Origin of the sequence: Kineococcus lubricus (assembly GCF_050871965.1) — a bacterium.
GTDB lineage: Bacteria > Actinomycetota > Actinomycetes > Actinomycetales > Kineococcaceae > Kineococcus.
The window spans coordinates 57374-114164 of record NZ_JBJLSK010000016.1; the positions used below are offsets into that span (position 1 = coordinate 57374).

Annotated in this window: 56 protein-coding genes, 1 pseudogene and 1 riboswitch (2 of these 58 cut by a window edge); of the genes and pseudogenes, 35 read left to right on the plus strand and 22 right to left on the minus strand. The window is 74.7% G+C overall.

What is annotated here, in order from left to right; all coding sequences use genetic code 11:
• Nucleotides 1-70: the beginning of a DUF3097 domain-containing protein gene (locus tag ACRYRX_RS13710; RefSeq protein ID WP_432512600.1), read on the minus strand. 797 nt of this gene lie to the left of the window's left edge; only the first 70 of its 867 coding nucleotides appear in the window; its start codon is at nucleotides 68-70; its stop codon lies off the left edge, out of view.
• A gap of 137 nt (nucleotides 71-207) precedes the next feature.
• Here ACRYRX_RS13710 and hrcA point away from each other — a divergent pair, with 137 nt between their 5' ends.
• Entirely contained in the window at nucleotides 208-1254 is a 1047-nt protein-coding gene (gene hrcA, locus ACRYRX_RS13715; RefSeq protein WP_432512601.1) for a heat-inducible transcriptional repressor HrcA, read from the plus strand.
• Between the two features lie 40 nt (nucleotides 1255-1294).
• The gene (gene dnaJ, locus ACRYRX_RS13720; RefSeq protein ID WP_432512603.1) at nucleotides 1295-2413 is read left to right on the plus strand and encodes a molecular chaperone DnaJ; all 1119 of its coding nucleotides are present in this window, start codon (nucleotides 1295-1297) and stop codon (nucleotides 2411-2413) included.
• A gap of 12 nt (nucleotides 2414-2425) precedes the next feature.
• Here dnaJ and ACRYRX_RS13725 read toward each other — a convergent pair whose 3' ends face one another.
• From ACRYRX_RS13725 to ACRYRX_RS13740, 4 genes are all read right to left on the minus strand, one after another.
• Nucleotides 2426-3382, minus strand: a complete 957-nt coding sequence (locus tag ACRYRX_RS13725) for a methyl-accepting chemotaxis protein (protein ID WP_432512604.1) — start codon at nucleotides 3380-3382, stop codon at nucleotides 2426-2428.
• Nucleotides 3383-3384: 2 nt separating this feature from the next.
• Nucleotides 3385-3948: a PAS domain-containing protein gene (locus ACRYRX_RS13730; RefSeq protein WP_432512605.1), complete on the minus strand. Its 564-nt coding sequence runs from the start codon at nucleotides 3946-3948 to the stop codon at nucleotides 3385-3387.
• Between the two features lie 130 nt (nucleotides 3949-4078).
• Nucleotides 4079-5227, minus strand: coding sequence for a Gmad2 immunoglobulin-like domain-containing protein (locus ACRYRX_RS13735; protein WP_432512607.1), 1149 nt, complete (start codon nucleotides 5225-5227; stop codon nucleotides 4079-4081).
• Nucleotides 5224-5748 (minus strand): RNA polymerase sigma factor, encoded by a 525-nt coding sequence (locus ACRYRX_RS13740; protein ID WP_432512609.1) that lies wholly within the window; start codon nucleotides 5746-5748, stop codon nucleotides 5224-5226. The genes ACRYRX_RS13735 and ACRYRX_RS13740 overlap by 4 nt, the downstream gene beginning before the upstream one ends.
• Before the next feature lie 139 nt (nucleotides 5749-5887).
• Here ACRYRX_RS13740 and ACRYRX_RS13745 point away from each other — a divergent pair, with 139 nt between their 5' ends.
• Genes ACRYRX_RS13745 through ACRYRX_RS13760 form a run of 4 tightly spaced genes read left to right on the plus strand, consistent with a single transcriptional unit; the run spans nucleotide 5888 to nucleotide 10611 of the window.
• Nucleotides 5888-6253 (plus strand): HIT domain-containing protein, encoded by a 366-nt coding sequence (locus ACRYRX_RS13745; protein ID WP_432512610.1) that lies wholly within the window; start codon nucleotides 5888-5890, stop codon nucleotides 6251-6253.
• 22 nt (nucleotides 6254-6275) lie between these two features.
• Nucleotides 6276-8060 (plus strand): N-acetylglutaminylglutamine amidotransferase, encoded by a 1785-nt coding sequence (locus ACRYRX_RS13750; RefSeq protein WP_432512612.1) that lies wholly within the window; start codon nucleotides 6276-6278, stop codon nucleotides 8058-8060.
• Between the two features lie 16 nt (nucleotides 8061-8076).
• Entirely contained in the window at nucleotides 8077-9867 is a 1791-nt protein-coding gene (ngg, locus tag ACRYRX_RS13755) for an N-acetylglutaminylglutamine synthetase (RefSeq protein ID WP_432512614.1), read from the plus strand.
• Nucleotides 9868-10611, plus strand: coding sequence for a DNA-formamidopyrimidine glycosylase family protein (locus ACRYRX_RS13760; RefSeq protein WP_432512616.1), 744 nt, complete (start codon nucleotides 9868-9870; stop codon nucleotides 10609-10611).
• 23 nt (nucleotides 10612-10634) lie between these two features.
• On the opposite strand, the gene ACRYRX_RS13765 is transcribed toward ACRYRX_RS13760, so the two are convergent.
• A complete protein-coding gene (locus ACRYRX_RS13765; protein ID WP_432512618.1) occupies nucleotides 10635-11558 on the minus strand; it encodes a hypothetical protein in 924 nt (307 codons plus the stop codon).
• 39 nt (nucleotides 11559-11597) lie between these two features.
• Here ACRYRX_RS13765 and ACRYRX_RS13770 point away from each other — a divergent pair, with 39 nt between their 5' ends.
• The 9 genes from ACRYRX_RS13770 (at nucleotide 11598) to ACRYRX_RS13810 (ending at nucleotide 18647) form a co-directional block, all read left to right on the plus strand.
• Nucleotides 11598-12806, plus strand: coding sequence for an osmoprotectant NAGGN system M42 family peptidase (locus ACRYRX_RS13770; RefSeq protein ID WP_432512620.1), 1209 nt, complete (start codon nucleotides 11598-11600; stop codon nucleotides 12804-12806).
• A gap of 69 nt (nucleotides 12807-12875) precedes the next feature.
• The gene (locus tag ACRYRX_RS13775) at nucleotides 12876-13616 is read left to right on the plus strand and encodes a DUF899 domain-containing protein (protein ID WP_432512621.1); all 741 of its coding nucleotides are present in this window, start codon (nucleotides 12876-12878) and stop codon (nucleotides 13614-13616) included.
• 38 nt (nucleotides 13617-13654) lie between these two features.
• Nucleotides 13655-14668, plus strand: a complete 1014-nt coding sequence (gene dhaK / locus ACRYRX_RS13780) for a dihydroxyacetone kinase subunit DhaK (RefSeq protein ID WP_432512623.1) — start codon at nucleotides 13655-13657, stop codon at nucleotides 14666-14668.
• On the plus strand, nucleotides 14665-15261 hold the full coding sequence (gene dhaL, locus ACRYRX_RS13785; protein WP_432512624.1) for a dihydroxyacetone kinase subunit DhaL: 597 nt from the start codon (nucleotides 14665-14667) through the stop codon (nucleotides 15259-15261). The genes dhaK and dhaL overlap by 4 nt, the downstream gene beginning before the upstream one ends.
• Complete coding sequence (dhaM, locus tag ACRYRX_RS13790) at nucleotides 15258-15644, plus strand: dihydroxyacetone kinase phosphoryl donor subunit DhaM (protein ID WP_432512625.1); 387 nt, start codon at nucleotides 15258-15260, stop codon at nucleotides 15642-15644. The genes dhaL and dhaM overlap by 4 nt, the downstream gene beginning before the upstream one ends.
• Before the next feature lie 13 nt (nucleotides 15645-15657).
• On the plus strand, nucleotides 15658-17571 hold the full coding sequence (locus tag ACRYRX_RS13795; protein WP_432512627.1) for a chorismate-binding protein: 1914 nt from the start codon (nucleotides 15658-15660) through the stop codon (nucleotides 17569-17571).
• Between the two features lie 111 nt (nucleotides 17572-17682).
• Nucleotides 17683-18168, plus strand: a complete 486-nt coding sequence (locus tag ACRYRX_RS13800; RefSeq protein WP_432512628.1) for a hypothetical protein — start codon at nucleotides 17683-17685, stop codon at nucleotides 18166-18168.
• Nucleotides 18165-18287, plus strand: coding sequence for a hypothetical protein (locus tag ACRYRX_RS13805; protein WP_432512629.1), 123 nt, complete (start codon nucleotides 18165-18167; stop codon nucleotides 18285-18287). The genes ACRYRX_RS13800 and ACRYRX_RS13805 overlap by 4 nt, the downstream gene beginning before the upstream one ends.
• Before the next feature lie 21 nt (nucleotides 18288-18308).
• Complete coding sequence (locus ACRYRX_RS13810; RefSeq protein ID WP_432512631.1) at nucleotides 18309-18647, plus strand: hypothetical protein; 339 nt, start codon at nucleotides 18309-18311, stop codon at nucleotides 18645-18647.
• A 14-nt stretch (nucleotides 18648-18661) separates the two neighbouring features.
• Here the strand turns inward: ACRYRX_RS13810 and ACRYRX_RS13815 are convergent, their stop codons facing one another.
• Genes ACRYRX_RS13815 through ACRYRX_RS13825 form a run of 3 tightly spaced genes read right to left on the minus strand, consistent with a single transcriptional unit; the run spans nucleotide 18662 to nucleotide 20855 of the window.
• Nucleotides 18662-18946 carry a hypothetical protein gene (locus ACRYRX_RS13815; RefSeq protein ID WP_432512633.1) on the minus strand — a complete coding sequence of 95 codons (285 nt, stop codon included), beginning with the start codon at nucleotides 18944-18946 and terminating at the stop codon, nucleotides 18662-18664.
• Nucleotides 18943-19788: an aminotransferase class IV gene (locus ACRYRX_RS13820; protein WP_432512635.1), complete on the minus strand. Its 846-nt coding sequence runs from the start codon at nucleotides 19786-19788 to the stop codon at nucleotides 18943-18945. Before ACRYRX_RS13820 ends, ACRYRX_RS13815 begins: the two co-directional genes overlap by 4 nt.
• A complete protein-coding gene (locus ACRYRX_RS13825) occupies nucleotides 19785-20855 on the minus strand; it encodes a Gfo/Idh/MocA family oxidoreductase (RefSeq protein WP_432512637.1) in 1071 nt (356 codons plus the stop codon). The genes ACRYRX_RS13820 and ACRYRX_RS13825 overlap by 4 nt, the downstream gene beginning before the upstream one ends.
• 142 nt (nucleotides 20856-20997) lie before the next feature.
• On the opposite strand from ACRYRX_RS13825, the gene ACRYRX_RS13830 reads away from it, so the two are divergent.
• The 8 genes from ACRYRX_RS13830 (at nucleotide 20998) to ACRYRX_RS13865 (ending at nucleotide 29552) form a co-directional block, all read left to right on the plus strand.
• Complete coding sequence (locus ACRYRX_RS13830) at nucleotides 20998-22062, plus strand: PhoH family protein (protein ID WP_432512639.1); 1065 nt, start codon at nucleotides 20998-21000, stop codon at nucleotides 22060-22062.
• Complete coding sequence (ybeY, locus tag ACRYRX_RS13835; RefSeq protein WP_432512641.1) at nucleotides 22059-22580, plus strand: rRNA maturation RNase YbeY; 522 nt, start codon at nucleotides 22059-22061, stop codon at nucleotides 22578-22580. Before ACRYRX_RS13830 ends, ybeY begins: the two co-directional genes overlap by 4 nt.
• Nucleotides 22581-22583: 3 nt before the next feature.
• On the plus strand, nucleotides 22584-23912 hold the full coding sequence (locus tag ACRYRX_RS13840) for a hemolysin family protein (protein ID WP_432512642.1): 1329 nt from the start codon (nucleotides 22584-22586) through the stop codon (nucleotides 23910-23912).
• On the plus strand, nucleotides 23905-24834 hold the full coding sequence (gene era, locus ACRYRX_RS13845) for a GTPase Era (protein WP_432512643.1): 930 nt from the start codon (nucleotides 23905-23907) through the stop codon (nucleotides 24832-24834). The genes ACRYRX_RS13840 and era overlap by 8 nt, the downstream gene beginning before the upstream one ends.
• 9 nt (nucleotides 24835-24843) lie before the next feature.
• On the plus strand, nucleotides 24844-26868 hold the full coding sequence (locus tag ACRYRX_RS13850) for an alkaline phosphatase family protein (RefSeq protein WP_432512645.1): 2025 nt from the start codon (nucleotides 24844-24846) through the stop codon (nucleotides 26866-26868).
• On the plus strand, nucleotides 26865-27002 hold the full coding sequence (locus ACRYRX_RS13855) for a hypothetical protein (RefSeq protein WP_432512646.1): 138 nt from the start codon (nucleotides 26865-26867) through the stop codon (nucleotides 27000-27002). The genes ACRYRX_RS13850 and ACRYRX_RS13855 overlap by 4 nt, the downstream gene beginning before the upstream one ends.
• Nucleotides 26987-27820: an MBL fold metallo-hydrolase gene (locus tag ACRYRX_RS13860; RefSeq protein ID WP_432512648.1), complete on the plus strand. Its 834-nt coding sequence runs from the start codon at nucleotides 26987-26989 to the stop codon at nucleotides 27818-27820. The genes ACRYRX_RS13855 and ACRYRX_RS13860 overlap by 16 nt, the downstream gene beginning before the upstream one ends.
• Nucleotides 27821-27947: 127 nt before the next feature.
• Nucleotides 27948-29552, plus strand: coding sequence for an alpha/beta hydrolase domain-containing protein (locus ACRYRX_RS13865; protein WP_432512649.1), 1605 nt, complete (start codon nucleotides 27948-27950; stop codon nucleotides 29550-29552).
• 51 nt (nucleotides 29553-29603) lie between these two features.
• Here the strand turns inward: ACRYRX_RS13865 and ACRYRX_RS13870 are convergent, their stop codons facing one another.
• The 3 genes from ACRYRX_RS13870 to ACRYRX_RS13880 form a co-directional block, all read right to left on the minus strand.
• Nucleotides 29604-30584 carry an aldo/keto reductase gene (locus tag ACRYRX_RS13870; protein WP_432512651.1) on the minus strand — a complete coding sequence of 327 codons (981 nt, stop codon included), beginning with the start codon at nucleotides 30582-30584 and terminating at the stop codon, nucleotides 29604-29606.
• A 76-nt stretch (nucleotides 30585-30660) separates the two neighbouring features.
• On the minus strand, nucleotides 30661-31593 hold the full coding sequence (locus tag ACRYRX_RS13875; protein WP_432512652.1) for an aldo/keto reductase: 933 nt from the start codon (nucleotides 31591-31593) through the stop codon (nucleotides 30661-30663).
• Entirely contained in the window at nucleotides 31590-32477 is an 888-nt protein-coding gene (locus ACRYRX_RS13880) for an aldo/keto reductase (protein ID WP_432512653.1), read from the minus strand. Before ACRYRX_RS13880 ends, ACRYRX_RS13875 begins: the two co-directional genes overlap by 4 nt.
• Before the next feature lie 74 nt (nucleotides 32478-32551).
• Here ACRYRX_RS13880 and ACRYRX_RS13885 point away from each other — a divergent pair, with 74 nt between their 5' ends.
• Nucleotides 32552-33496, plus strand: coding sequence for a LysR family transcriptional regulator (locus ACRYRX_RS13885; RefSeq protein ID WP_432512654.1), 945 nt, complete (start codon nucleotides 32552-32554; stop codon nucleotides 33494-33496).
• On the opposite strand, the gene ACRYRX_RS13890 is transcribed toward ACRYRX_RS13885, so the two are convergent.
• Genes ACRYRX_RS13890 through kdgD form a run of 6 tightly spaced genes read right to left on the minus strand, consistent with a single transcriptional unit; the run spans nucleotide 33439 to nucleotide 39324 of the window.
• A complete protein-coding gene (locus ACRYRX_RS13890; RefSeq protein WP_432512656.1) occupies nucleotides 33439-34212 on the minus strand; it encodes a trans-aconitate 2-methyltransferase in 774 nt (257 codons plus the stop codon). The two genes, ACRYRX_RS13885 and ACRYRX_RS13890, sit on opposite strands and share 58 nt — an antisense overlap.
• A 34-nt stretch (nucleotides 34213-34246) precedes the next feature.
• Nucleotides 34247-34630, minus strand: a complete 384-nt coding sequence (locus ACRYRX_RS13895) for a universal stress protein (protein WP_432512658.1) — start codon at nucleotides 34628-34630, stop codon at nucleotides 34247-34249.
• Entirely contained in the window at nucleotides 34627-35538 is a 912-nt protein-coding gene (locus ACRYRX_RS13900; RefSeq protein WP_432512659.1) for a 2-hydroxyacid dehydrogenase, read from the minus strand. The genes ACRYRX_RS13895 and ACRYRX_RS13900 overlap by 4 nt, the downstream gene beginning before the upstream one ends.
• The gene (locus ACRYRX_RS13905) at nucleotides 35535-36803 is read right to left on the minus strand and encodes an enolase C-terminal domain-like protein (RefSeq protein ID WP_432512709.1); all 1269 of its coding nucleotides are present in this window, start codon (nucleotides 36801-36803) and stop codon (nucleotides 35535-35537) included. Before ACRYRX_RS13905 ends, ACRYRX_RS13900 begins: the two co-directional genes overlap by 4 nt.
• Nucleotides 36804-36859: 56 nt before the next feature.
• A complete protein-coding gene (locus ACRYRX_RS13910; protein WP_432512661.1) occupies nucleotides 36860-38398 on the minus strand; it encodes an aldehyde dehydrogenase (NADP(+)) in 1539 nt (512 codons plus the stop codon).
• A gap of 2 nt (nucleotides 38399-38400) precedes the next feature.
• Nucleotides 38401-39324, minus strand: coding sequence for a 5-dehydro-4-deoxyglucarate dehydratase (gene kdgD, locus ACRYRX_RS13915; RefSeq protein ID WP_432512662.1), 924 nt, complete (start codon nucleotides 39322-39324; stop codon nucleotides 38401-38403).
• A gap of 237 nt (nucleotides 39325-39561) precedes the next feature.
• Here kdgD and ACRYRX_RS13920 point away from each other — a divergent pair, with 237 nt between their 5' ends.
• The 5 genes and pseudogenes from ACRYRX_RS13920 to ACRYRX_RS13940 all read left to right on the plus strand — a co-directional run bounded on the left by ACRYRX_RS13920 (nucleotide 39562) and on the right by ACRYRX_RS13940 (nucleotide 45003).
• A complete protein-coding gene (locus ACRYRX_RS13920; protein ID WP_432512664.1) occupies nucleotides 39562-41100 on the plus strand; it encodes an ABC transporter substrate-binding protein in 1539 nt (512 codons plus the stop codon).
• Between the two features lie 7 nt (nucleotides 41101-41107).
• Complete coding sequence (locus tag ACRYRX_RS13925; RefSeq protein WP_432512665.1) at nucleotides 41108-42037, plus strand: ABC transporter permease; 930 nt, start codon at nucleotides 41108-41110, stop codon at nucleotides 42035-42037.
• 10 nt (nucleotides 42038-42047) lie between these two features.
• Nucleotides 42048-43013, plus strand: a pseudogene (locus ACRYRX_RS13930) (ABC transporter permease).
• Nucleotides 43010-44011 (plus strand): ABC transporter ATP-binding protein, encoded by a 1002-nt coding sequence (locus tag ACRYRX_RS13935; protein WP_432512667.1) that lies wholly within the window; start codon nucleotides 43010-43012, stop codon nucleotides 44009-44011. The pseudogene ACRYRX_RS13930 and the gene ACRYRX_RS13935 overlap by 4 nt, the downstream one beginning before the upstream one ends.
• Entirely contained in the window at nucleotides 44008-45003 is a 996-nt protein-coding gene (locus tag ACRYRX_RS13940) for an ABC transporter ATP-binding protein (RefSeq protein WP_432512668.1), read from the plus strand. Before ACRYRX_RS13935 ends, ACRYRX_RS13940 begins: the two co-directional genes overlap by 4 nt.
• Before the next feature lie 187 nt (nucleotides 45004-45190).
• Here the strand turns inward: ACRYRX_RS13940 and rpmA are convergent, their stop codons facing one another.
• From rpmA to ACRYRX_RS13955, 3 genes are all read right to left on the minus strand, one after another.
• Nucleotides 45191-45445: a 50S ribosomal protein L27 gene (rpmA, locus tag ACRYRX_RS13945; RefSeq protein ID WP_106207788.1), complete on the minus strand. Its 255-nt coding sequence runs from the start codon at nucleotides 45443-45445 to the stop codon at nucleotides 45191-45193.
• Between the two features lie 6 nt (nucleotides 45446-45451).
• Complete coding sequence (gene rplU, locus ACRYRX_RS13950; protein ID WP_432512670.1) at nucleotides 45452-45763, minus strand: 50S ribosomal protein L21; 312 nt, start codon at nucleotides 45761-45763, stop codon at nucleotides 45452-45454.
• A gap of 129 nt (nucleotides 45764-45892) precedes the next feature.
• Entirely contained in the window at nucleotides 45893-48955 is a 3063-nt protein-coding gene (locus ACRYRX_RS13955) for an Rne/Rng family ribonuclease (protein ID WP_432512671.1), read from the minus strand.
• A 385-nt stretch (nucleotides 48956-49340) separates the two neighbouring features.
• Nucleotides 49341-49431, plus strand: a riboswitch (SAM riboswitch).
• Nucleotides 49432-49654: 223 nt separating this feature from the next.
• On the opposite strand from ACRYRX_RS13955, the gene ACRYRX_RS13960 reads away from it, so the two are divergent.
• Genes ACRYRX_RS13960 through ACRYRX_RS13985 form a run of 6 tightly spaced genes read left to right on the plus strand, consistent with a single transcriptional unit; the run spans nucleotide 49655 to nucleotide 56566 of the window.
• Nucleotides 49655-51031 carry an ABC transporter substrate-binding protein gene (locus ACRYRX_RS13960; RefSeq protein ID WP_432512673.1) on the plus strand — a complete coding sequence of 459 codons (1377 nt, stop codon included), beginning with the start codon at nucleotides 49655-49657 and terminating at the stop codon, nucleotides 51029-51031.
• Nucleotides 51028-51981 (plus strand): carbohydrate ABC transporter permease, encoded by a 954-nt coding sequence (locus ACRYRX_RS13965; protein WP_432512675.1) that lies wholly within the window; start codon nucleotides 51028-51030, stop codon nucleotides 51979-51981. Before ACRYRX_RS13960 ends, ACRYRX_RS13965 begins: the two co-directional genes overlap by 4 nt.
• Nucleotides 51978-52796 carry a carbohydrate ABC transporter permease gene (locus ACRYRX_RS13970; protein WP_432512678.1) on the plus strand — a complete coding sequence of 273 codons (819 nt, stop codon included), beginning with the start codon at nucleotides 51978-51980 and terminating at the stop codon, nucleotides 52794-52796. The genes ACRYRX_RS13965 and ACRYRX_RS13970 overlap by 4 nt, the downstream gene beginning before the upstream one ends.
• 25 nt (nucleotides 52797-52821) lie before the next feature.
• Entirely contained in the window at nucleotides 52822-54201 is a 1380-nt protein-coding gene (locus ACRYRX_RS13975; protein ID WP_432512680.1) for an LLM class flavin-dependent oxidoreductase, read from the plus strand.
• Nucleotides 54198-55394: an SfnB family sulfur acquisition oxidoreductase gene (locus tag ACRYRX_RS13980; RefSeq protein WP_432512681.1), complete on the plus strand. Its 1197-nt coding sequence runs from the start codon at nucleotides 54198-54200 to the stop codon at nucleotides 55392-55394. Before ACRYRX_RS13975 ends, ACRYRX_RS13980 begins: the two co-directional genes overlap by 4 nt.
• Before the next feature lie 8 nt (nucleotides 55395-55402).
• On the plus strand, nucleotides 55403-56566 hold the full coding sequence (locus tag ACRYRX_RS13985; RefSeq protein WP_432512683.1) for an acyl-CoA dehydrogenase family protein: 1164 nt from the start codon (nucleotides 55403-55405) through the stop codon (nucleotides 56564-56566).
• Nucleotides 56567-56644: 78 nt separating this feature from the next.
• On the opposite strand, the gene ACRYRX_RS13990 is transcribed toward ACRYRX_RS13985, so the two are convergent.
• Nucleotides 56645-56791: the 3' end of an alpha-galactosidase gene (locus ACRYRX_RS13990; protein WP_432512685.1), read on the minus strand. Its footprint extends 1116 nt past the window's final position; only the last 147 of its 1263 coding nucleotides appear in the window; the start codon falls outside the window, past its right edge — the gene reads right to left on this strand; the stop codon is at nucleotides 56645-56647.

Consider the following 56791-nt stretch of genomic DNA (forward strand, 5'->3'; position numbering starts at 1 on the left):
TGGGGCGGTTGCGGGCGTGCGGGTCGGCGGAGAGCACGTCGGCGCCGTACCGGTCGTCGTAGCGGGTCACGGGGGAACGCTAACCACGCCCCGCGGGCCGGCGGGGGAGGCGCGACCGGGGCGCGAGCGCCTAGACTTGGCACTCGCGCGCGTTGAGTGCCAGACGCGCGGGAGCAGAGCACCGGGTGCCGGAGCAGGGAGGGACGGATGAGCGACGACCGCAGGCTCGCGGTGTTGCGGGCCATCGTCGAGGACTACGTCTCCAGCCACGAGCCCGTCGGGTCCAAGACCCTCGTGGAGCGCCACGCCCTCGGCGTCTCGCCCGCGACCATCCGCAACGACATGGCCGTGCTGGAGGAGGAGGGGTACATCACCCAGCCGCACACCAGCGCCGGGCGGATCCCCACCGACAAGGGGTACCGCCTGTTCGTGGACCGCCTCGCCAACGTCAAACCCATGTCGGCGGCCGAGAAGCGGGCCATCGAGACGTTCCTGCACGGCGCCGACGACCTCGACGACGTCGTCGACCGCACCGTCCGGCTGCTCGCCCAGATCACCCGGCAGGCCGCCGTCGTGCAGTACCCCTCGCTCAGCCGCGCCGGCGTCCGGCACGTCGAGCTCGTCGGCGTCGGCGGCCGCAGCGCGCTGCTGGTCCTCATCACCGACTCCGGCCGCGTCGAGCAGCGCGTCCTGGACATCCGCTCGGCCACCGACGCCGACGACCTGGCCGTCGCGCTGGCGACCCTGCGCACCCGGATCAACGCCTCCGTCGGGGGCAAGCGGCTGCGCGAGGCCCGCGAGGGGCTGACCGACCTCGTCCAGCAGACCCCGCCGGAGGACATGGCGGTCGCCGCCGAGGTCGCCGCCGCGCTGGGGGACTGCCTCAGCGCCTCCCTGGAGGAGCGCGTGGTCATCGCCGGCACCGCGAACCTCGTCAAGGGCGCCGACCTGTCCACGTCCCTCGGCAACGTCCTCGAGGCCCTCGAGGAGCACGTCGTGCTGCTGCGCCTGGTGCAGGAGCTCGCCGAGGAGGAGGACGCCGGCTCCGGCGGGCGCGGCGGCCTCACCGTCCGGATCGGTGCGGAGAACCTGCACCTGGGACTGGACGGCACCTCCGTGGTCACCAGCGGCTACGGCACCGAGACGGTCCTGGCCCGGCTCGGCGTCCTCGGCCCGACCAGGATGGACTACCCGACGACGATGGCCGCGGTGCGTGCGGTGTCACGCTACGTCTCGCGGATCCTCGCGCAGTGATCTTCGCAGTGCTCAGAACCGACAGGAGAGACCCGACCTCGTGAGCGACTACTACGACGTCCTCGGCGTCTCCAAGGACGCCTCCACGGAGGACATCAAGCGCGCGTACCGCAAGCTCGCGCGCAAGTTGCACCCCGACGTGAACCCCGAGGCGGGGGAGCAGTTCAAGGAGGTCTCCCAGGCCTACGAGACGCTGTCCAACCCCGAGAAGCGGTCCGCCTACGACCGCGGCGGCGCGGGGGCCGGTGGCCCCGGCGGCGGCTTCGGCGCCGGGTTCGGGTTCTCCGACATCATGGACGCCTTCTTCGGCCAGGGCGGCGGCGGCCGCGGCGCCGGGCCCGCCAGCCGCACCCAGCGCGGCCAGGACGCGCTCATCCGCGTCGACGTCGACCTCGCCGAGGCGGCCTTCGGCGGCGAGCGGTCCATCCAGGTCGACACCGCGATCCTGTGCCCCACCTGCAAGGGGTCCTGCTGCCAGCCCGGCACGAGCCCGCAGACCTGCGACATCTGCCACGGGCAGGGCTCGGTGCAGCGGGTCGTGCGCTCGCTGCTCGGCCAGGTCATGACGACGCAGGCCTGCCCCACCTGCCGCGGCTTCGGCACCGTCCTGCCCTCGCCGTGCCTGGAGTGCTCCGGGGAGGGCCGCGTCCGCGCCCGTCGCCCGATGACCATCCGCATCCCCGCCGGCGTCGACACCGGCACCCGCATCCAGCTGGCCTCCCAGGGCGAGGTCGGCACCGCCGGCGGCCCGCCCGGTGACCTCTACGTCGAGATCCACGAACGCCCGCACCCGGTGTTCTCCCGCTCCGGTGACGACCTGCTGTGCACCCTGCAGGTGCCGATGACCGCGGCCGCGCTCGGCGCGACGATCCCGCTGGAGACCCTCGACGGCGCCGAGGAGGTCGACGTCCGACCCGGGGCGCAGGCCGGTGAGGTCGTCACCCTCAAGCAGAAGGGCGCCGAGCACCTGCGCGCCCAGGGCCGCGGCGACCTCCTGATCACCCTGGAGGTCGTCACCCCCCGCGACCTCGACGAGGAGCAGGAGGAGCTGCTGCGCCGGCTCGCCGAGCTGCGCGGCGAGGTGCGCCCCTCCGGGAAGCTGTCCGAGACCCACCAGGGGGTGTTCTCGAAGCTGCGGGACCGGTTCTCCGGGCGCTGAGCGGCGCGCGGCTCAGCCGCGCATGCCCGCCAGGAAGCCGCTGATCTGGCTGCGCAGCTCCTCGGCCAGCTGCGACAGCCCGGTGGTGTCCTGCGCCCCGCCCCAGCCGGAGGAGCCGTCGACGGCGGTGCGCACGCCGTCGACGAGGCCGTTCATCTCCACGATCGTGCTGCCGATCCCGGTGATGGCGCGCACGGCGTCCTGGGCGTTCTGGCGGATGCTGTCGACGCGCTGGCTGACCTGCTCGGTGGCGCGCCCGGACTGGTCGGCCAGCTCCTTGACCTCGGCGGCGACCACGGCGAAGCCCTTGCCGGCCTCCCCGGCCCGGGCCGCCTCGATCGTCGCGTTCAGCGCCAGCAGCCGCGTCTGGTCCGCGATCGCGTTGATGACCGAGACGACCTGCTGGATCTCGCGCGAGGCCTCGGTGAGCGCCTGCATGGTCAGCGCCGCCTGGTCGGCCTCCTCGCTGGCCGCGCCGGCCGCGGTCGCCAGTCCCTGCGCGGACGCGCTGAGCTCGGTGGAGGCGGTGGCGAGCTGCTCGGACACCCCGAGCACCCCCGCCTCGAAGTCGTCGGCCAGCGCCAGGCGGGTCGTGCGGGCCCCCTCGACGGCGGCGCTCCCGGCCTGCATCGTGGTGCGCCCGGAGTTGATGGCGGAGGCGGAGTGGCGGAAAGCCCCGCCCAGGCCCCCCAGCAGCAGCCGGCGGTGGAACCGCCCGTCGGCGGCGGCGGTCAGGACCTCCCCGGCCTCGCGCACGAAGGCGTCGGAGACGTCCAGGGACCGGTTGACCGAGTCCGCCAGGCGGGCCAGCTCCGGCACCGCCTCCGACCCCGGGACCCCCGCCACGCGGGCCTCGAGGTCACCGGCGGCGGCCTGGTCGCACACGTCGGCGACCTGGCGGACCAGCTCGCGGTACAGGGCCACCTCGCCCGCGGGCGACGGCCCGCCGCGACCGTTGAACAGCTTCACGATCAGACCTCCTCGGGGACGATGGACCAGACGAACTCCTCGTAGGAGACGCCGCGCTCGGCGAGCAGCTGCGCCAGCAGCGCGCTGGAGGCCTCCACGGCCGCCTTGCCGCCGCTGTGGCGGCGCTCCTCGGCCAGCAGCCGGTCGTAGAGCGCGCTCGCGGCGCGCACACCCTCAGGGTGGGGCCGGCGGCGGTTCGAGTGGTACCCCACGACCCGCCCGGAGCGGTCCAGGCTGGGGGTGATGTGGGCCAGGACCCAGTAGTTCGCGCCGTCCGCGGCGAGGTTGTTGACGTAGGCGAACAGCTCCCGGCCGCTGGAGACGGTGTCCCACAGCAGCTTGAAGACGGCCTTGGGCATGTCGGGGTGCCGGATGACGTTGTGCGGCTGCCCGATGACCTCGTGGCGCTCGAACGCGCCGACGCGCAGGAAGACGTCGTTGGCGTAGGTGATGATCCCGCGCGGGTCGGTCTTGGAGACGATCAGCTCGTCGGCGGAGAAGGTCCGCTCCTGCCCGGTGGGCCGCACGGGAGCCCGTCGCTCCCGGCCCGTGGTGGTGGTCGTCATCGTGTGCCTCCCGACCCGCTGCTGGATCCTCGACGTCCCGGCCCGGTGGTCCGGGACGGCGACGTTCCAGGAGGATCGGCAGCTGTGCGTGCGGACCTGAGCCGTCCGGGTGACGGGCCCCGGACCGGCGTCAACGGACGGTGACGTCCTTGGTGTCGCCCACGCCCGGGGTGCCCTCGCCGTTCGACTCGTCGGGGGCGGACACCGCGACGGTGTACGTCCCCGCCGGCACCCGCGCGGTGAAGGAGAACTCCCCGAACGTCCCGTTCGCCCCCGCCTGCACCGCGTCCCGCGCCACCTCGGTCCCCGCCGCGTCGGTGACCGTGTACAGCAGCGTCCCCTCGAAGGCCGTCCCGACGCCCTCGACCGTCACCGACCCCGACCCCGGCACGACCCTCGTGATCCACGCCGGGGCCTGCACGTCGGCCTGCGGGGCGCGGGTCAGCTCCGCCGGGACCGGCGTCCCGAACAGCGTCGGGCGGGTCGCGCCGTCGACGCGGACCACGACCGGGTCGTTCGACCCCGCCGCCGCCGTCACGGTGTGGACCAGCTGCTGGAGCGCCGCCGCCGGGTCCGCGGCCGTCCCCGCCGCGGCCGCCGGGGACAGGTCCACGACCAGCTGCCCGCCGGAGGCGGTCACCTGGGCCGAGGGGTCCGCCGACCACGGGCTGGAGTAGTCCGGGTCGCCCGGGGCGCCGGCCAGCATGGCGCGCAGCGCGTTCGTCGCGTCGTTCGCGCCGTCGCCGGCCGCCACGTACTCCCGGAACAGCTTCGCCGGCTGCCCGCCGAGCCAGTACACCGGGACCGACGCCGCGCCCGAGGGCAGTGGCTGCACCGGAGCCGTCGAGGCGGTACCCGCCGACCGCGGCGCGGACGACGTCGGGGCACCGCCCGACCGCGGCGCCGCCGGCGACGACGCCGGGGCGGACGACGCGGGGGCCGTGGACGGCTCCGGCGACGCCGCCGGCGCCCCCGGTGCCTCCGACGCCTCCGACGACGACGCGGCGGCCACGACCCGCACCTCGTCCCCGCCGCGCTGGGTCACGGCGTACGCCCCACCGCCCACGACGACGGCGGCGGCGGCCCCGGCCACCGCGGCCCAGGCGCGGGTACGACGACGGCGGGCTCGGCTGCTCATGCGGATCTCCTCGAGACGGTCGGTCGGTGCCACCCCGGCGGCCCGCGCGGCCAGCGCGTCGCGCAGCTGCCGCGCGGTGGGGCTGAGGTCGTCGTCGCCGTCCGGGTCCGGCAGCGGGCCCAGCGGGGTCTGGTCGTTCACGGGTTCACCTCGCGGCTCATCACCTCGCGCAGCGCGGACAACCCGCGGTGCGCGTGCGTCTTGACCGCACCCCGGCTGATGCCGAGGGCGTCGGCGATGTCCTGCTCGGACATCTCCCCCTGGTACCGCAGCACCAAGACCTCCCGCTGCCGCGCCGGCAGCGACTCCAGGGCCGCCAGCACCGTGCGGTGCTCGCTGGCCCGCACCGCGTGCTCCTCCGGGCCCTCCGGCGCCGGGTCGGGCAGCGGGCGGCGGCGGTCGGCCACCACCCGGTGCCGCAGCACGTCGCGTGCGCCGTTCACCACGCTCGTGCGCAGGTAGGCGACCGCGGACCCCTTGTCCGCCAGCCCCGCCCACCGCCGGTGCAGGGTGACGAAGGCGTCGGCGACGACCTCCTCGGCGCTCGCGGACCCGCCCAGCAGGGACGCCGCGAGCGCGACGAGCCGCTGCCAGTGCGCCGCGTACAGCGCGCCGACGGCCTCGTCGGCCGACCACGAGCGGGGGTCGTCAGCGCCGACCACGAGCTCCTCCACCACCCTCACAGCGAGTAGACGTGTCACGCAGGGTCACGGTTGACATCCAACCCGAAGATCTTCGCGGTCCCGTCCGCCCCCGGCGGCACAACGTTCCCTCCAGGCGCCCCGCCGGTACCGTGCGGGCATGGCCGAGGTCTCCCGCGTCGAACGCGCCCCCGACGACCTGTTCCTCAAGATCGTGGCCGGGGAGGTCCCCGCCACGATCGTCCACTCCGACGACCTCGTCGTCGCCTTCGAGGACATCGCCCCCCAGGCCCCCGTCCACGTCCTGGTGATCCCGCGCGAGCGGTACGAGAACGTCGCCGAGCTCGCCGCGGCCGCCCCCGCGACCCTGGCCCGGCTCGTCGAGGTCGCCCAGCGGATCGCCGACGAGCGGTGCGGGGGTGAGTACCGGCTGGTCTTCAACACCGGCACCGCGGTGGGGCAGTCGGTGTTCCACGTGCACGGCCACGTGCTCGGCGGGCGCGGCTTCACCTGGCCGCCGGGCTGATCCCGGGGTTGGATGGGGCGCCATGTGCGGTCTTTGCGGTGAGGTCAGGTTCGACGGGCGCGCGGCGGACGTCGCGGCGGTCCAGCGGATGTCGCAGACGCTCGCTCCCCGCGGACCCGACGGCGAGGGCGTCTGGGCCCAGGGCCGCGTGGCCCTCGGGCACCGGCGGCTGTCGATCATCGACCTGTCCGCCTGCGGGGCCCAGCCCATGCAGGACCCCGAGCTGGGGCTGACCGCCGTCTTCAACGGCTGCGTCTACAACTACCCGCAGCTGCGCGAGGAACTCATCGGGTACGGCTACCGGTTCGTCTCGACCTCCGACACCGAGGTCGTCGTCAAGGGGTACCACCGGTGGGGCACCGACGTCGTGGACCACCTGATCGGCATGTTCGCCGTCGTCGTCCACGAGCGCGACACCGGCCGCGTGGTGCTGATGCGCGACCGGCTCGGGATCAAACCGCTGTACCTGGCCGAGACGCCGGGCCGGCTGCGGTTCGCCTCCAGCCTGCCCGCGCTGCTGGCCGCGGGCGACGTCGACACGACGATCGACCCGGTCGCGCTGCACCACTACCTGACGTGGCACGCCGTCGTGCCCGCCCCGCACACCGTCCTGAAGGGCGTCCGGAAACTGCCGCCCGCCACGGTCCGGGTGGTCGAGGCCGACGGCTCGTCCCGGGAGCACCGGTACTGGTCGCCGGACCACGTGCGGCGCGAGCAGTTCGCCGGTTTCACCGAGCGGGACTGGGAGGACGCCGTCCTGGCGTCCCTGCGGACGGCGGTGGAGCGCCGCACCGTCGCCGACGTGCCCGTCGGGGTCCTGCTGTCCGGCGGGCTGGACTCCAGCCTCATCACCGCGCTGCTCGCCGAGCAGGGGCAGACCGACCTGGCGACCTACTCGATCGGTTTCGAGTCCGTCGGGGGCCGCGAGGGCGACGAGTTCGCCTACTCCGATGCCATCGCCGAACGGTTCGCCACGAACCACCACCGCATCCGCGTCACCGGCGACGAGCTCGTCGGCGCCCTCGGGCACGCCGTGGGCGTCATGAGCGAACCGATGGTCAGCCACGACGTCGTCGCGTTCGACCTGCTCTGCCAGCAGGTCTCGCAGACCATCAAGGTCGTGCAGTCCGGGCAGGGCGCCGACGAGGTGTTCGGCGGCTACCACTGGTACCCGCCGCTGACCGGCCTGACCCCCGCGCAGGGCGTCGACGCCTACGCCGCCGCGTTCTTCGACCGCGACCACGCGCAGATGAGGCAGGTCCTGAACCCGCAGTGGCTGACCGGCACCGACGTGTCCCGGCAGTTCGTGGCCGACCACTTCGCCCGTCCCGGCGCCGACACCGCCGTCGACGCCGCCCTGCGCCTGGACACCGAGGTCATGCTCGTCGACGACCCCGTCAAGCGCGTCGACAACACGTCGATGGCGTGGGGCCTGGAGGCTCGGGTCCCGTTCCTGGACCACGAGCTCGTCGAGCTCGCCGCGGCCGTGCCGCCCGAGCTCCAGCTCGCGAACGGCGGCAAGGGCATCCTCAAGCAGGTCGGCTACCGGCTGATCCCGCGCGAGGTCATCGACCGGCCCAAGGGGTACTTCCCGGTGCCGGCGATCACGCACCTGGAGGGCAAGGTCCTCGGCCTGGTCAAGGACGCCCTGTCCAGCCGCGCGGCCCGCGACCGCGCCCTGTTCCGCCCCGAGTACGTGGACTCGCTGCTCGCCGACCCCAACGGGGAGCTGACCCCGCTGCGGGGCAACAAGCTGTGGCAGCTGGGTCTGCTGGAGATGTGGTTGCAGCAGCACGGGATCGCTTGAGCGAGGGGGGTTCGGGATGACCTCGACCACGAAACGCCGCAGCACGCTCGCCGGCCTGCGCCACCGCGGGCTCGACGTGCCGACGATCTCCAGCCGGACCTGGCAGCGGCCCCCGCAGTGGTTCACCGACGACATGAGCAGCGACGTCGTCCTGGACATGGGGTGGGGCCGGCTGGTGTTCGGCCAGACGTTCACCGACCAGTCCGCCATCGTCGACGCCCTGCGCGCGGAGGAGACCGGCGAGCGGGACATCGCGATGTACGTCCGCGAACCGCAGGTCCTCGTCGGGATGGCCCCGCACGAGCTGTTCCTGGACCCCTCGATCACGTTCCGGCTGCCGCTGGCCCGCTACCGGGCCCCGCGCGACCGCAACCCCGACGTGTTCGTCCGGATGGTCCGCGACCGCGCCGAGCTCGACGAGGTGAACCGCATCTACGCCGCGTGCGGGATGGTCACCTCCGACGTCGACGTCATGTGGGCCAACCACCGGACCCGCACGTTCACCTACCTCGTCGCCGAGGACACCCGCACCCGCGAGATCGTCGGCACCGTCACCGGGGTCGACCACGTCCTGGCCTTCGGCGACCCCGACCAGGGCGCGAGCCTGTGGTGCCTGGCCGCGGACCCGCAGGCCGCCCCGCGCGGGGTGGGGGAGGCCCTGGTGCGGGTGCTGGCCGAGCGGTACGTGGCCCGCGGCCGGGCCATCCTGGACCTGTCGGTCATGCACGACAACGACGGCGCCATCGCGCTGTACCGGCGGCTGGGTTTCCGGCCCGCGGCGCCGGTCGTGGTGAAGCGGAAGAACCCCATCAACCGGCCGTTGTTCTCCCCCCAGCCCGAGGGCCTGGCCGACCTGAACCCGTACGCGCGGATCATCGCCGACGAGGCGCTGCGGCGCGGGGTGCGGGTGGAGGTCACCGACGCCCTCAGCGGGGAGATGCGGCTGACGTGCGCGGGCCGGTCGCTGCTGACCCGCGAATCGCTGTCCGAGCTGACGAACGCGGTCGCCATGAGCCGCTGCGACGACAAGCGGGTGACGCGGCGGCTGCTGGCCGCGCGCGGGGTGCGGGTGCCGCGGGCCGTGGAACTGGCCCCGGACCCGTTGCGGGACACCGAGGGCCTGGCCGCCTGCGAGCGCCTCGTCGCCGAGACCGGGCCCGTCGTGGTGAAACCGGCCCGGGGGGAGCAGGGCAGGGGGATCACCGTCGGCGTCGGGGGTGGGGACGCGTTGCGCGCGGCGGTCGCCGAGGCCGCCGCGCACTGCCCCGACGTCCTGGTCGAGGAACTCGTGGCCGGTCAGGACCTGCGGATCGTCGTCATCGACCACGAGGTCGTGGCCGCCGCGGTGCGCCGCCCGGCCGCCGTCATCGGGACCGGCGCGGACGACATCCGGACCCTGGTCGCCAAGCAGAGCCGCCGCCGCGAGGCCGCCACCGGCGGGGAGTCGAGCATCCCGCTGGACGCGACCACCGAGGCCGTCGTCGCCGACGCCGGGTTCGGCCTGGGCGACGTGCTGCCGCGCGGGCAGCGGCTGGAGGTGCGCCGGACCGCGAACCTGCACACCGGCGGGACGATCGAGGACGTCACCGACGACCTGCACCCCGACCTCGTCGACGCGGCCGTCGCGGCCAGCCGCGCCCTGGGGATCCCGGTGACGGGGCTGGACCTCCTGGTCCCCGACGTGTCCGGTCCCGAGCACGTCGTCATCGAGGCCAACGAGCGGCCCGGCCTGGCCAACCACGCCCCGCGCCCGACGGCGCAGCGGTTCCTGGACCTGCTGTTCCCCGAGACCCGCGAGCAGGGCTAGGTGCCCGAGGCGCACTCCCTGCACCGCCACGCCCGCGACCAGCGCGAGGCGCTGGCGGGGCAGGTGCTGTCCGTGACGAGCCCGCAGGGCCGGTTCGAGACGGGCCCGTTCGACGGGCACCGGCTGCTGGACGTCCAGGCGTACGGCAAGCACCTGCTGTACTCCTTCGAGGACGCCCCCGACGTGCACGTCCACCTGGGGATGAAGGGGATCTTCCTGCGGACCGGCGACCTGGGGCTGGCGCCGCGGGCCGGGACGCGCCTGCGGCTGGCGGGGGACCGGGAGGCGTTCTCCCTCATCGCGCCCAGCCGGTGCGAGGCGCTGGACGCGCCGGGCCGGGCGGCGCTGCTGGCGACGCTGGGACCGGACCCGCTGCGGGTCGGGGAGGCGGGCCGCGCCGCGGCGGCGCGGCGGCTGGGGGAGTCCCGGTCGGCGGTCGGCGCCGCGCTGCTGGACCAGTCGGTGTGGGCGGGCATCGGCAACGCCTGGCGCGCCGAGCTGCTGTTCCTCGCCGGCGTCGACCCCGCCCGCCGCGTCGACCCGGCCGAGGCCGCGACGCTGTGGGACCTCGCGGTGCGGCACCTGCGGCTGGGGGTCGACGCGGGGCAGGTCGTGTCCGACCCGTCGGCCCCGGACGAGCGGTGGGTCTACAAGCGGCCCACGTGCCGCCGCTGCGGGGAACCGGTGCGGACGTGGACCCTGGCCGGCCGGACCGCCCACGCCTGCCCCCGCGACCAGCGCTGACCCCCGCCCCGCGGTCGCGGGGGTCAGTCGGGCAGGCGGGCGCGCAGGTCCTCCAGCTCGCGCTCGGCGGCGCCCACCCGCTCGTCGGCGGCGTGCGCGGCGCGCTCGGCCCCGCGCAGGTCCTCCCCGGCGGCGGACAGCTGCTCGCTGACGGCGTCGAGGCGGGCCCGCAGGTCGTCGCGGCGGCGCGTCAGGTCCCCGTGCCGGCGCCGCGCCGAGGCCAGGTCCCCCGACGTCGACGCCGCCTCGTCGCGGGCCTCGCGCAGCTCCTCCCGCGCCGCCTCCACGGCCGCGGCCAGCTCGGCCCGCTCCCGCTCGCGGCGCTCGGCCTCGGCGCGTTCGCGCTCGGCGGCCCGCGCGGCCTTCTCCTGGCGGCGCGCCGTCAGCTCGTCGCGGGGGACCCGGGCCCGGCGGGCGGCCGGGGCCGCGGCGCGGGTGGGCGGCGCGTCGGCCGCGGTGGCCCCCTCGACGTCGACCCCGCCGAACCCGGTCGCCTCCAGGGGCCGCACCAGCGTCCCGGACCGCACGGCGTCCGCGGCCGCGGGATCGCTCATCCCGGCCCGCAGCGTGGCCACCACCTTCTCCCCGGCCTCCGGGGACAACCGCACCCCGGCGGCCCGCGTCAGCCGGGCCGCCTGCACCCGCAGGGCCTCCAGGACCTCGTGCCGCCGCACGGTGAGCTCGCGCAGCTCCGGGCCGGCCAGCGACGCCGTCGCCTCCCGCATGGCCGCGCCGAGCTCCAGCAGCTGCTCGACGTCCCCGGGGCGCTCGCGCCGCAGCAGGTTCACCGCCCACGCCGGGACCGGCGGCTTGCGCAGGCCGCCGATGCGGGCGGCGAGGTCGCGGTCCCCCTCGTCCCGGGCCTGCCGGGCGTAGGCGTCCCGCGTCGCGGTGAACTCCGCCGGCGGGGAGCCGTACAGGTCGTCGAGCACGTCGGTGAGGTCCACCGGGGCATCCTCTCGCGTTCCCTGGCAGCATCGCCGGTGATGAGCGCGAACCCGAACCCCCAGTCCGTCCCCGTTCCCGTGGACGTCCCGATCGACGTCGAGTACCTCACGAGCACGCTCATGGAGATGCTGCGCATCCCCAGCCCCTCCGGGCGCACCGACGCCGTCATGCAGGCCGTCGGCGACCACGTCGCGGCCCTCGGGCTGCCGTTCGACCTGACCCGCCGCGGCATCCTGCGCGCGACCCTGAAGGGCCGCACGGACAAGGTGCGCCGGGCCGTCGTCGTGCACGCCGACACGATCGGGCTGATGGTCAAGCAGGTGAAGGCCTCCGGCCGCCTCGAGGTCGTCCCCGTCGGCAGCCACAGCGCCCGGTTCTCCGAGGGCGCCCACGTCACGATCTTCACCGACGACCACGAGCGCACGTACACCGGCACGGTCCTGCCGCTGAAGAGCAGCGGGCACACCTTCGGCGACGAGATCGACACCCAGGGCGTGGGCTGGCCCTACGTCGAGGTCCGCATCGACGAACCCGTCGCCTCCGCCGCCGACGTCCGCGCCCTCGGCGTCGAGGTCGGCGACCACGTGGCCCTCGACGCCGCCCCGCAACTGACCCGCCACGGGTACGTGAAGTCCCGCCACCTCGACGACAAGGCCGGGCTGGCCGCGTGCCTGGCCGCGCTCAAGGCGCTGCGCGACGCCGACCTGCCGCTGGCGGTCAGCGCCCAGTTCCTCGTCACCATCGGCGAGGAGGTCGGGTTCGGCGCGACCCACGGGCTGGCCCCCGACGTCGCCGAGCTCGTCGCCGTCGACAACGCCGTCGTCGCCGAGGGGCAGAACTCGCGCGAGGAACTGGTCAGCGTCGGGATGCTCGACATGACCGGCCCCTTCGACTACCACCTGTCGCGGCGGTTGCACGCCCTGGCCGGTGAGCACGGCATCCCCGCCGTCCGCGACGTCTACCGGCACTACCGCTCCGACGCCGCCCCCGCCCTGGAGGCCGGCATCGAGGCCCGGCACGCGCTGCTCGGTTTCGGCCTCGACTCCAGCCACGGCCACGAGCGCGCCCACGTCGACGGCCTGGTCGCCCTGGCCCGCCTCCTCGTCGTCTACCTGCAGAGCGGCCTGACCTTCGACGACTGGGACCAGGCGGAGTCCGGTCCGCTGGCCGACTTCCCCAGCCTCAGCGTGCAGCCGGCCGACCTCGAACCCCTCGACCGGACCGTCGTGGAACGGACCGCCGACTGACCGGTGAGTTCCGGCTCCCGGCGGGGTCCACCCCTCGTCGGGAGGACCCACCAGGACGAGGAGGACACCGTGGCTCTGCCGGAGGTCACCACCCGCGAGGAGTGGCTGCGGGCCCGCAAGGACCTGCTGCGGCGCGAGAAGGAACTCACCCGCGCCCAGGACGCGCTGGCCGCCGACCGGCGCCGGCTGCCGATGGTCGAGGTCACCACCGACCACCGGTTCACCGGACCCGGCGGGGAGGTCGGGCTGCTCGACCTGTTCGACGGCCGCGACCAGCTCGTCGTCCAGCACGTCATGTTCGACCCCGCCTGGGACGACGTCTGCCCGTCGTGCTCGGCGGCGCTGGCCGAGCTCAGCGACGGCCTGCTGGACCACCTGCACGCCCGGCGCACCACGTTCGTCGCCGTGTCCCGCGCGCCGTACGCGAAGCTGGCCCGCGCGGCGCGGGAACGGGGCTGGACGTTCCCGTGGGTCAGCTCGCACGGCGGGACGTTCAACCACGAGTTCCACGCCACGCTCGACCCCGCGGTCGCGCCCGTGGAACTGAACTACCGCGACGCCGACGAGCTGCGCGCGGCGGGGATGGGGTGGGCGCTGGACGACCCCGGCGAGGTGCCCGGCTACAGCTGCTTCCTGGCCGTCGGCGGCCGCGTCTTCCACACGTACTCCACGTTCGCGCGCGGCACCGAGCAGCTCGGCGGCGCCTACGCGTTCCTCGACATGACGGCCCTGGGCCGGCAGGAGGCGTGGCAGGAACCGGCCGACCGCGTCCCCGACGCCCGGGGGGCGGTTCCGAACTTCGCCGACTGAGGATACTTTGGGCGCTCCCCGGGCGAAGGAGCTCTGCGATGACCACCCCCAAGCTGCTCGACGACCCCGCGCGCGCCGTCACCGACGCGCTGCGCGGCCTGGCCGCCGTCCACCCCGAGCTCGCCGTCGACCCCGAGCGCGGCGTCGTGGCCCGCGCCGACCCCGACCGCCGCCCCGGCAAGGTCGGCCTCGTCTCCGGCGGCGGCTCGGGCCACGAACCGCTGCACGCCGGTTTCGTCGGCCTGGGGATGCTCGACGCCGCCGCCTGCGGGGCCGTGTTCACCTCACCGGTGCCCGACCAGGTCCTCGCCGCGACCACCGCCGCGTCCACCGGCGGCGGGGTCGTGCACGTCGTGAAGAACTACACCGGCGACGTCCTGAACTTCCAGATGGCCGCCGAACTCGCCGACGACGACGGCATCGAGGTCGCCACCGTCCTCGTCGACGACGACGTCGCCGTCACCGACAGCCTCTACACCGCCGGCCGCCGCGGCACCGGCGGGACCCTGTTCGTAGAGAAGGTCCTCGGCGCGGCCGCCGAGCAGGGCCGGCCGCTGGCCGAGGTCGCCGCCCTGGGCCGCGACGTCGTGGCCCGCAGCCGCAGCTTCGGGGTGGCCCTGAGCGCCTGCACCACACCTGGATCGGACCGGCCCGGGTTCGACCTGCCGGCCGGGGAGATGGAACTGGGCATCGGCATCCACGGCGAACCCGGCCGCCGCCGCGTGCCCGTCCCGGCCACCGGGGTCGCCCGCGAGGTCGCCCGCACCTCGGTGGCCGCGATCGACGAGGACCTGCCCCTGGCCGGGGAGGACCTCATCGTGCTCGTCAACGGGATGGGCGGGACGCCGCTGCTGGAACTGCAGGTCCTGGCCGCCGACGTCGTGGACGAGCTGACCGGCCGCGGCGCCCGCCTGGCCCGGGCCCTGGTCGGCAACCACGTCACGAGCCTGGAGATGGCCGGGGCCATGGTCAGCGTCTGCCGCGCCACCCCCGAACTGCTCGCCCTGTGGGACGCGCCGGTCCGCACCCCCGCGCTGCGGTGGGGCGCGTGAACACCGACACCGCCCTGGCCTGGCTGCGGGGGTTCGCGGCCGCCGTCGACGAGCACGCCGCCGCCCTCACCGACCTCGACCGGCCCATCGGGGACTCCGACCACGGCGTGAACCTCCAGCGCGGGACGCGCGCCGTCCTCGACGCCCTCGACGCCCAGGCCCCCGCCACCCCCGGGGCCGTGCTCACCACCGCCGGGTCGACCCTCGTCAGCACCGTCGGCGGCGCCAGCGGGCCGCTGTTCGGGACCCTGCTGCGCCGCGCCGGGAAGTCCCTGGGGGAGACGGGGGACGCCGACGCCCCGGCGCTCGCGGCCGCGCTGCGCGCCGGGCTCGACGGGGTCGTGAAGCTCGGCGGCGCGCAGGTGGGCGACGCGACGCTCGTGGACGCGCTCACCCCGGCCGTCGAGGCGCTGGAGGCCGGCCGCTCGGTCGCCGAGGCCGCCGACGCGGCCGAGCAGGGGGCGGCCTCCACCGAACCGCTGGTGGCGCGCAAGGGCCGGGCCAGCTACCTCGGGGAGCGCGGCGCGGGCCACCGGGACCCGGGGGCGCAGTCGGTCGTGCTGCTGCTGCGGGCGCTGGCGGCGGTCTCGTGAACGTCACCGTGGTGCTGCTCTCGCACAGCGCGGCCGTGGCCCGCGGCGTGGCCGACCTCGCCGGCCAGATGGCCCCCTCGGCGACCGTGGTCCCCGTCGGGGGGACACCCGACGGGCGGCTGGGCACCGACGCCGACGCCCTGGAGTCGGCGGTCCGGGAAGCGGTGTCGTCCGGGGCCGAGGTGGCGCTGCTGGTCGACCTCGGCAGCGCCGTGCTCACCGCGAAGACCGTCCTGGCCGACCTCGACGACGAGCCGGTGGTCCTCGTCGACGCCCCGTTCCTGGAGGGGGCCGTCGCCGCCGTCGTCACCGCGTCCACCGGGGCCGGGCTGGCCGAGGTCGTCGCGCAGGCCGAACTGGCCCGGGACCTGCGCAAGACGTAGGAGAATCCGGGGCGTGCGCTGGCTCGTCGTGGACAACCACGACTCCTACACCCACAACCTCGTGCAGCTCCTGGCCGTGGCCACCGGCACCGACCCGGTGGTCGTCAGCGACGACGACGTGGCCCCCGGCGAGCTCGACCTGTCCGGGTTCGCCGGGATCGTCGTCTCCCCGGGGCCCGGGCACCCCGCGGTGGCCCGCGACTTCGCGCTCTCGGCCGACGTGCTGGCCCGCGCGCAGGTGCCCGTGCTGGGCGTGTGCCTGGGGATGCAGGGGATCGCGCTGGCCGCCGGTGCGGTCGTCGACGCCGCGCCGCAGCCCCGGCACGGCTTCGTCGACCGGGTCCGGCACACCGGCACCTCCGTCCTGGCCGGGTTGCCGCCGGGGTTCGCCGCGACCCGCTACCACTCCTTCCGCGTCGCCGAACCGCTCCCGGACGCCCTCGAACCCCTCGCCTGGGCCGGGGACGGCGTCCTCATGGCCCTGCGGCACCGGCACCGGCCGCAGGTGGGGGTGCAGTTCCACCCCGAGTCGATCGCCAGCACCACCGGCGCGCGCATCGTGGAGAACTTCGTCCGCTGGTGCCGGCGGTTCGGCCACCCCGTGCGGCACCGGGTCCACGCCCGGCGGCTGCCCGGCGCCGCCGACGGCGAACGGGTCCTGGCGGGCCTGTTCGGCGGGGAGGCGTTCTGGCTGGACTCCGCGGCCCGCGGCGCCGGGTCGGGCCGGTTCTCCTTCCTCGGGCCGCTGGACGGTCCCGCGGTCGGCTCGCTGGCGGAGCTGTCCACGCGGCTCGCGACGGCCGGGGTCGACGGTGCCGACGCGCTGCCGTTCGAGTTCACCGGCGGGTGGGTCGGCTGGGCCGGGTACGAGGCGAAGGCCGAGTGCGGGTTCCCCACCGGCCCCGGCACCGCCACCGACGACGGCACCCCCGCCGCGCACTGGGTGTTCGTGGACCGGTTCGTCGGCGTCGACCACGACACCGGCCACACCTGGGTGGTCGCCCTCGACGACCCCGGCTGGGTGGAGCGGACGGCCGCCGCGCTGGCGGACCTGCCCCCGCTGCCCGCCCCGCCCCCGCCCCCGGACCGGCCGGTGACCCTGGACACCTCCCCGGCGCGGTACCGCCGCGACGTCCTCGCCGCCCAGGAGCAGCTGCGCGCGGGGGAGAGCTACGAGATCTGCCTGACCACCCGCGCCCGCGTCCCCGCGGACCCGGACCCGGGAGCCGGGTTCGCGGCCTACCGCCGGCTGCGGCGGGACAACCCCGCCCCCTACGCGGCGTACCTGCGGACCGCCGGGGTCGAGGTCGTCGGCAGTTCCCCCGAACGGTTCCTGCACGTCACCTCCAGCGGGCAGGTCGAGACCCGGCCGATCAAGGGCACCGCCGGTGCCGAGACCGATCCCGCTGCGCTGCAGGCGGACCCGAAGACCCGCGCCGAGAACCTCATGGTCGTGGACCTGCTGCGCAACGACCTCGGGCGGGTCTGCGCCCCCGGCACCGTCACGGTGCCGCACCTCATGGAGGTCGAGACCCTGCCGACCGTCCACCAGCTCGTCACGACCGTCCGCGGCCGGCTGCGACCGGACGTGGGGGCCGTCGACTGCCTGCGGGCGTGCTTCCCGCCCGGGTCCATGACGGGGGCGCCGAAACTGCGGACCACGCAGATCATCGACAGCCTCGAACGACGCCCCCGGGGGATCTACTCCGGCACGATCGGCTGGTTCTCCCTCACCGGCGCCGCCGACCTCGCCGTCGTCATCCGCACCGCGGTGCGGGTCGGGGACGAGTGGCGCGTCGGGGCCGGCGGCGCGATCGTCCTCGACTCCGACCCCGACGCCGAGGTCGCCGAGGTGCTGCTGAAGCTGCGGGCGCCGCTGGCCGCGCTCACCACCCGTGCCCTGCGCGGAGCCGAACGGGGGACCTGAGGCCGTCGGGCCGTCCGCCGATCGGGCGCCGCCGGCGGCACCCGGCGCTGCGGCGTCCCTACGGTGGGCGGCAGTGCCGCGACGGGTCGACGTCCCCCCGGAGGTCGAAGCGTGCGCCTGGTCGAGATCGGCCCCGACGCCGTGCGCGGGGCCGACCGCGACGTCCGGGCGACCCACGACGAACCCGACCGCGGAAGCCGCTGTTCTCGACGAGGGAGTGCTGACGTGATGGTCCTGGTCCTGGACGAGACCGTCCTGCGGATGGCCGAGCGCGCGGGGCGACCGGTCCGGTGCACGGACGGGGGAGCAGCGTGGGGCGACCTGGACGTGGTGCAGGAGGTGACGGTCCAGGGGGATCGTCTCGTCGTCACCCACACCGAGCGGGGCAAGACGCGGGTCGAGTTCACCACCGACGACGCGGCGGCCCTGGACCGCTACCTGCTGGTCCAGTTCGGCGAGTCGATGCGCATGAGTCGGGGCCTGCCGATCGTGCTGACCGCCCAGTACCCCCCCCGGTCCCGGGAGGGTTCGACGTGCGCCCGGACTCCTCCGGGTACGTCGCGTTGTCGTGGACGGAGGAGGACGGTCGCACGGTGACCGCCGGGCGGTTCCACTTCGGGGCCGAGCGCCGGTTCGCGAACGTGTGCCGGGTGCCGTTGCCCGTGCTCGAAGCGGCGTTGCTGGACGACAGTGCTCGCCGGCAACCGTTGTTCTGACCGGGAGGGAGCGCTGACCCGGTGGACGTGGTCCTGGACGGGACCGTCCTGCGGACGGCTGAGCTGGCGAGGGATCCCCTCGAGCTCGTGCGCGGTGGGGCGGTGCGGGGCGGCGGCGACGTGATCTGCGAGCTGACCGCGCCGGGGAGGTTCTTCGTCGTCCCGACCACCGAGCGGGGGAGGCTGCGGACCGACTCCACCACCGACGACGCGGGGGCGCTGGACCGCTACCCGCTGGTCGGCTCCGGGGAGCGCGTGCGGTGGCGTCGCGGCCTGCGCGTCCCGCCGACCGCCGAGTTCCCGCCGGTCCTCGAAGCAGCCCTGCTGGACGACGGCGACCGGCCGCAGCCGCTGTTCTGACCCGAGCGCCGCACTCAGGCCGACGGGGCGCGGAACCCCGTCCCGCGGACGTCGGTGTGCAGCCCCGCGGCCCGCAGCTCCGCGGTGATCCGCCGGGTCGCGGCGGCGACGTCGTCGGCCGTGGGGCGGTGGGGGCAGGGCACCTGGACGACCACGACGGGGTCGTCCCCGGTGGGGGTGACCCGCTCGACCGCCGCGCTCAGCCCCGCGGCGCGCAGGACCCGCAGGCACTGCTGCTCCTGCTCGGACTCCGTGGCCAGCACGACGGTGAGCCGGCCGTCCTCGTACGAGGTGCTCACCCCCCGATGGTGCCACCGGACGACGGGCCCGCCGAGCCGCAGCGTGTCCCGAGCGCGATGCCCGCCAGCAGGGCCGTGGCGTCCTCGTCGACGCTCACGGCCCGGCCGTCCAGGGCCCGCAGGGGCGCCGCCCCGCGCAGGCTCGACAGCAGCCAGACGCCCTCGCCGTCGAGCAGTTCCCCCGGCCGGACCGGCACCTCGGTCACCTCCACCTGCGCCGCGACCGCCGCCAGCGTCGTCCCGGGCAGCACGGCGCGACCGGCCTGCGGCGGGGTGCGCCAGCGCCCGTCCCGCCGCCACAGGACGTTCGCGGTCGGGGCCTCCAGGACGAACCCGCCGGCGTCGACGAAGACGGCGTCGTCCGCTCCGCGCCGGGCCGCCTCGCGCAGCGCCGCGGAGTTCACCGCGTACGAGGACGTCTTGGCCGCGGCCAGCAGCCACGGCGCGTCCGGGACGGTCGCGGTCCCCCGGGGCAGGGTCAGCGCCCGCACGCCCGCCCGGCCCCGCAGGACGCTCGCGGGCACGGGGCGCACGGTGGCGAACTCGACGCCGCCGCGGGCGACGGTCAGCCGCAGCGCGGCCTCCACGCCCGGGGGCACGGCGTCGGTGACGGCCTCGGCGATGCCCGTCCACTCCCGCCGGTCCACCCGGACCCCGAACGCGGCCGCGGACCGCTCGAACCGGTCCAGGTGCGCGTGCAGGCGCACGATCCCGTCGCGGACCAGCAGGGTCTCGAAGAACCCGTCGCCGCGCAGTCCCGGGTCGTCGGCGGCGGCGACGGGAGCGTCCGCCGCGACCTCCCCGACGCCCCGCACGAACGTCCGGCTGCGCAGGCCGCTCACGCCCGGCCCCACGCCTCGACGCCGGTGGTGACCGGCCCACCGGTCGCCAGCGACTCCCCGACGGCCAGCGCCAGCAGCTGGTCCTGGGCGGCCTCGGCCAGCGGGTACGGCCCCGGCCCCTCGCCGCGGGCCCAGGCCGCGGCGCGCTGCAGCAGCCCGGCCAGCGCGATCTCCTCGTCGTTCAGCCGGGCGCCCACGTGGGGGTTGCGGAACACCGCCTCGCCCTCGAAGGACAGGTGGTCCAGGTCGGCGCCCTGGACGTCCTGGTGGTGCCCCGTCTGCCGGCGCTCGATCCGCGACGTCACGACCGTGCGCGCGTCGACGAGCCGGACGACGGTGTCGTCGACGATCTCGCCCAGGCTGCCGCGCACCACGGTCCGCCGGGTCCGCAGCGGGTTCCGGGTCTGCGTGTCGGTGAAGTCGTACAGCGCGCTGCGGCCGTCGCCCACGTCGAACGTCGCGATCGTCGTGGTCCGCGGCCGGGGCTCGGCCCGGCCGGTCCAGCCGCCCCGGTCGATCGGGTCGGCCAGCGGGGAGGTCGTCGCCGACGCGGTGACGCGGACCGGTCCGGCGCCCAGGCCGAGGAACCCCCGGATCAGCGACGTCGCGTGGTGCAGCTGCGTGCTGGAGACCTGGACCGACGTCGGCGTCCCCAGCAGGCCGCGCCGCACGAGGGCGCGACGGGCCGCCTGGTGCGGGAACAGCAGGTACTGCTCGGCGACCTGCACCCGCTCGTGCAGCTCCCACAGTTCGCGCAGCCCCGCGAGGCCGGCGGCCGGCGGGGTCTCGGTGAGCACGGCCGCGCCCCGCCCCACGAGGTCGCGGACCAGGCCGGGGGCCGCGGCGGCCGGCACCGAGACGAGGACCAGCTCGGGGGCGGCACGCAGCAGGCCGTCGAGGTCGCGGTGGACGGGCAGCCCGCGGGCCGCGACCGCGGCGGCCGTGGCGTCGCTGCGGGCCAGGACGCCGGTGACCTCGAACAGCCCCGGCAGCCGGGCGAGCAGGTCCAGGAAGCGGCCGGCCCGGTAGCCGCCGCCGGTCAGCGCCAGTCGCGCGGGAGCGTCCACGGCGACGACCGTAGCCCGCGCCGGGGTCAGCCCAGCGAGAACAGGCGCGCCCCCGCGCGCCCCGCTCGTTAGGATCGGGGCGACAGCGCGGACCCGAGCCGCACACCCTCAGCACGGAGGCGAACGGCCCCCCTGGGCGATCATGGCCAGCACCGACCCCACCCCCGACACCCCGGCCGCCGCGACCGGACCCGCGCACGGACAGACCCGGCACGTCATCGTGGTGCCGCCCGACGTCCCGATGGTGGGCCTGCTCGGCGCCCGCGACGAACTGCTGCGCGTCCTCGAACGCGCCTTCACCTCGGTCGACGTGCTCGTGCGCGGCAACGAGATCACCGTCACCGGGGCCGCCGGCGAGGTCGCGCTGCTCGAACGCCTCGTCGACCAGATGACCGCCGTCCTGGGCGCGGGGCAGCCGCTGTCCGCCGACGCCGTCGAGCGGTCCGTGGCGATGCTGCGGGCCCAGGCCAACGGCACGGGCGCCGACCGCCCCGCCGACGTCCTGACGATGAACATCCTGTCCAGCCGCGGGCGCACGATCCGGCCCAAGACGGTGAACCAGAAGAACTACGTCGAGGCCATCGACGCCCACACCGTCGTGTTCGGCATCGGCCCCGCCGGGACGGGCAAGACGTACCTGGCGATGGCCAAGGCCGTGCAGGCGCTGCAGGCCAAGCAGGTCAACCGCATCGTCCTGACCCGGCCCGCCGTCGAGGCCGGTGAGCGGCTCGGCTTCCTGCCCGGCACCCTCACCGACAAGATCGACCCCTACCTGCGGCCGCTGTACGACGCCCTGCACGACATGCTCGACCCCGACTCGATCCCGCGGCTCATGGCCGCCGGGACCATCGAGGTCGCGCCGCTGGCCTACATGCGCGGGCGCACCCTCAACGACGCGTTCATCATCCTCGACGAGGCGCAGAACACCTCCCCCGAGCAGATGAAGATGTTCCTGACCCGCCTCGGGTTCGGGTCCAAGATCGTCGTGACCGGCGACGTCACGCAGGTCGACCTGCCCAGCGGCACCGACTCCGGGCTGCGGGTCGTGCAGGACATCCTCGAGGGCATCGAGGACGTCCACTTCTCCCGCCTCACCTCCGGCGACGTCGTCCGGCACCGCCTCGTCGGGGAGATCGTCGACGCGTACGGCCGCTGGGAGGAGGCCCGCCCGCGGGCCGCGGGCGCGACCGGGGGGCGCAAGCGGTGAGCATCGAGGTCGCCGACGAGAGCTCGTTCGCGCAGGGCCGCGGCGTCGACACCGTCGAGGTCTCCCAGCTGGCCCGCCACGTCCTGGACGAGATGCGGGTCCACCCCCTGGCCGAGCTGTCGATCCTCATGGTCGACGTCGAGGCCATGTCCCGGCTGCACGTGCAGTGGATGGACGAGGAGGGCCCGACCGACGTCATGTCCTTCCCGATGGACCAGCTGCGCCCGGGCCGCGAGGGCGGGACGTCGGAGCCGGGGCTGCTCGGGGACGTCGTCGTGTGCCCGGAGGTGGCCGCCGCGCAGGCCAAGGCGTCCGGCCACGCCACGGCCGACGAGGTCCTGCTGCTCGTCACCCACGGGATCCTGCACCTGCTCGGGTACGACCACGCCGACCCCGACTCCGAGCGGGAGATGTTCACGCTGCAGCGCGGGCTGGTGCTGGGCTTCCTGGCCCGCATCGGCCGCCCGGGCGACCCGACCCCCACGGTCGGGCACCGCGCGCTGCCGTCGGGGGACTGAGGCGTGGGCGCACCCGCCGCGCCGCTGCTCGCGCTGGCCCTCGTCCTCGTCGTCGCCGCCGGCCTGGTCGCCGCCGCGGAGGCCGCCGTCGCCGGGACCTCCCGGCGACGGGCCCGGGACCTGCAGGACGACGGCCGCAAGAACGCCGCCGCCCTGGCCCGCGTCCTGGAACGGGCCTCCTCGGTGATCGCGGTGTGCACGCTGCTGCGGGTCGTCTTCGAGACCCTCGCCGCCGTGTTCGTCACCGTCGTCGTCGCCGGCTGGTTCGACTCCTGGTTCGCCGTCCTCGTCCTGGCCGGCCTCGGCATGTCCGCCCTCGACTTCGTGCTCGTCGGCGTGGGGCCCCGGACCCTGGGGCGCCTGCACGCCGAGACCGTCGGGCTGCTGGCCGCCCCCGTGCTGTCCCCCCTCACGACCGTCCTGGGGCCGCTGGCCCGCGCGCTGGTGGCCGTCGGCAACGCCGTCACCCCCGGGCGCGGGATGCGGCACGGCCCGTTCGGCTCCGAGGCCGAGCTGCGCGAGATCGTCGACCTCGCCGGGGAGACCGCCGTCATCGAGGCCGGTGAGCAGCGGATGATCCACTCCGTCTTCGAGCTCGGCGACACCCTGGCCCGCGAGGTCATGGTGCCGCGCACCGACGTCGTGACCGTGCGCCGCGGCAGCGGCCTGCACGACGCCCAGGCGCTGTTCCTGCGGTCGGGGTTCTCCCGCATGCCCGTCATCGGCGAGGACGCCGACGACGTCCTCGGCGTCGTCTACCTCAAGGACATCGCCCGCCGCTTCCACGCCGACCCGGCCCGCGCCCGCGGCGAGCGGGTCGAGGACGTCGCCCGCCCCGCCGTGTTCGTCCCCGACAGCCTGCCCGTCGACGACCTCATGCGGCAGATGCAGCGCGACAACGTCCACGTCGCCGTCGTGGTCGACGAGTACGGCGGCACCGCCGGCCTGGTCACCATCGAGGACATCATCGAGGAGATCGTCGGCGACATCTCCGACGAGTACGACCGCGCCCGCCCCGAGGTCGAGCCCCTCGGCGACGGCGGGTTCCGGGTCTCGGCCCGGCTGCACGTGGAGGACCTGGGGGAGCTGTTCGACAAGGAGATCGAGGACGAGGGCGTCGACACCGTCGGCGGCCTGCTCGCCAAGACGCTCGGGGAGGTCCTCGTCCCCGGCGCCGTCGGGGAGGTCCACGGGCTGCGCCTGGAGGCCGACGCCCGCGAGGGCCGGCGCAACCAGGTCCGCACCGTCCTCGTGCACCGCCTGCCCGACACCCCGGACGACACCGACCCGGTGCTCGTCGACGACCGCGCCGGAGGGCGAGACCATGACTGAGAACACCCCCCAGAACACCGCCCGGCCCCACCGCTCGGGGTTCGCCTGCTTCGTGGGCCGCCCCAACGCCGGCAAGTCCACCCTGACGAACGCGCTCGTGGGGCAGAAGGTCGCCATCACCAGCTCGCGGCCCCAGACGACCCGGCACACCGTGCGCGGCATCGTCCACCGCCCCGACGCCCAGCTCGTCCTCGTCGACACCCCCGGGCTGCACCGCCCCCGCACCCTGCTCGGGCAGCGGCTCAACGACCTCGTCCACGAGACCCTCGCCGAGGTCGACGTCGTGGCCCTCACGATCCCCGCCGACGAGAAGATCGGCCCCGGCGACCGGTTCATCGCCGAGGCGCTCGCGGCCGTCCCGCGCTCGACGAAGGTCGCGCTGGTCACCAAGACCGACAAGGCGTCCAAGCAGCAGGTCGCCGAGCAGCTCCTGGCCGTCTCCGCGCTCGGCGAGGAGCTCCTCGGGGGTTTCTCCGACGTCGTCCCGGCCTCGGCGCTGACCGGTGAGCAGGTCGACACCGTCGCCGACGTCCTGCTCTCGCACCTGCCCGAGGGACCGCGGCTGTACCCCGACGGCGAGCTGACCGACGAGCCCGAGAACGTCATGATCGCCGAGCTGGTCCGCGAGGCCGCCCTGGAGGGGGTGCGCGACGAGCTGCCGCACTCCCTGGCCGTCGTCGTGGAGGAGGTCGCGCAGGGCGAGAACGGCGTCCTGACGGTCTTCGTCTGGCTGTACGTCGAGCGCGACTCCCAGAAGGGCATCGTCATCGGCAAGGGGGGTTCGCGGCTCAAGGACGTCGGGACCCGCGCCCGCCGGCAGATCGAGGCGCTGCTGGGCGCCCGGGTCCACCTGGACCTGCGGGTGAAGGTGGCCAAGGACTGGCAGCGCGACCCGAAGCAGTTGCAGCGCCTCGGTTTCTGAGCCGGTCCCGTGCGCGCCTGGTTCGTCTTCACCGCCCGCGACGCGCGGGACCTGCTGCTGTCGCTGCTGCCGACGGCGTTCGCCCTGTGGATCAGCGCGCACCTGGTCACCGGGGTGCAGTACGAGTCGCCGTTCTGGCTGCTGGCCTCGGCCGCCGTGCTGGCCGTCGGGGACCTGCTCGTCCGGCCGCTGCTGGGGCCGCTGAGCGCGGCCGTCGGCCCGCTGGTGACGGTCGTCATCGGGGTCGCGGTGCAGCTGCTGCTGCTGCACACGGCGCTGACCGCGGTGCCCGGGCTGGACCTGCGGTCCCTCAACGCCCTGTGGCAGGTGTACCTGTGGACGGGGCTGGTCGGGGTCGCGGTCCGGTGGCTGGTGGGGTCGAACGACAGCCGCTGGGTGGTGCGCGGCCTGCTGCGCCGCCGTCCCCGGGACCCGGGCACGGCTCGGCCGCCGGGGCTGCTCGTCGTGCAGGTCGACGGGTTGTCGATGCCGTTGCTGCAGTTCGGGTTGCACTCCGGGACGCTGACGACGATCGCCCGCTGGGTGCGCCGGGGGACCCACGTCGCCGAGGGGTGGCGGGCGCAGCTGCCGTCGACGACCCCGGCGAGCCAGGCGGGTTTCCTGCACGGCACCACCGAGGAGATCCCGGCGTTCCGCTGGTGGGACCCCGAGCTGCGGCGGGTGCTGGTCGCCAACCGCCCCGCCGACGCGGCCGTCATCGAGCGCCGGGCGGTCGAGGCCGCGCGCGCCGCCGGGCGGCGGGGGCTGCTCGCCGACGACGGGGCGAGCATCGGGAACCTGTTCTCCGGCCAGGCCGGGCACGCCCACCTGGTGGTCTCGACGTCGCGGGCCGGGGGGTCCGGGCGGCCCTACCTGCGGTACGTCGCACGACCGTTCGTGCTGGGGCGCAGCCTGATCCTGACCCTCGGCGAGATCGTCAAGGAGTTCTACCAGGGGTGGCAGCAGCGGGTCCGGCGCGTGGAGCCGCGCATCGCGCGGCGGGGGTGGTACGTCCTGCTGCGCGCGCTGACGAACGCGCTGCTGCGCGACCTGAACGTGGCCCTCGTCGCGCAGGAGCTCGCCGACGGCCGCGCCGTCGTGTTCGTCGACTTCCTCGACTACGACGAGGTCGCCCACCACGCCGGGGTCGCCCGGCCGGAGGCGCTGGACGCCCTCGCCGGGATCGACCGGGTGCTGCAGACCCTCGCGGACGTCGCGGCGGTGGCCCCCCGCGACTACCGGGTGGTCGTCGTCTCCGACCACGGGCAGGCGCAGGGGCCGACGTTCGAGCAGCTGGGCGGGCGGTCGTTCAAGGACGTCGTCGCGGACCTGCTCGACGCCGAGGGCCCCACCCACCCGGTGGTGGCGACCGCGGCCGGGGAGGAGATGCGCGGGCGCGTCGACGTCCTGGTCCGCGAGTTCGCCCCGCACGCGAAGTCCGAGCGGGTCAGCGCCCGGCACGAGGAGGAGGAGCCGGCGGCCGGGCGGGACGCCGTCGTCGTGGCGACGTCGGGCTGCACGGCGCTGCTGTCGGTCCCTGACGCGCCGTCGGGGCGCATCGACCTCGCCGAGTTCGACCGCCGCTGGCCGGCGCTGGTGCCGGGGCTGCTGGCGACTCCCGGGGTGGGGTTCGTCGCGGGGTACCGGGAGGACGAGGTCGTCGTCCTGGGCGCCCAGGGCGAGCGCGACCTGGGCTCCGGCCGGGTCCGGGGCACCGACCCGCTGGAGGCGCTCGGCCCCCGCGCGGCGAGCGACCTGCTGCGCGTCATGCGGTTCGGCAACGCCCCGGCGCTCTACGTCCACTCCACGGTGGAGCCGGTGACCGGGGAGGTGCACGCCTTCGAGGAGCAGGTCGGGTCGCACGGCGGGCTCGGCGGCGGGCAGAACGAGGCGGTGCTGGTGCACCCGGCGGAGTGGAAGGTCGACGAGGACCTGCGGGACCGGTCGGTGCCGGGGGAGGCGCCCCTGGTGGGGGCGGCGACGGTGCACGAGCAGCTGGTGCGGTGGATGCAGCAGGTGGGGTTGCGCCCGTGACCCCACCCGCCCCCGCGATCAAGGACAACGACACGGCGATCAAGGACAACGACACGGCGATCAAGGAGAACCCCTGTTCAGCACGGGCGTTCTCCTTGATCGCGGAGGGGTGGGGGACGTGGGCGTCGAGGTGACGTGGCTGGGGCACTCGACCGTGACGGTCGACGTGCGGACGGGGGCGGGGCACCTGCGGCTGGTGACCGACCCGGTGCTGCGACCGGGCCTGGCGCACCTGCGCCGCCGCCCGCGCACCCCGGCCCCCGCGGCGTCGGCCGGGTGCGACCTGGCGCTGGTCTCGCACCTGCACCACGACCACCTGGACCTGCCGTCGCTGCGCCGGCTGCGGCCCGCGGTGCTCGTGGCGCCGCCGGGTTCGGCGGACTGGGTGCGGTGGAAGCTGCGGGTGCCGACGACCCGCGTCGTGGAGGTCGCGGTCGGGGAGAGCCTGGAACTGCCGTTCCCCGCCGGGCCGGTGGAGGTGACCGCGCTGCCGGCGCACCACGCCGGACACCGCACGCTGTCCTGGGCCTCCCGCGCCCCGGCCGACGCCCGCGCCGTGCAGCACCTGGTGCGGGTCCCCGGCGCGTTCGGCGGGACCGGCCGCGACGACCTGCTGCTGTGGGCGATCGGGGACACCGGTGAGTTCGAGGGGTCCGACGCGGTGCTCGCCGCGGGCGGGCGCTCGCCCGACGTCGCGCTGGTCCCGGTCGGGGGGTGGGGGCACACGCTGGGCCCGCACCACCTCGACCCCCGGCAGGCCGCCGAACTCGTCGCGCGGGTCCGGCCGGGCGTCTCGGTGCCGGTGCACTGGGGGACGCTGCACCCGATCGCGCTGGGCGCCACCATGGGCGACCGGTTCGTCGAACCGGGCCGCCGCTTCACCCGGGAGGCGTCGCGGCTGGGGGTTCCCGGTGCGGTGCAGTTGCCGATCGGGGGATCGCTGACCCTGTGAGGGGGCCGTCGCGGGGCGAGTCCCTGTGATTGCGCTGAGCACCTACCCGTGGCAAGGTCACGTCCCGACGGGCCCGGTCGTCGGAGGGCAGCGCAGCTCACCACCGGCCCGGCCTGGAGGAGAACTCGTGAGAAACCCCCTGCCGCGCTCCGCGGCCCGCGCGCTGGTGGCCTCGGCGCTGGTCGCCGGGCTCGTCGGCGCGGGGGCGGCCCCCGCCGTGGCGGACCCCGTCCCCGCAGCGGGTCCCGCCCCCGTGGCGGCGGCCCCGGTCCCGCAGGTCACCGGACCGCTGGCGGTCACCGCCGACAGCCACCCCTTCGGCGCGGCCGACCGCACGCAGGTTCCCGAGGACCTGTCGGCGTCCGGGTACGTCGAGGAGGAGTTCCTCGCCAGCGGAACGTCGAACGTCTACAGCTGGCCCACCGACGGCCCGGCCGTGGTGCGCACCGCCGACGCGCCCTACACCACGCGCGTCCTCGTGCGGCGCCCCGCCTCGGCGGAGCGGTTCAGCGGGAACGTCGTCGTGGAGATGCTCAACCCCTCCAACCTCTTCGACCTGAACATCGGCTGGGCCGTGGCCCACCGCCAGATCGTGGAGAACGGTGACGCGTGGGTGGGCATCACCGCCAAACCCGTCGCGGTGCAGGCGCTGCAGAACTTCGACGCCGGACGCTACGCCGACCTCTCCTTCGCCAACCCGCTGCCGCTGGACGACCCGGCGAACTGCTCGACGGTGGACGCCGACGCGAACCCCGCGACCCCGGCCGTCGCGCTGCCCGCCGACACCTCCCGCAGCACCGAGAACGGCCTGGTCTGGGACGTCTACACGCAGGTCGGGAACTGGCTGCGCGGGGACGGGGGCGGGAACCCGCTCACCTACGGCGGTGAGCGTTCCCGCGTCGAGCACGCCTACGGGTTCGGGTACTCCCAGACCGGGGGTTACCTGGTGAACTACGCGAAGGCGGTCCACCCGCTCGTCGTGCAGGCGCAGGGGGCACCCGTCTACGACGCGTACCTGATCGGGGTGGCCGGGGGCGCGTTCGCCGGTGCGTACCCGATGAACCAGTGCGAGGCCGCACCCCCGGCCGGGGACCCGCGCCGGCAGCTGTACGGGATCGGCGTCCCCGTGATCCAGCTGATGTCGCAGTCGGACTACCTGCTGGGCATCGGGTCGCGCCGCCCCGACAGCGACCAGGAGGGTGACGAGTTCCGCCACTACGAGATGGCCGGGGCCGGGCACGCCACCCCGGACGAGCTGGCGTTCTCCGCCTCCGCGGTGGACGTCGTCGCGGCCGGGCGCGAGGTGCCGCCGGCGTCCTGCGACCAGGGCCCGCGCAGCCGCTTCCCCAGTTCCATCTTCTTCGACGCCGCCCTGCGCAACCTGGACCGGTGGGTCCGCGACGGCGTCGCCCCGCCGCGGGCGGACCCGATCGTGGTGCGGAACGGCCAGCCGGTCCTGGACCGCTTCGGCAACGTGCGGGGCGGGCTGCGCTCGCCCTACCTCGACGTCCCGCGCAGCACCTGGTACGGCACCGCCACCGGCGCCTCGTTCTGCTTCATCGCCGGGTACGAGGTCCCGTTCAGCCAGACCGTCCTGGACCGGCTGTACCTCTCGCGCGGGGAGTACGTGCAGAAGGTGCGGGCGAACGTCCGGGACCTGCAGCGCGCCGGTTTCCTCACCGCCTCCGACGCCGAGCGCCTGGTGCGCGAGGCCCGGCAGGTCGGGCGCTGAGGCACGACCGGCCCGCCGCCCCGTGGGGGTGGCGGGCCGGTCAGTCGCGTCTCAGAAGAACGTGGGCTGCCGCGGCACGTAGTGCTCCTCGAGCGCGGTGACCTCCTCGGCGGTGAGCTCGAGGTCGAGGGCCGCGACGGCGTCGCGCAGGTGGTGCACCTTCGTCGCCCCGACGATGGGGGCGTCGACGACGGGGTTGCGCAGCACCCACGCGAGCGCGACCTGGGCCATCGACACGCCCCGTTCGCCGGCGATCCGCTCGATCGCGTCGACGATGCCCTTGTCGGTGTCGAGGCGGACGGGGTTGCCCTTGCCGTCGGTCTCGGGTTCGTCACCGGCGCGGGCGGTGCTCTGCTCACCCCACGGGCGGGCCATCTTCCCGGCCTGCAGCGGTCCCCAGGGGATGGAACCGACGCCCTGGTCGGCCAGCAGGGGGAACATCTCCCGCTCCTCCTCGCGCTGGGCGAGGCTGTACTGGTTCTGCATCGACACGAAGCGCGTCCACCCGCCGAGGTCGGCGGCGGTCTGGAGCTTCGCGAACTGCCAGGCCCACATGCTCGAGGCGCCGAGGTAGCGGACCTTGCCGGCCTTCACGACGTCGTGCAGGGCCTCCATGGTCTCCTCCACCGGAGTGGTGGGGTCGAAGCGGTGGATCTGGTAGAGGTCGATCCAGTCGGTCCCGAGGCGCTGCAGGGACGCGTCGACCTGCTCCATGATCGCGCGCCGCGACAGACCCGACTGACCGGGGCCGGGCCCCATCTCCCCGAACACCTTGGTCGCCAGGACGACGTCCTCGCGGCGGGTGTACGTGCGGATCGCCTCGCCGGTGACGCGTTCGGAACTTCCGCGGCCGTACACGTTGGCGGTGTCCCAGAACGTGATGCCCAGTTCGACGGCCTCGCGGAAGACCGGTTCGGCGGCCTCGGCGTCCAGGGTCCAGGTCTGCTGCTCGCTGCCGTCGCCGAAACTCATGCAGCCGAGGACGATCCGGCTCACGGTCAGTCCGGTCGAGCCCAGGTGGGTGTGTTCCACGGTGTCTCCTCGGGGGGTGGTCGGTGGGGTCCGCCACCCCGGGGGGCGAGGGGCGGCGGACCGGTCGAGGGGTGGGTCAGGGGACCCGGTAGCCCGCGGCGCGGAACAGCTCGTACCACTCCGCCCGGGTCAGCGGCAGGTCCGAACCCTGGGCCGCCGCGCGGACCCGCTCGGGGTTCGTGGTGCCCAGGACGACCTGGACGTCCGCCGGGTGCCGGGTGATCCACGCGGTCGCGATCGCGAGCTTCGGCACGTCGTACTGGGCCGCGAGGCGGTCCAGGACGGCGTTCAGCTCGGGGTAGCGGTCGTCGTCGAGGAACACCCCGTCGAAGAACCCGGCCTGGAACGGCGACCAGGCCTGGACGGTGATGTCGTGCAGGCGGCAGTAGTCCAGCGTCCCGGAGTCGCGGGAGATCGACTGGTCCTCACCCTGCATGTTCGCCGCGACGCCCTGGGCGACGAGCGGGGCGTGGGTGATCGAGAGCTGCAGCTGGTTGGCGACCAGCGGCTGGCGCACGTGCTTGCGCAGCAGCTCGATCTGGCCCGGCGTGTGGTTGGAGACCCCGAAGTGGCGGACCTTGCCCGCGGCGTGCAGCTCGTCGAACGCCCGGGCGACCTCCTCGGGTTCGACGAGGGCGTCGGGGCGGTGCAGCAGCAGGACGTCGAGGTAGTCCGTCCGCAGCGCCCGCAGCGAACCCGTCACCGAGGAGGTGATGCGCTCGTACGAGAAGTCGAAGTAGGGGCCCTCGGGGACGATCCCGGCCTTGGTCTGGATGATCGTGCCCTCGCGCTCGGAGGAGCTGAGGGTCACCGCCTCCGCGAAGCGCTCCTCGCACTTGTGCATCGACCCGCCGTAGACGTCGGCGTGGTCGAGCATCGTGATCCCGGCTTCGCGGCCGGTGGCGATCAGGGTGCGGATGTCCTCGTCGTCCATCTCGGCGATGCGCATGAGGCCGAGGACGACGTTGGGGACCTGCAGGTCGCTGCTGCCCAGGGGGAAGGTCTTCACGAAGCGCTCCCGGCGGAGAGGCGGGCGATCTCGTCGGTGGTCAGTTCCAGGTCGGCCGCGGCCAGGGAGTCGGTGATGCTCGCCGGGCGGGAGGAACCGGGGATCGGGAGCACGACGTCGGCGAGGGCGAGTTCCCAGGCCAGCGTGACCTGCTGCGGGCTGACGCCGTGGGCGGCGGCGACCTCGGCGAACACCGCGTGCCGGTTCCCGAGGTCGGCGGCGTTGGAGATCCCGCCCAGCGGCGACCACGGCAGGAACGAGACACCGAGCTGCGCGCAGTGCTCGAGCTCACCCTGGCTGCTGCGGAACGCGGGGGAGAACTGGTTCTGCACGGAGGTCAGCCGGCCCCCGAGGACCCGGTCGGCCTCGTCGATCTGGGCGACGTCGGCGTTGGAGATGCCGGCGCGCACGATGACGCCCTCGTCGAGGAGTTCGGCCAGCGCGCCGACGGAGTCGGCGTAGGGGACGTCGGGGTCGGGGCGGTGGAACTGGTAGAGGCCGATGGCCTCCACGCCCAGGCGCCGGGCGGAGGCCTTGGCGGCTTCCTTCAGGTAGGCCGGGTCGCCGTTCTTGGTCCAGCTGCCGTCGCCGGGGCGCAGGTGCCCGCCCTTGGTGGCGACGACGACGTCGTCGGTGGAGCCGCCGTGCTCGCGCAGGGCGCGGGCGATGAGCTCCTCGTTGTGCCCGACCTCCCCGGCGTCGCGGTGGTAGGCGTCGGCGGTGTCGATGAGGGTGACGCCGGCCTCGAGGGCGGCGTGGATGGTGGCGATGGCCCGGTCGGTGTCGGGGCGGCCCTCGATGCTCAGCGGCATGCCGCCGAGGCCGATGGCGGAGACCTGCCGGGTGGTGGGGGAGTCGGGACGTCCGAGGCTGCGCTGCTTCACGCCGCGAGCCTAGGAACCGCCTCCGCAGAAGTCCAACAACTGGTCCTTCTCGGCGGCAGAAGTAGGGTTCATGCATGGACCTGCGTCAGATGCAGTACGTCGTCGCCCTGGCCGACGAGCGGCAGTTCACGCGCGCCGCCGCGCTGAGCGGGGTGTCGCAGTCCGGGCTGTCCGCGGCGATCCGCACCCTGGAGGACGAGCTCGGGACGGCGCTGTTCGACCGCAGCCCCCGGGTGGTGCAGCCCACCGCGGCGGGCCTGGCGCTGCTGCCGTTCGCCCGCACCCTCCTCGCGCAGGCCACCGCCGCCCGCGACGCCGTCGTCCAGGCCACCCAGCGGCTGTCCGGGACGCTGCGGGTGGGCGCCGAGCAGTGCCTGGGGGTGGTGGACGTCTCCACGCTGCTGGAACGCTTCCACCGCCGGTACCCGCAGGTCGAGGTCCACTTCGAGCAGGCCGGGTCCCACGACCTCGTGGGCCGGGTGCGCGAGGGGGAGCTCGACCTCGCCTTCGTCGCCACGACCGAGCACCTGGGGGCGTTGTCCGCCACGGAGCTGGGCCGGGAACCGCTCGTCCTGCTGGCCCCGCCGGAGCACCCGCTGGCGGCGCGGCCGGTCGTGGACTGGGCCGAGCTGACGGCCTCGCCGTTCATCGACTTCGTCCCCTCCTGGGGGGTGCGGACCACCACCGACGCCGCGTGCGCCGGGCACGGCGTGCACCGGCGGGTGCGGTTCAGCGTCGGGGACGTCCACGCGCTGCTCGACCTCGTCGGCCGCGGGCTGGGGGTCGCGATCGTGCCGCGGCACGTCGCGGCCAAACCCGAGGCGGCGCGGCTGCGGGTCGTGGCGTTGCCCGCGGACACCCCCGCGTGGGTGGTGTCGGTGGTGACGTCGGCGGGCGGTTCCCCCGCGCCGTACCTGCTGGAACTGCTGGAGGGCGCTCAGCCCGGGACTCAGCCCGGGACTCAGCTCGGGACGGTCCCGACGGCGAACGTGCGCCGGAACGCGAACGGGGTGCCGTAGTCGCGGGCGGGGTAGGCCTCGCGCAGCAGCGCGGCGTACTCCCGTTCGAACTCCGCGGCCGAGGCGGCGTCCAGGGCGTGCAGCACGGGCCGCAGCGCGGTGCCGCGCACCCACTCCAGCACGGGGTCGGTCCCGGTCAGGACGTGCTGGTACTCGGTCTGCCACACGTCGGCGAGCAGACCGGAACCGGCCAGGACGTCCAGGTACCGCGCCGGTTCGGCGACCGACTCCGTCCCGCGCAGGACCCCGGCCAGGCGGTGCCGCCACGGCGGGGAACCGGCCAGGTCGCGCATCAGCCGGTGCGAGGGCGCGTCGAAGTTCGACGGCACCTGGAACGCCAGCCAGGCACCGGGACGCAGTTGCCCGGCCCAGCGGCGCAGCAGGTCCAGGTGCCCCGGGACCCACTGCAGGACGGCGTTGGCGACCACCACGTCCACCCCGGTGGCGTCGAACTCCTCGGCCGGGGCCACGGAGAACTCGACCCCCCGGCCGGCCGGGGCCCGGCCGATCATCTCGGGGGAGGAGTCGAAACCCCGGACCTGCGCCCGCGGCCAGCGGCGGGCCAGGTCCAGCGTGAGCTCGCCCGGCCCGCAGCCGACGTCGACGACGAGGCCGGGTTCCTGCGCGCCCACCCGGTCCAGCAGGTCGTGGAACGGGCGGGCCCGCGGGGCGGAGAACCGGGCGTACTGGCTGGGGTCCCACGTCAGCGCGTTCACGTCCCGCAACGTACCGGCGGGACGGGGCGGGCGCTCAGGCGGGCAGCGGGGGTTTGACCGCCGTCACCGGGCACCGCGCCTCCAGCAGCACGCGCTGGGACGTGCTGCCCAGGAGCAGCTTGCCCACGGGGGAGCGCCGGCGGACGCCGAGCACGATGAGCTCGGTCGACTCCTCGAACGACAGGTCGACGAGTTCGTCGGCGGCGTCGCGGTCGCCGGTCAGGTGGCGGACCGACACCTCCCGGGTCGTGGAGGCGCGCAGCAGCTCGACGTCGGCGTGCAGTTCCCCCTCGTCCTCCGCCCCCGGTTCCGAGCCCAGGACGACGAGGTCGGTGGACCGCAGTTCGGCCTCGCGCACGGCGTGCCGGAGGGCGGCGCGCCCGGCCTCGGTGGGCACCCAGCCCACGACGACGCTCACGACGCCACCTCCGGGACCGGCGTCAGGACCCGGCCGTCGGCCAGGAACGCGTCGAGGTTGTCCAGCACGAGCTGCTCCATGTCGTCCCTCGTCTCCACCGTCCCGCTGCCCAGGTGCGGCAGCAGGACCACGTCGTCGCGGTCGAGCAGGGCGGCGGGGACGTCGGGCTCGTGGGCGAACACGTCCAGCCCCGCCCCGGCGATCCGGCCGTCCTGCAACGCCTTCACCAGCGCGTCCTCGTCGACGACGCTGCCGCGGGCGACGTTGACGAGGTACCCCCGCGGCCCCAGCGCCGCCAGCACCTCCGCCGAGACCAGCCCGGCGGACTGCGCGCCCCCGGCGGCGGCGACGACGAGGACGTCGGACGCGGCGGCCAGCGACCGCGCGTCCGGCAGGTACCGGTACGGGGCGTCGGGCAGTTCGTGCCGGTTGTGGTAGGCGATGTCCGCCCCGAAACCCTCCAGGCGGTGCGCGACCGCGCGCCCGATCCGGCCCAGGCCGAGGATCCCGACGCGGGTGCCGCGCACGCGGCGGGTCAGCGGGTAGTTCGCCCCGCCGGACCACCGCCCGGCCCGCACCCAGCGGTCCGCGGCGCTGAGACCGCGCAGGACGTCCAGCACCAGCGCGGTGGCGGTGTCCGCGACGCAGTCGGTGAGGACGTCGGGGGTGTTGGTGACGACGACGCCGCGCCGGCCCGCCTCGGCGACGTCGGTGGTGTCGTACCCGACGCCGAAGTTCAGCACCGCCCTCAGCGCGGGCAGCCGCGCCATCAGCTCCGCGTCGACCCCGAACCGCCCGGAGGTCACCACGACGTCGACGTCGGGGCCGGGTTCGTCGACGGCCCCGTACCGGGTCCGCAGGGTCTGCACGAGGGAGGGTTTGAGGTTCCCCACGACGAGGACGGTCACGGTCGCTCCAGGGCGGGTCGTTTCGGGTCGAAGGTCCAGCCGGGGACCAGGTGCTGCATGGCGACGGCGTCGTCGCGGGCACCGAGGCCCTCGCGCTCGTACAGCTCGTGCGCGGCGGCGAGCCGTTCCTCGTCGAGCTCCACGCCCAGGCCCGGGGTCGTCGGCACGTCGAGGTACCCGTCGCGGATCCGCAGCGGGTCCGTCGTCAGGCGCTGCCCGTCCTGCCAGATCCAGTGGGTGTCGATGGCGGTCACGTCGCCGGGGGCGGCCGCCGCGACGTGGGTGAACATCGCCAGGGAGACGTCGAAGTGGTTGTTGGAGTGCGAACCCCAGGTCAGGCCCCACGCCTCGCACAGCTGCGCGACCCGGACCGACCCGGCCATCGTCCAGAAGTGCGGGTCGGCCAGCGGGATGTCGACGGCGTTCGCGCGGACCGCGTGCCCGAGCTGGCGCCAGTCGGTGGCGATCATGTTGGTCGCCGTCCGCAGGCCGGTGGCGCGCTTGAACTCGGCCATGACCTCGCGGCCGGAGTAGCCGCCCTCGGCGCCGCAGGGGTCCTCGGCGTAGGCGACGACGTCGCGCAGGGCCCGCCCGTACCGGACGGCGTCGGCGAGCAGCCAGCCGCCGTTGGGGTCCAGCGTGATGCGGGCCTCGGGGAACCTCCGGGCGAGCGCGGTGACGACCTCGACCTCCTGCTCGCCGGGCAGGACGCCGCCCTTGAGCTTGAAGTCGGCGAACCCGTAGCGGGCCTGCGCGGCCTCGGCGAGGCGGACGACGGAGTCGGCGTCCAGGGCCGGTTCGTGGCGCAGCCGGGTCCAGTCGTCGCCGTCGGGTTCGCTGCGGTAGGGCAGGTCGGTCCGCGTCCGGTCGCCGACGAAGAACAGGTACCCCAGGGCCTGCACGCGGTCGCGCCGGCGGCCGTCGCCGAGCAGGTCGGCGACGGGGACCTCCAGGAACTTGCCGAGCAGGTCCAGCAGCGCCGCCTCCAGGGCGGTGACGACGTGGACGGTGGTGCGCAGGTCGAACGTCTGCAGCCCGCGGCCGCCGGCGTCGCGCCCGGCGAACGTCCGCTGGACCCGTTGCAGCAGGTCGCGGTGGCGGGCGACGGGTTCGCCGGTGATCAGTTCCCCGGCCTCGACGAGGGTCCGCCGGATCGCCTCCCCGCCGGGTACCTCCCCGACGCCGGTGCGGCCGTCGGAGTCGGTGAGGACGACGACGTTGCGGGTGAAGAACGGGCCGTGGGCCCCGGACAGGTTCAGCAGCATGCCGTCGTGGCCGGCGACCGGGACGACCCGGACGTCGACGACGACGGGGGTGTCGCTCACGGGACCTGCCCGAGGTCGGCCGGCAGCAGGGAGGCCGGGACGTCCTGGTAGGCGACGGGCCGCAGGAACCGCTCGATCGCCAGGGTGCCGACGGAGGTGGAGCGGCCGTCGCTGGTGGCCGGGAACGGGCCGCCGTGCACGACGGCCTCGCCGACGTCGACGCCGGTGGGCCAGCCGTTGACGACGATGCGCCCGACCTTCTCCTCCAGCACGGGCAGCAGGTCGGCGGCGGCGGTCTCGTCCCCGGCGCCGAGGTGGACGGTGGCGGTGAGCTGGCCCTCGAGCCGGTCGAGCAGTTCGGGCAGCGCCGCGGTGCCGGGAACCCGGACCACGAGGGAGGAGGCGCCGAACACCTCCTCGGCGAGGGTGTCGTCGCGCAGGAACGCCTCGGCGGTGGTGGTGAACAGGTGGGTCACCCCGGCGGCGGCGAGGGAGTCGTCCGGGGCCCCGGTGGCGACCTCCTCGACGGCGGGGTTGTCCCGCAGGGCCTGGACGCCGCGGTCGTAGGCCGAGCAGATGGTCGCCGAGAGCATGGGGGCGGCGGCGGAGGACCGCACGGCGGCGGCGGCCCCGTCGAGGAACTCGGACAGCCCGGGGGAGTCCACGGCCAGCACGAGGCCGGGGTTGGTGCACAACTGCCCGGCGCCGGTGGTGAGGGAGGTGACGAAACCCTCGCCGATGGCCCGGCCGCGTTCGTCGAGGGCGGCGGGGAGCAGGACGACGGGGTTGATGCTCGACATCTCGGCGTAGACCGGGATCGGCCGCGGCCGGGCGTTCGCGACGGCGAGCAGGGCGGTGCCGCCGGCGCGGGAACCGGTGAACCCGACGGCGGCGATCGCCGGGTGCGCGACGAGGGCGGTGCCCACCTCGCGGCCCTCGCCGTACAGCAGGGAGAACGTGCCGGCGGGCAGGTCGTGCGCGGCGACGGCGGCGGTGACGACCCCGGCGACGAGCTCGGACGTGCCCGGGTGCGAGGAGTGCGCCTTGACGACGACGGGGCAGCCGGCGGCCAGCGCGGAGGCGGTGTCGCCGCCGGCCACCGAGAACGCGAGCGGGAAGTTGCTCGCGCCGAACACGGCGACCGGTCCGAGCGGCACCTTGTGCTGGCGCAGGTCCGGGCGGGGCAGGGGGGTGCGGTCGGGCAGCGCGGTCTCGACGCGCACGCCGGTGTACGAGCCGTCGCGCACGACGCCGGCGAACAGCCGCAGCTGGTTCACGGTGCGGGCCAGTTCGCCGCGGACGCGGGCCTCGGCGATGCCGGTCTCGCGCTGCACGCGGTCGACGACCTCCTCGCCGATCGCGGCGAGCCCGTCGGCGACGCTGTCGAGGAACTCGGCCCGCACCTTGGGGTCGGTGCGGCGGTAGGGCCGGAACGCCTGCGCCGCGGCGGTCGCGGCGCGGTCGACGTCGGCGGTGGTGCCGAGCCGGTACACCGGCTCCAGGGCCCGCCCCGTGCGGGGGTCGGTGGCGCGCAGCTCGGCGCCCGTCCCGCGGACGCGTTCGCCGGCCAGGAACAGCTCTCCGGTGAGGTCCACCGTCACACCACCTTCTTGACGAGGTCGGTCAGCTCGGCCAGTTCGCTCTCGGTCAGGTCGGTCAGCGGCGGGCGGACGGGCCCGGCGCTGCGCCCGACGGCCGTCATCCCGGCCTTGACGATCGAGACGGGGTACCCCGCGGCCCGGTTGCGGATGTCGAGGTAGGGGATGACGAACTCGCGCAGCCGGTCGTACACCGCGGTGCGGTCGCGGGCGACGACGTCGTCGTAGAACGCCCTGGCCCACTCGGGGGCGAAGTTGAAGATCGCCGAGGAGTAGGTGGTGGCGCCCAGTTCGAGGTACGGCAGGGCGTAGGTCTCCGCGGTCGGCAGCCCGCCGACGTACAGCAGGCGGTCGCCGTGCGTCGCGTAGAGCGTCGCGAGCAGGTCGATGTCGCAGACGCCGTCCTTGAACCCGATGAAGTTGTCGAACTCCTCCACGAGCCGGGCCACGGTGCGGGCGGTGAACCGGGCGTTGGCGCGGTGGTACACGACGACCCCGAGGGAGGTGGCGCGGCAGACGGCGGCGACGTGCTCGTACAGCCCGTCCTGGGTGAGCTCGTTGAGGTAGGGCGGGAGCACGAAGACGCCGTCGGCCCCGGCGGCCTCGACCTCGCGCGCCATGGCGACGGCCGTGGACGTGCCGTAGCCGACGGGGCCGACGACCGGGCTGGTGCCGCCGTCGGCCTGGACGGTCGCGGTGACGACGCGCAGGACCTCCTCCACGGTGAGGGCGGGGAACTCCCCGGTCCCGCCGGCGGCGAACAGGCCCGCGGCGCCGAACCCGGACAGGTGGGCGACGTGGTCGCGGTAGGCGTCCTCGTCGAAGGACAGGTCGGCGCGGGTGTGCGTCACCGGGAACGACAGCAGTCCCGAGCCGAGGGCCCGGCGGAGGTCGTCTGGTGCGTAGCTGCTCTGGCTGCTCATGGTCTCTCCGGTGTCGAGGGGTGTGTCGAGGTGTGTCGTGGGGAGCGGGGTGGAGGCGTCGGTGCCTCGCGGAGACGTCCCGACCGTAACAGTTCTGCTCACGAGTGGGAACACTGTCTGCATGAGTGGACAACGGTGTCGTGCTTGACGCTGCTGGGGGTGAACCCTAGATTCGTCCCAGTCGCCAGACCCCATCCACATCCGTAGACATTGAAGTCCATCGGTGGAGGAGCCGCAATGACGCACCACTCCCTCCGGCCGCTCGCCGCCGGCGCAGCCGTGCTGCTGCTCGGCGCCTGTTCGGTGGCGAACTCCGGCGGCGGATCGCCGGCCTCGCCGGACACCGTCCGGATCGTGCTGCCCCAGGAACCGCCCACGCTCGAACCCTGCGACGCCTCGCTGACCTCCACGGGCGTCGTCGTCCGCTCCAACGTCACCGAACCCCTCGCCGAGCGCGACCCCGCCACCGGCGACCTGCTGCCGCTGCTGGCCACCGCCTGGGAGCAGGACGGACCCACGTCCTGGACGTTCCACCTGCGCCCCGGCGTCACCTTCAGCGACGGCACCCCCTTCGACGCGCAGGCCGCCGCGTTCTCCATCCAGCGCACCCTCGACTCCGACGTCAGCTGCGACGTCGAGGGCTACGTCTTCGGCGACGTCGACCTCGGCACCCGGGTCGTGGACCCGCTGACCCTCGTCGTCACCACCCCCGCACCCGACCCGATCCTGCCGCTGCGCCTGTCGTTCATCGAGATGGTCCCCACCAGCACCGACACCTCGGCGAAGGTCCGCGAACCCGTCGGGACCGGCCCCTACCGCGTCGAGCGCTGGGACGCCGGGCAGCGGCTCGTCCTGACCCGCAACGACACCTACTGGGGCACCGCCCCCGCCTACCGCGAGGCCGAGTACGAGTGGCGCACCGAGGGCAGCGTCCGCGCCGCCATGGTCGTCGGCGGCGAGGCCGAGATCGCCACCTCCATCGGCCCCGAGGACGGCGCCGGCGCCACCGAGGTCGACTACCGCAACAACGAGACCACCGCGATCCGCATGCAGCTCGCCGAACCCCCGCTGGACGACCCGCGCGTGCGGCGGGCCATCGACCTCGCCGTCGACCGCACCGGCCTGGCCGAGGTCCTCTTCGGCAACGGCGCGGAACCGGCCGCCCAGCTCGTCCCCGAGGGCATCGTCGGCTTCGACCCCGACCTGGAACCGGCCCCCTACGACCCGGAGCAGGCCGCGGAACTGCTCGCGCAGGCCCGCGCCGACGGCGTCGACCTCGACGTGCCGATCCGGCTCGTCGGGCGCACCGGGCAGTTCCCGATGATCGACGAGGCGATCCAGGTCGTGCAGCAGGAACTGTCCGACCTCGGCCTGGACGTGTCCATCCGCATGGTCGACACCGTCCAGTCCGTGCAGCTGCAGCAACGGCCCTTCCCGCCCGACCCCGGCCCGTACCTGCTCGTCATCCAGCACGGCAACCAGGCCGGCGACGCCGCCTTCAGCATCGACCAGTACCTGCTCAGCACCGGGCAGCAGAGCTCCGGCGGCGACCCCGCCCTCGACGAGCGGATCCGCGCCGCCGAGGCCCTGTCCGGGCCGCAGCGCCAGGACGCGCTCGCCGGCGTCTTCGCCGAGGAACCGGGCACCGTGAACCAGTACGCCTACATCGCGCACATGACCGGCGCCATCGCCCGGTCCCCGCGCGTCGACTACGAACCGAACTCCGCGACGGGGGACGAGATGCACATCGCCGCCATGAAACCCGCGGGGAGGTGAGGGCGAGGTGCTGCGTTTCGCCGCGCGCCGCGCGCTGACGAGCCTGGTCCCGCTGTTCGTCGTCCTGCTCGGGGTGTTCCTGCTGGCCCGGCTCACCGGCGACCCCGCCGCCCTGTACCTGCCGGAGTCGGCCACCGCCGAGCAGCGCGCCGAGTTCGCCGCCGCCAACGGCTTCGACGACCCCTGGTGGCGCCAGTTGCTCGACTACCTCGCCGGTGTCCTGCACCTGGACTTCGGGACGTCGCTGCGCACCGGGGAGGCCGCGGCCACCATGGCGCTGCGGGCGTTCCCGGCCACCCTGCAGCTGGCCGCGACGACGATGCTGCTGGCCGTGCTGGCCGCCGTCGTCATCGGCAGCTGGGCCGCGTTCCGCCCCAACTCGGTCGCCGACCGGATCTCCTCGTTCCTGTCCATGACCGCCGCCAGCGTGCCGGACTTCTGGTTCGCCATCACCGGGGTGCTGGTGTTCGCCGTCGTCCTCGGCTGGCTGCCCACCTCCGGCGTCGACGCCGGCGCCGCGAGCTGGGTCCTGCCGATCCTCACCCTCGTCATCCGCCCCGTCGGGGTGCTGACGCAGGTGGTGCGCGGCGCCATGGTCTCGGCGCTGTCCGCGCCCTACGTCCGGCTGGCGCGCAGCAAGGGCGCCGACGACCTGAGGGTCGTCACCCACCACGCGCTGCGCAACGCCGCCGCGCCCGCCCTCACCGTCGCCGGCGACCTCACCGTCGGCCTGGTCAACGGCGCGGTGGTCGTCGAGACGATCTTCGGGTGGCCCGGCATCGGGAAACTCATGATCGACTCGATCCTCGGCCGCGACTTCGCCGTCCTGCAGGCCGCGGTCCTGCTGACGGCCGTCACGATCTTCGTCCTGAACATCCTCATCGACATCGGGTACGCGCTGCTGGACGCGCGCGTGCGCGAGAAGGTCGCGGTGTGACGTGAGCGCTCTGGAGGAGAAACCCCTCGTCGCCCCCGAGCGGCCGAGGGCGGAGTCGGCCTCGCTGTGGCGGATGCTGCTGCGCGACCGGGTCGCGGCCGGCGCGGCGGTCGTGCTGGCGCTGATCACCCTGACCGCCGTGGTCGGGCCCTAGCTGCTGCCCGACGACGCCGGCGACCTCGACCTGCGCGAGGCCCGCCGGCCCCCGTCGCCGGACCACGGAGTCGCCGGGTGGCTCGGGACGGACCCGTTGGGCCGCAGCGTCCTGGTGCGCCTCGTGCTGGCCGCCCGCACCACGTTCTCCGTCGCCGTCCCCGCCGTCCTCATCGCCCTGGTGGTCGGGACCGTCATCGGGATGTGGGCCGGGTACCACCGCGGCCGCCGGGAGACCGTCGCCATGCGCGTCGCCGACGTCATCATGAGCTTCCCCTCGCTCCTGATGGCCGTCGTCGTGCTGTTCGTGTTCAACCCCAGCGCGGCGAACATCGTCGCCGTCCTGGCGGTCACCCGCATCCCCATCTACCTGCGGACCGCCCGGGCGGAGTCGGCGGAACTGTCGACCCGGTTGTTCGTCGACGCCGCCCGCACCTTCGGGACCCCCAGCCGGCAGATCATCCGCCGGCACGTCTTCCCGATCGTCCTGCCCACCCTGCTGACCGTCGCGACGCTGGAGTTCTGCTTCGTGATGCTCAGCGAGTCCTCCCTCAGCTTCCTGGGCATCGGGATCCAGCCCCCGGACGTCAGCTGGGGCCTGATGGTCGCCCAGGGACGCACCTACCTGGCGACGGCCTGGTGGCTGTCGTTCTTCCCGGGGCTGTGCATCGTCGTCACCACCGTGTCCGCGACGGTCCTGGCCGCCTGGGCGCGGCTGGCGACCGACCCCGCCCAGCGGTGGCGGCTCACGCTGCCCCGCGCCCAGCGCCGCCGCCTGCGGCGCGCCGACCAGCTCGCCGCCCGCCGCCAGGAGGACTCGTGACCGTCGTGACGCACGCACCCGCGCTGGACGTCGACGGGCTGACCGTCGACATCCGCACCCCCGCCGGGACGGTCCGCGCCGTCGACGGCGTCAGCTTCGGCGCCCGCTCGGGCCGCACCCTGGCCCTGCTCGGGGAATCGGGGTGCGGGAAGTCCCTCACCGCCCAGGCCCTCGTCGGGCTGCTGGAACCGGTCGCCTCGGTGGCCGGCGGGTCCGTGCGGCTCGGGGGGACCGACCTGGTGACCGCCGGGCGCTCGGCCCGGCGCAAGCTCGCCGGCCCGGGGCTGGCCATCGTGTTCCAGGACGCGCTGACCGCCCTGAACCCCGTGTACACGGTGGGCACCCAGCTGGCCGAACCGTTCCGGATCCACTCCGGGATGTCGAGGAAGGCCGCCCGCGCCGAGGCCGTCCGCCTCATGGGGCGGGTGGGGATCCCCAGCCCCGAGACGCGGGTCGACGCCTACCCGCACCAGTTCTCCGGGGGCATGCGCCAGCGGCTGCTCATCGCGATGGCCGTCGCGCTGAACCCGGCGGTGCTGCTGGCCGACGAACCCACCACCGCCCTCGACGTCACCGTCCAGGCGCAGATCATGCAGCTGCTGCGGGAACTGCGGACCGAGCGGGACATGGCCGTCGTCCTCATCACCCACGACCTCGCGCTGGTCGCCGAGGAGGCCGACGACGTCGTCGTCATGTACGCCGGGACCGTCGTCGAGGCCGGGCCGGTCGCCGAGGTGTTCGCCCGCCCCCACCACCCCTACACGCGGGGGCTGCTGGACTCGGTGCCGGCCCGGGTCCCCAAGGGGGTCCCGCTGGCCTCCATCGGCGGCTCACCGCCGGAACTGCGGGCCATCCCGTCGTCGTGCGTCTACCAGGACCGCTGCCCGCTCGTGCGGGACGTGTGCCGGGCCCAGCGCCCGGCCGAGCGCTCCGACGCCGCCGGCCGCCGGGTCGCCTGCCACGCCGCGGAGGAACTGGGTTTCGGGGGGCTGTCGTGAACGAGCCGCTGCTGCGGGTGCGGGGACTGACCAAGACCTTCGCGGTGACCTCGCACGGCCGGACGCAGGGCCTGCGCGCCCTGGACGGCATCGACCTCGACCTCGGCCGGGGCGAGACCCTGGGCCTGGTGGGGGAGTCCGGCTGCGGCAAGTCGACGCTCGCGCGGACCCTGCTCATGCTGGAGCGCCCCGACGCCGGGACCGTCCGGTTCGACGGGGTCGACCCGTGGACGCTGCGGGGCAAGGACCTGCTGAGGTTCCGCCGCCGCGTGCAGATGGTGTTCCAGGACCCGTTCGCCTCGCTGAACGCGCGGATGAGCGCGGCCGACATCGTCGCCGAGCCGTGGCTGACGCACCGCGACGTGTACCGGACCTCCCGCGACCGCGCGGCCCGGGTGCGCGAGCTCCTGCACCTGGTCGGGCTGCGGCCCAGCGACGCCGGGAAGTTCCCGTCGGAGTTCTCCGGCGGCCAGCGCCAGCGCCTCGGGATCGCCCGCGCGCTGGCGCTCAGGCCCGACGTCATCGTCTGCGACGAGCCGGTGTCCGCCCTCGACCTGTCCGTGCAGGCCCAGGTGCTGAACCTGCTGGCCGACCTGCAGGCCGAGCTCGGGGTGAGCTACGTGTTCATCTCCCACGACCTGTCCGTGGTGCGGCACGTCGCCGACCGCGTCGTCGTCATGTACCTCGGGCGCGTCGTGGAGTCCGGCGGCACCGACGACGTGTACGACCACCACCAGCACCCCTACGCCGCGGCGCTGCTGTCGGCCGCGCCGACGCTGGACCCCGGGCACCGCCGGGAACGGATCGTGCTGTCCGGGGAGATCCCCTCCCCGCTGGACCCGCCGTCGGGGTGCCGGTTCCGGACGCGGTGCTGGAAGGCGACCGACGAGTGCTCGGTCGCCGCGCCCCCGCTGGTGCGCGACGCGCGCGGTGGGGAGCACGTCGCCGAGTGCTTCCACCCGCTGGTGCCCAGCGCGCCCGTCGCCGTGTGAGCCTCCCTGGGCCGCCCGGGTTCGGAGGGTTGGTGGGGGGGGGGGGGGGGGGGGGGGGGGGGGGGGGGGGGGGGGCGGGGCGGCGGGCGGGGGGCGGGGCGGGGGGGGGGGGGGGGGGGGGGGGGGGGGCCGCGGCCCCCCCCCACCCCCCCCCCCCCCCCCCCTCGTGTTCACGACTGGTGCGTCGTCACTCGCCTGCGACGATGTTGACGACCTTGCGACCACGACGGGTGCCGAACTCGACGGCGCCCGGGATCAGCGCGAACAGCGTGTCGTCGCCGCCGCGGCCCACACCCGCACCGGGGTGGAAGTGGGTGCCGCGCTGACGGACGAGGATCTCGCCCGCGCTGACGACCTGACCGCCGAAGCGCTTCACACCGAGGCGCTGAGCGGCGGAGTCACGACCGTTGCGCGAGGAGCTCGCGCCCTTCTTGTGTGCCATCTGACGTCACGCCCCGATGCTGGTGATCTTGACGCGGGTGAGCTTCGCGCGGTGACCCTGACGCTTGCGGTACCCGGTCTTGTTCTTGTACTTGAGGATGGTGATCTTGGGGCCGCGGGCCTCCTCGACCACCTCGGCGACGACCTTCACACCCGCGAGCGCCGAAGCGTCGTGGGTGACGGTCTCACCGTCGACGAGGAGGAGGGGCTGCAGCTGCAGCGTCTCCCCGCTGGCCACGGGGACCCGGTCGATGGTCAGCACGTCGCCGACCGCGACCTTCTCCTGCCGGCCGCCGGCGCGGACGATGGCGTAGACCACAACGAACCCGTTTCTCTCGTCAACAACTGGAACGCCACCGAGCTGCGGATGCAGCTGGAGGCTCGCGCACGACGGCGCACCAAGGGGTAAGCGTACGGAAGGAGAACCCCCGGGGTCAAAACGACGCGCTCACCCCTCCACCCCGGAGGGGGCGGCCGCACCGGTCTCCCGCTCCGCGGCCTCGCGCTCGCGCCGGCCGGCCGCCGCGACCGCCGCGATGGCCGCCAGCACCGCGGCGTCCTTCCCGGGCTCGGACGGCTCGTGGGCGGGCTCCGCGCCGTTCTCCGGCGCGGACGGGGCCTCCTCGGCCACCGCCCGGTCGCGACCGCGGCCACGGCGGCTGCGGGACTTCCCCGAACCGTTGGCCGAGCCGTTGCCCGAGCCGCCGCCGGACCCGTTGCCGGAGCCGTTGCCGGACCCGTTGCCCGAGCCGCCGCCCGAGCCGTTCTGCTGGCCCGGGGACGGCTGCGGCGCCGGGTTGGCGTCCGCCGCCGCGTCGAGCTCCTCGAGCACGGCCGCCAGGCCCTGCCCCGTGCGCTTGCGGGTCATCTGCACCAGGCCGAGGGAGGTGACCTCGGCGACCTGGTGCTTGGTCCGGTCCCGGCCCAGGCACTCCACGAGGCGGCGCAGCACCAGGTCGCGGTTGGACTCCAGGACCATGTCGATGAAGTCGATCACGATGATCCCGCCGATGTCCCGCAGCCGCAGCTGCCGCACGATCTCCTCGGCGGCCTCCAGGTTGTTGCGGGTGACCGTCTCCTCGAGCGTGCCCCCGGCGCCGGTGAACTTGCCGGTGTTCACGTCGATGACGTGCATCGCCTCGGTGGGGTCGATGACCAGCGACCCGCCCGAGGGCAGCCACACCTTCCGGCCCAGGGCCTTGGCGAGCTGCTCGTCGATGCGGTGGCTCTCGAAAACGTCCCGGCCGCCGTGCTCGGCGTCCTCCCAGCGCTCCAGCCGGTCGGCGAGGTCGGGGGCGACGTCGGAGACGTACCCGTGGACGGCGTCCCAGGCCTGGTCGCCGGACACGACGACCTTGGTGAAGTCCTCGTTGAAGACGTCGCGCACGACGCGGACGGTGAGGTCCGGCTCCCCGTGCAGCAGCAGGGGGGCGTTCTTGCTCTGGGACTTGGCCTGGATGGACTCCCAGGTCGCCTGCAGCCGCTGGACGTCCGCGCGCAGCTCCTCCTCGGAGACGCCCTCGGCGGCCGTGCGGACGATGACGCCCGCGCCCGCGGGCACGACCTCCTTGAGGACCTTCTTCAGCCGCGCGCGCTCGGTGTCGGGCAGCTTGCGGGAGATCCCCGTCATCGACCCGCGCGGGACGTACACGAGGTAGCGGCCCGGCAGCGAGACCTGGCTGGTCAGCCGGGCGCCCTTGTGACCCACCGGGTCCTTGGTGACCTGCACGAGCACCGGGTCGCCGGACTTCAGCGCGGCCTCGATGCGCCGCGGCTGCCCCTCGAGCCCGGCGGCGTCCCAGTTGACCTCCCCGGCGTACAGGACGGCGTTGCGCCCCTTGCCCACGTCGACGAACGCGGCCTCCATGCTGGGCAGCACGTTCTGCACGCGGCCGAGGTAGACGTTGCCGACCATCGTCGTCTGGGTCTGCTTGGCGCCGTAGTGCTCGACGAGGATCCCGTCCTCCAGGACGCCGATCTGCGTGGTGTCGGCCCGCTGGCGCACGACCATGACGCGCTCGACCGACTCGCGCCGGGCCAGGAACTCGGCCTCGGTGAGGATGGCCCGCTTGCGGCCGGCCTCCCGGCCCTCCCGGCGGCGCTGCTTCTTGGCCTCCAGGCGCGTGGAGCCGCGCAGCGCGGTGATCTCGTCCTCGCCGGTCCCCCGGGGACGGCGCGGTTCGCGGACCCGGGTGACGGTGTTCGGCGGGTCGTCGGAGGAGGTCTCCTCCACGTCCCCGGACCCGCCGCGGCGACGACGGCGACGACGGCGGCGCGAGGAGCCGGAGGACTCCTCGGCGTCGTCGGGCTCCTCGCCCGCGTCGTCGGCCCCCTCGTCGTCGGAGTCGTCGCGCTGCCCGGCATCCTCGGCGGAGTCGTCCTGGGCCTCGTCGGAGTCGTCGGCGTCGTCGGAGTCGTCGGCGTCGCGGCCCCGGCTGCGCCGGCCCCGGCCCCCGCGGCGGCGACGGCGGCGCGGGGTGGCGCCGTCCTCGTCCCGGGCCTCGTCCTCGGCGGTGTCGTCCTCGCCCCGGTCGTCCTGGTCGTCCGCCTCGAGGTCGGTCAGGTCGGTGTCGTCCAGGCCCTCCGGGCCGAGCTCCTCGCGCTCGTCCTCGCGCTCCTCCTCGAACCCGGTCTGCGCGGGCGGCGGGCCGGCCGGGGCCGAGGCGCGGCGGCGACGGGTGGGCGTCTCGGCGGCGGGCGCCTGGAAGAACAACGCCGTCGCGCGGGCGGCGGCGTCGGAGAAGGAGTCCTCGGCGGGCTCGGCCGCCGGGGCGCGGCGGCGGCCGCGGCGGGCCAGCCCGGCGGCGCGGACCAGCACCGGGTCGTCCATGAGGTCGGTGCCGTCGGCCGGCGCGGGCTCGGAGGCGGGCTCGGCGGACGCCTCGACCGGGACCTCCTCGACGGGGGCGTCCTCGGCGGCCTGCGCGGCCGCGTCCGGCACCGTGACCGGACCGCTCGACTCCTGCACCTCGGCGGCCACCTCGGCCTCGGGTGCGGTCACCGGCTCGGCGACCTCGGCGGCGGGCGCGGCGACCTTGCGGGCGCGGCGACGCCGGGTCGGCGCGACGGGCTCGACGGCTTCGACCGCGGCGGGCGCGGGCTCCGGCGCGGCCTCGACCGCGGGCTCCGGTGCCGGCTCGGGGGTGGGGGCCGCCACCTCCTCGACGGCCGGGGCCGGCTCGGGGGTGGTCACGGTGCGGGTCGCGCGGCGGGCGCGGCGACGCGGCGCGGCGACCGGCTCGGCGACCGGCTCGGCGACCGGCTCGACGACCGGCTCGGCAGCGACCGCCTCCGGAGCGGGTTCGGGCTCCGGGGCGGGCGCGGGTTCGGGTTCGGCCGGAACCGCCACGGTCTGCGCGACCGGCTCGGCGGGAGCCGGTGCCACGGCTCCCGGATCGACGTGCGCGGGCGGGCCGGCGGGCCGGCTGGCGGCGCGGCGGCGGCGCGGCCGCGTCGTCGCGCCGGTCGTCGTGCCGTCGTTGTCGGGGGTCTCTTCGGGGGTCGTCGTCACGGGGTGCTCCGCATCGCCCGCAGCGCCCGCTCCACCGGTCAACCCCGCGGACGCCCGGGCGTCCTGGTCGGAATCGCCGGGCGGGTCGACCCGCGCCCGACGGAAGTCCTCGGTGCACCGGAGAGGTCGCGCGACGCGTGCTCCCCCCGGAGCCACCGTCGTCGTCGTCCGGTGAACGGGCCGGGGCGCCTGCGAGGTCCTTCCACCAGACCGCGGCGCTGCCCGGGACCCGCGCGCTGGGCGGCGGTCTCGACGGCGGACCGGGCGCCCGGTGTGGGGAACGCTCGGCCTCGCCCAGTGTCGCACAGCCCCCTCGAGGTGACCCTGCGCACTCGTCGGGGCGTTCCATCGCCAGCGGGACCCCGTGTCCGCTACATTCGGATCAACACCATCCAGAGTGGCCGAGAGACCTGGCTCGTTGACGCCACAGCAACCACCGCGCGAGCGGCAGGTGCTCCCGCCAGGGGCGATGGAGGACTCGCAGTGGACAGCTGTACCCAGCTCACCCGGCGCTACCACGTCGACCTCGCGCGCACGGCCTCGATGGCCTGTCTGCGCGGCGGGTCGATGCGCCGGGGGACGTCGCGCGCGGTCTGACCGACCCGCGCCACCTCCCCCGAGTCCTCAGGCGAGCGCGCCGCCTCCCGCGCGCACCCCCCGACGGACGACGAACGTCCGCCCACCCCACGGAGCACACCCATGTCCGCGCCCCGCAGCACCCCCACGCCCTCGAGCACGCAGCGTCTGCTCGCCTCGCGCCGTCGTGTCCTGTCCGGCGCCCTCGGCGTCGGCGCCCTCGCCGCCACCGGTTCCCTCGCGGCCTGCGGGGAGGGGTCCGCCGGAGCGGGCCTGGCCGCCGAGGAGGCCGTCGACCTCAAGGGCAAGACGCTCAAGCTCATGGTCAACCAGCCCCACGTGCTCGCCTTCACCGACCTGCTGGGCAAGAAGTTCGAGCAGGAGTTCGGCGGGAAGCTGGAGGTCACCGCGATCCCCTACGACCAGCTGACGAGCAAGCAGATCCTGGACGTCCAGGGCGGCGACGGCGAGTTCGACGTCTTCGACTACTTCTACTTCGGCCTCGGCGAGCTGGTCGCGGCCGACGCGCTGGTGGACCTGACCGACTGGATCGGCGCGAACACCGACATCGCCACCGACGACTTCCTGCCGTCGATCTACGACCCCTACACGCTGCTCGACGGCAAGCGCTACGGCCTGCCCTTCGACGGCGACACGCACGTCCTCTACTACAACGCCGAGGTCTTCGAGCAGTACGGCGTGCAGCCGCCCACGACGTGGGACGAGTACGACGCGGCCGCCGCCAAGATCACCCAGGACTCCGGCGGCAGCGTCTACGGCGCCATCGTCGAGGCCCAGCAGGTGCCGATGATCCTGGGCTGCTCCTTCATCAACCGCCTCGCCGGGTACGGCGGCACGCTCGTGGACGGCGACGGCAAGCCCGCGTTCGCCGGCGAGGAGGGGCTGGCGGCCCTGCAGCACCTCATCGACGTCTCCCCGCACGCGCTGCCGACCCCGCTGCAGACCGGGTTCGACCAGGCCAACTCCGCCTTCCTCGCCGGTCAGGGCGCCATGCTCGACACCTGGACCGACCTCGGCCTGAAGGCCCAGGACCCGGCCAGCTCGAAGATCGTCGACAAGTGGGGCGTCGTGACGCTGCCGGTCGGGGGGAAGAACACGACCCCGCGCACGGCGCTGGACTCCGGCTTCGGCCTGGGGGTCTCCACGGCGGGCAAGCAGCAGGACGTGGCCGCCGCCTTCGTGAAGTGGGCCACCGCCGAGGAGCAGAACTTCCTGCTGTCGTCCACCGGCGGGTCGGGCATCGACCCGGCCCGCAAGAGCGTCCTGGACTCCGCCGAGTACGCCGCGGCGGCGGGGAAGGCGACCGACGTCATCCGCGAGGGCCTGGACGGCGAGCCGCTGGTCTGGCCCAAGGAGCAGGGGGCGCCCAAGGCGCTGCAGGACCTCGTGGACCAGCTCGCGCTCGCGATCCAGGGCGAGACCGAGCCGCAGGCCGCGCTCGACAAGGCCGCGGAGAACTGGCAGAAGGCCCTCGGATGACCCAGCTCCTCGACGACCGGGGGACCCTGCCGCGCCAGCGCGGCCGGGGGGCCGGACGGCGGACGGTCCCGGGGCGGCACCGGCCCGGGCACGTCTCGACGTGGCTGGCGGCACCGAGCCTGGCCGGGCTGGCGCTCATGCTCGTCTACCCCACGGTGTTCGTCGTGGCGCTGGCGGTCACCAAGTCCTCCCTGGCCCGGCCGCTGCAGCGGTTCACCGGCACCGACAACCTCGTGGCGGCGTGGGAGTCCCTGGCCTTCGCCGGGTCCCTGGTCCGCTCGGTCGTGTTCGCCGTGGTCGCGGCCCTGGCGGCGACGGCCCTGGGGGTGGTCCTGGCGCTGCTGCTGCACGCCCGCGGGACGCGCTTCGGCGTCGTGGGGACGATCCTGCTGCTCCCGCTGGTCACCCCGCCGGTGATGGTCGGGGTGGCGTGGAAGCTCATGCTCGCCCCGGTCGGCGGGGCGTTCGGCGGGTTGTTCTCCGCCCTCGGGTTCCCGGGGGCCAACCCGCTGGGCGACAGCGCGGGGGCGTTCTCCGCGCTGGTCGTCATGCACGTGTGGCAGTGGACGCCGCTGGTGACCCTGCTGGTGTTCGCCGCCCTGCTGGGCGTCCCGGAGGAGCTGCGCGAGGCCGCGGCCCTGGACGGGGCCGGCGCGCTGCGCGGGTTCACGAACGTGGTGTGGCCGGTGATCGCCCCGAACGTGTTCTCGGTGCTGCTGCTCGAACTCGTCATCGGGTTGAAGGTGTTCGACCTGGTGACGGTCGTGACCCAGGGCGGGCCGGGGGTGTCCACCATCGTCAGCAGCTTCGAGATCTTCCGGACGGGCATGCGCGGCAGCTACGAGATCGGCACGGCGGCGGCCGAGACCCTGGTGTTCGGCCTCGTCGTGGGGGTCCTGACCACGGTCGTCACGCTGCTGCGGGCGCGCGCCGTGAAGGCCGACCAGTGAGCGCGGGGGCGCTGCACCGCGCCGGGGTGCGCGTGGTCCTGGCCGCCGTCGCGTTCGTCGCGCTGCTGCCGCTGCTGTTCCTCGTCTCCCTGTCGCTGCGCAGCGTCGACGACATCGCCAACGGCGGCTGGCTGCCGAGCGTGTTCGTGTGGTCGAACTTCTCGAAGGCGTTCGCTACGGTGCCGCTGTCGACGATGCTGGCGAACTCGTGGGTCGTCGCGATCGGCGCGACGGTCCTGACCTCGCTCATCGCGGTGCCCGCCGCGTACGTGACGGCCCGCGCGGGGGTGCGCGGGGAACGGCTGCAGACGGTGCTGCTGGCCAGCTACTGCGCACCGCCGATCGTCGCGGTGCTGCCGCTGTACTACCTGCTGAAGCAGGCGGACCTGACGAACTCCGCGCTCGGCCTGGTCCTGGTCAACGGGCTCGCCAACGTCCCGGTCGCGGTGTGGCTGCTGGACGGTTTCGTGCGCCGCATCCCGATCGAGATCGAGGAGGCCGGCTGGGTCGACGGGTTGTCGACGACCGGCGGGCTGCGGCGGATCGTGCTGCCGCTGCTGGCCCCGGGACTGGTCGCGGCGCTGCTGATCTGCCTGTTCCTGTCGTACAACGAGTTCCTGTTCGCGGTGTCGTTCTCGCAGAGCACGTCCAGCCAGACCCTGCCGGTCGGCCTGTCGCTGTTCCAGGGCGACCGCACCGTGCAGTTCGGCCAGCAGGCCGCCGCCTCGCTCGTCGGGATCGTCCCGATGTACGTGCTCGCGGTGGTGGCCCAGAAGTGGCTCGTCGGCGGTCTGTCCGCCGGGGCCGTCAAGTGATGTCCAGGAAGTTGGAGGGAACCCCGTGACCGAGGCCCGCAGAGTGCACCTCAACGCGTTCGACATGACCTGCGTGGGGCACCAGTCCCCCGGTCTGTGGCGGCACCCGGACGACCAGTCGCACCGGTTCGACGACATCCGGTACTGGACCGAGCTCGCGAAGCTGCTCGAGCGCGGCAAGTTCGACTCGCTGTTCATCGCCGACGTCCTGGGGATCTACGACGTCTACAAGGGCGGCCCGGAGACGGCGCTGCGCGAGTCGACGCAGGTGCCGGTCGGGGACCCGCTGCTGGCGGTCTCGGCGATGGGCGCGGTCACCGAGCACCTCGGGTTCGGCGTCACCGTCTCGCTGACCTACGAGCAGCCGTACTCCTTCGCCCGCAAGATGGCGACGCTGGACCACTACACGAACGGCCGGGTCGGCTGGAACGTCGTCACCTCCTACCTGGAGTCGGCGGCGAAGAACCTGGGGCTGTCGACGCAGATCTCGCACGACGACCGCTACGAGCTCGGCGAGGAGTTCATGGAGGTCGTCTACAAGCTGTGGGAGGGCTCCTGGGAGGACGACGCCGTCGTCCGCGACGCCGAGGCGGGGGTGTTCACCGATCCCGCCAAGGTGCACCCGATCGAGCACCACGGCCGCTTCTTCGACGTCCCCGGCATCGGGCTGACCGCGCCGTCCCCGCAGCGCACCCCGGTCATCTTCCAGGCCGGCGCCTCCCCGCGCGGGATCGCCTTCGCCGCCAAGCACGGCGAGGCGGTCTTCAACACCGCCACCCGGCCGGAGGTCATGCGCCCGTGGGTGGACCGGCTGCGCGCGCAGACGGCCGCGGCCGGCCGCGACCCGCGCAGCATCAAGGTGTTCACCCTGGTCACCATCGTCACCGGCGCCACCGACGAGGAGGCGCAGGCGAAGTACCGGGACTACGCCCAGCACGTCAGCTACGACGGAGCCCTGGCCCTGTACGCGGGCTGGAGCGGTCTGGACCTGTCGACGTACCCGCCGGACGAGCCGCTGGAGCACTCCGAGACGCAGGCGATCCGCAGCGCCGTGGACGCGTTCTCCTCGGCCGACCCGGACCGGCGGTGGACCCCGCGCGACATCGCGAACTGGGTCGGCATCGGCGGGATGGGCGCGGTGGTCGTGGGTTCGCCCGCCACCGTCGTGGACGAGCTGCAGCGGTGGATGGAGGTCGGTGACGTCGACGGCTTCAACTGCGCGTACGCCATCACGCCGGGCACGTTCGAGGACGTCGTCGAGTTCATCGTCCCCGAGCTGCAGCGCCGCGGGGTGTACCCGACGGAGTACGAGGGCGAGACCCTGCGCGAGACGATCTACGGCAAGGGTCAGGTCCACGTCCGCGACGACCACCCGGCCGCGCGCTACCGGCGGGTCTCGCGGTGACCGCGCACGTCATCGCCGACGCCGCCGAGGCGCTGGCCGTCGCGCGGCAGTTCGGCGCGGAGCTGGCCAAGGGCGACGCCGAGCGGGACGCCGAGCGTCGCCTGCCGCACGCCGAGGTCGCCGCGCTGGCGCAGTCGGGGTTGCTGGGGCTGACGGTCCCGCGCGCCTTCGGCGGCGCCGGGCTGGGCGCCCGCGACCTCGGGGACGTGTTCGTCGAGCTCGCCGCGGGCGACTCCAGCGTCGGGCAGATCCCGCAGAACCACTACTTCTTCGTCGACGTCGTCCACCACGTGGGGACCCCGGAGCAGCAGCGGTTCTTCTACGGGGAGGTCCTGGCGGGCCGGCACTTCGCCAACGCGCTGTCCGAGCGCGGCTCGAAGACGGCCTGGGAGTACGACATCCGCTTCGAGCGGCAGCCCGACGGCCGCTACCTCGTGGACGGGGTGAAGCACTACGGGACCGGGACGCCGTTCGCGCCGTGGATCCCGATCTACGCCACCGACCGCAGCGAGGACCCCGCCGGCCGCAACGTGGCCGCGTGGATCGAGGCCTCGCACCCGGGCGTCACCGTCGAGGACGACTGGATCGGCATGGGGCAGCGGACCACCGGGTCCGGGACCGTCCGGTTCGAGGACGTGCTCGTCGAGGCCGAGCGCGTGCTGCCGGTGTGGCGGGTGTTCGAGCAGGCCGAGACGTTCGGCGCGTTCGGCAACTTCCTGCACGCCGCCATCGACGTCGGGATCGCCCGGGCCGCGCTGCGCGACGGCGCCGAGCTCGTGCGGACCGTCGCCCGGCCGTGGCCGGAGTTCGGCGCGCCCAGCGCCGCGCAGGACCCGCTGGTGATCCAGGAGTTCGGGGACCTGGTGCTGCGCACCCGCGCCGCGCACGCCCTGCTGCGCGAGGCGGGCGCAGCGATCGACGCCGCCCGCGCCGACCTCACCGAGGAGTCGGCCGGCGAGGCGTCGCTGGCCGTGGCCGCCGCCCGCGCCGCGGCCGACACCGCGGCCGTGTCGGTGTCCTCGGACGTGTTCGCCCTGGTGGGGACCCGCGCGGCGGCCAGGCCGCTGAACCTGGACCGGCACTGGCGCAACGCCCGGACCCACACGCTGCACGACCCCCGCCGCTCCAAGCTGCAGCACCTGGGACGGCACGCCCTGCTCGACGTCTTCCCGCCCGCGAACGGGTGGGTGTGAGGAGAACCATGACCACCCGTGACCAGGTCCTCGACGCCGCCCGCGACGTCGCGAACCACCTCGCCCTCGACGCGCTGGACCGCGACCGCGCCAACGCCGAGCCCTTCACCGAGGCCGAGCTGCTGCGCAAGGCCGGGCTCCCGGCCGTCCTGCACCCGGCGTCGGTCGGCGGCGCGGGGCTGCCGTGGTCGGTGGCGCTGGAGGTCGTGCGCGAGATCGCCCGCACCGACGGGTCGATCGCGCAGCTCATCGCCTACCACTACGTCAACGCCCACAACCTCGTGTGGGTGGCCGACGACGCCGGCCGCGCCCGCTGGGGCGTGCCCTCGGCCGAGCAGCAGTGGCTGTGGGGCGACTCGGTGAACCCGGTCGACCCGGACCTGCGGCTGACGCGGGACGGGGACGGCTGGGTCCTGAGCGGCACGAAGAACTTCTCGACCGGCGCCAGCGTCGGGGACGTCACCCTGGTCGGCGGGGTCACCGACGACGGGCGGGACCTGCTGGTCCTGGTGCCGCGCGAGACGCCCGGGTTCGTGAAGAACGGCGACTGGGACAACCTGGGCCAGCGGCTGTCGGCGTCGGGGTCGGTCCGCTACGACGACGTGCGCATCGCCCCGGACGCCATCCTGGGGTCGGCCTCGACGAGCGGGGCCTTCGGCTCGCTCGTCACGCCCGCGATCCAGGCGGCGTTCGGGCACTTCTACCTCGGGGTGACGCGCGGCGCGCTGGAGGCGGCCTCGGAGTACACGCGCACGACGTCGCGGCCGTGGCTGCTGTCGGACGTGGAGAAGGCCGTGGAGGACCCGTACGTCCTGGCGACCTACGGGCGCCTGGTGGCGCGGCTGCGGGCGGCGGAGGCGCTGGGCCGCAGCGTGGGCGAGTCCCTGTCGCAGGCGCACGAGCGCGGCGCGGACCTGACGTGGGCCGAGCGCGGCGAGGTCGCCGAGGAGATCGCGGCGCTGAAGGTCGTCTCCTCCGACCTGGCGGTCGAGGCGACCTCGGCGATCTACGAGGTGACCGGCGCCCGCGCGTCGGCGAACAAGTACGGCTTCGACCGGTTCTGGCGCAACGTGCGGACCCACACGCTGCACGACCCGGTGCAGTACAAGGCCCGGGAGGTCGGGAACCACTTCCTGACCGGGGCCCACCCGGAGTTCACGCTCTACACCTGAGGTGCCTGCGGGGTTCGGATCGTCGGCCCTCCGCTTCCGATCATCGGGAGCGTGGGGCCGACGATCCGACCCTCGCGGTCAGGGGGTGTGGCGGAGCAGCACCGCGCCGTGGGGTTCCAGGACCACCGGGACCGCGGTGCTGCCGGGGGCGACACCGCGGGTGGCGTCCTCCTGCACCGTCACGGGCAGCGTCTCGACCCGCTCCCCCGTCCACAGCTCCTCGAC

Bases quoted from the DNA above. Each gene is read 5' to 3' on its own strand.
- hrcA (WP_432512601.1), top strand. From the start codon at position 208: ATGAGCGACGACCGCAGGCTCGCGGTGTTGCGGGCCATCGTCGAGGAC.
- ACRYRX_RS13730 (WP_432512605.1), bottom strand. From the start codon at position 3,948: ATGACGACCACCACCACGGGCCGGGAGCGACGGGCTCCCGTGCGGCCC.
- ACRYRX_RS13745 (WP_432512610.1), top strand. From the start codon at position 5,888: ATGGCCGAGGTCTCCCGCGTCGAACGCGCCCCCGACGACCTGTTCCTC.
- ACRYRX_RS13750 (WP_432512612.1), top strand. From the start codon at position 6,276: ATGTGCGGTCTTTGCGGTGAGGTCAGGTTCGACGGGCGCGCGGCGGAC.
- ngg (WP_432512614.1), top strand. From the start codon at position 8,077: ATGACCTCGACCACGAAACGCCGCAGCACGCTCGCCGGCCTGCGCCAC.
- ACRYRX_RS13770 (WP_432512620.1), top strand. From the start codon at position 11,598: ATGAGCGCGAACCCGAACCCCCAGTCCGTCCCCGTTCCCGTGGACGTC.
- dhaK (WP_432512623.1), top strand. From the start codon at position 13,655: ATGACCACCCCCAAGCTGCTCGACGACCCCGCGCGCGCCGTCACCGAC.
- ACRYRX_RS13830 (WP_432512639.1), top strand. From the start codon at position 20,998: ATGGCCAGCACCGACCCCACCCCCGACACCCCGGCCGCCGCGACCGGA.
- era (WP_432512643.1), top strand. From the start codon at position 23,905: ATGACTGAGAACACCCCCCAGAACACCGCCCGGCCCCACCGCTCGGGG.
- ACRYRX_RS13885 (WP_432512654.1), top strand. From the start codon at position 32,552: ATGGACCTGCGTCAGATGCAGTACGTCGTCGCCCTGGCCGACGAGCGG.
- ACRYRX_RS13905 (WP_432512709.1), bottom strand. From the start codon at position 36,803: ATGCTGCTGAACCTGTCCGGGGCCCACGGCCCGTTCTTCACCCGCAAC.
- kdgD (WP_432512662.1), bottom strand. From the start codon at position 39,324: ATGAGCAGCCAGAGCAGCTACGCACCAGACGACCTCCGCCGGGCCCTC.
- ACRYRX_RS13920 (WP_432512664.1), top strand. From the start codon at position 39,562: ATGACGCACCACTCCCTCCGGCCGCTCGCCGCCGGCGCAGCCGTGCTG.
- rpmA (WP_106207788.1), bottom strand. From the start codon at position 45,445: ATGGCACACAAGAAGGGCGCGAGCTCCTCGCGCAACGGTCGTGACTCC.
- ACRYRX_RS13960 (WP_432512673.1), top strand. From the start codon at position 49,655: ATGTCCGCGCCCCGCAGCACCCCCACGCCCTCGAGCACGCAGCGTCTG.
- ACRYRX_RS13965 (WP_432512675.1), top strand. From the start codon at position 51,028: ATGACCCAGCTCCTCGACGACCGGGGGACCCTGCCGCGCCAGCGCGGC.
- ACRYRX_RS13985 (WP_432512683.1), top strand. From the start codon at position 55,403: ATGACCACCCGTGACCAGGTCCTCGACGCCGCCCGCGACGTCGCGAAC.